Here is a 56409-nt window from a genome sequence, read left to right on the forward strand (position 1 = left end):
TTTTAAAACTTTTTTAAGTTAAATGTAAATTTATTGCAAATTTTGTCTAAGTGAAATTTAAATTTTCTAAAGGATTTTTCGCTATAATCCAAATCTTACGCACTTGCGTATAAAATTTCAAAAAGGATTAGCATGCCAAAGATGAAAACCGTTCGCGGTGCTGCTAAGCGCTTTAAAGTAGGTAAAAATAAGATAAAAAGAGGCTCTGCTTTTAGAAGCCATATCTTAACAAAAAAACCTAGTAAGCGTATGAGAGATTTGCGTGGCCCACAATACGTGGACAGCACAAATGTCCCAGCCGTTCGCAAAATGCTCGGCGTATAAGCAGCGTAGATTTAAGTTTTTGACAAAAAGTCATTCAAACTCCCCCAAATTTAGGGGCAAGACTCACTTTGTGAGCGCCAATTTGTAAAAGGATAAATATGGCAAGAGTAAAAACAGGCGTAGTTAGAAGAAGACGCCATAAGAAAGTTTTAAAGCTAGCACGTGGCTTTTTCAGTGCTAGACATAAACACTTTAGAAAAGCTAAAGAGCAACTAGAGAGAAGTTTAGTTTATGCATATCGCGACAGACGCCAGAAAAAACGTGATTTCAGACGTTTATGGATCGTTCGTATCAACGCAGCTTGCAGACTAAATGACATTAGCTATTCAAGATTTATCAACGGCTTAAATAAAGCTAACATAGAACTTGATAGAAAAATTTTAGCTGATCTAGCTATGAATGACGCGAAGGCATTTGCGGCACTTGCAAAACAAGCAAAAGATGCTTTGAAATAACACCTTTTCTCCGCTTCGGCGGAGATCTTCTTTTTTATACACTTAAAAATTTAATAACAAAATCTCTAAAAACTCTTTGTTTTAATTTACTACCCGCGACTTTTACAAACTACTAGCCAAATTTAACTACCAGCAGCCAAAGTAGCTAAATTTTGATACTCGTATCAAAGCAGTATTTCACCACTCCACTAAATAAAATTTCGGAGGAGATTTTACACCCCAACAAATTTCATATAAATTTATTCTTGAAATATTTAAGTAGCTAAAGTCTTAAATGGTTTGTATTTAAATTTTAATCAGTACCGCTGCAAATTTAGCGATATAAATTTGAAAATTTGCTTGTTCTGACTAACCCAAAGCAAGCGATAGAAACTTGCTCTAAAAGCTAAATTTCGATACTCGTATCAAAGCAGTGTTTCACCGCCCCGCTAAATAAGATTTTGCCGTTTTCAAGCCTAAGACCAAGCTCCTCGCCGCTTTTTGGATAGACTTTTAGGCATTGCGCTGCGTTTAAATTTAAAGTAGCGCCGTAAAAGCAAGCCGCCATGCCAGTGCCACAAGCTAGCGTCTCGTCCTCTACGCCCCTTTCGTAGGTTCTCACCTTTAAAACTCCGCCATCAAATTTGGCTAAATTCACATTTGCATTGTATTTTTGACGAAGCGCCCTGCACTCTTTGACGTCAAATTCATCTAAATTTTGTGTGAAATTTACAAGGTGTGGCACGCCAGTATCGTAAAAATACCAAGTTTTACCGTTTTCATTTTGTGGCTCGCTTAAAATTTTTGGACTTGTTAGCACGACCTCGACGCACTCATCTTTCACGCTTGCCATCACCTCGCCGCTGCCAGTTAGCAGAGCAAATTCGCTTGAACTAACAAGGCCGTTTAGATAGGCGTATCTAGCAGCCGCGCGCGAGCCGTTGCCACACATCGCAGCGTAGCTTCCGTCGCTGTTGTAAAACTCCCATTTCACGCCCTTTTCATAAGGCAAAAGTACGATCAGCCCGTCAGCTCCCACGCCGTTTGTTCGGCTACAAATCTGCCTTGCAAGCTCGCTTCTATCTTTGCTCAAAAATGTGTGAAATATGACAAAATCGTTGCCGCTAGCGTTATATTTTGAGACTTGCATGAGCCATCCTTTTATTTTTTGCTTGATTTTACTAAAATTTAGATAAGAGTTATTAGTGATTTTAAAGGAGCCACTTTGAAGAGCTACATCTTAAATTTAGAAAAAGAGCTTTCTTTGATAGAAAATGGCTTTAAAGAGCAAGAAAAAAGGGCTTTGGCTGACTATAAAGCAAAGGGAGCTGAGTACTGCAAAGAGCTTGCATACCTAGCATACGGCTCGAATGTCTATCAAGTGCGGATGTATGCGGTTTTTCTCTTTGGACACCTATCAGATAGCGAAGAAATTTTGACGTTTATGAGGGATGAAGTCTCAAAAGATGAAAACTGGAGGGTTCAAGAGGTGCTGGCAAAGGCGTTTGACGAGTTTTGTAAAAAAGTTGGCTACGAGCAGGCGCTTTTTGTCATTGATAACTGGCTAGAAAATGGCAATTCAAATGCAAAAAGAGCCGTAACAGAGGGGCTTAGGATATGGACAAATAGGCCATATTTTAAAGAGAACCCAGATGAGGCCATTAGGCGCCTAGCCAGTTTAAAAGAAGACGAGAGCGAGTATCTTAGAAAGTCGGTTGGCAATGCAATAAAAGATATAAGCAAGAAATTTCCAAATTTAGTAAAATCTGAGCTTGATAGCTGGGATTTGGATAGTAAAGAGGCCATGCAAACATATAAATTTGCTAGTAAATTTATCAAGAAATAGCGCAAATTTGCTTTAGAAATTTCTCTAACTCGAGCTGTAAATTCTCCCTGTCGCTGCTATTATCTATAACAAATTTTGCCATTTTTCGCTTTTGTTCGGTATCCATCTGAAGCTCTACTCTAGCTTTTGCCTCCTCTAAGCTTAGCCCATTTCGGCTCATTAGACGGCTTAGCAAAAGCTCTTTTGGCGCATAGATCACGGCTACATTCTTAAACTCAGCGTAACGCTCCTTTTTTTCAAAAAACAAAGGGATATCGACAAAATAAACCTGCCCCAATCGCTCAAGCTGCGAAGCTTTGAAAAAAATTTCAGCTTTTATCTTTGGATGTAAAATCTGCTCTAAATTTTTAAGCTTTTTTGGCTCGTTAAAGACGATGGCGCCCAGTTTTTTGCGATCTATCTTACCAGTCTCATCTAAAATTTGCTCGCCAAAAGCTTCTACTATCTCGCATTTGCAAATTTCAAGCTGTTCGTGGGCGATGAGGTCCGCATCGATCACACTAAAACCTTGCTCTTTTAGTAAATTTACAACCGTGCTTTTACCACTAGCGATCGAGCCTGTGATAACGTAGGCGTTTGGAAATTTCTGCAAACTCGCTCCATTTTTGAAAATTGATAACAATTTTAGCAACTTTTGGCTAAAGTTTTAAAAAATAACCAAAAGGGTGAAAATGATAAGTTATAAAGATGCCGGAGTCGATATAGATGCTGGAAATAGCTTTGTTGAGGCGATCAAGCCTTTTGTAAAATCTACGCAAACACCAAACGTCATAGGCGGCATCGGATCATTTTCAGGTGCGGTCAGACTGCCAAGCGGATATAAAAACCCAGCCATTTTAGGCGCGACCGATGGCGTTGGCACGAAGCTTCGTCTAGCTATCGACGCTAAGAAATTTGAGGGCGTTGGCGAGGATCTAGTCGCTATGTGCGTAAATGACCTCATCTGCAACTTCGCCACACCACTCTTTTTCCTCGACTACTACGCGACTGCAAAGCTTGAGATAGAGAGCGCCAAAGAGGTTGTAAAAAGCATCGCAAATGGCTGCAAAAAGGCGCAGTGCGCGCTGATCGGCGGTGAGACAGCCGAGATGCCGTCGATGTATGAAAAGGGCGACTTTGACCTTGCTGGATTTGCCGTGGGTATTGCCGAGGCTGACGAGATCGATAGGAGCAAATTTGTAAAATCTGGCGACGTTTTAGTCGCACTTCCAAGTAGCGGCCTGCACTCAAATGGCTTTTCGCTTGCAAGAAAAGTAGTAAGCGAGCTTGGGCTAAAATTTGACGAAAAAGTGGGTGATAAAAAACTTATCGACGTGCTTCTTGAGCCAACTAGAATTTACGTGAGCGACTTTTTAAACTTAAAAGATAAGATCACAGCGATGGCGCATATAACAGGTGGCGGCATAGTTGAAAACTTACCTCGAGTTTTTCCTGCTGGACTTGGTGCGAAGGTGCAAAAAAGCGCTATAAAAACGCCTGAAATTTTTAAAATCCTCGCGCAAAAAGTAGAAGAAAGCGAGATGATGAGGACATTTAACATGGGCGTTGGTATGATCCTTGTCGTGCCTAAAGAAAACGTTGATGCTGTCTTAGCAAATAGTGATGGCTACGTGATCGGCGAAGTGGTAAGTGGCAAAGGCGTTGAGCTAGTTTGATGCAAGAAAATAGCAAAAAATGCTTGCTAAGATCAAAAATCTTAGCATTTATATAGGCTGTTTTGGCGTGCTAAAAGGCGAGATAAAAAAGCTTGATCTTTATAGGTCTCACGCGCCTCTACTATGCTCTGCGTCACGCATAATAACGGCAAGAAATTTAGCCAAATTTTTATGAATATAGGAAAGTAACTTGGCAAAGCAAAAGGCAAAAATTGCACCGATCTGGGCTAGAGTAAAGGCCTTTATCATCGATCTTTTCATTATCGGCATGCCAATATTTTACATCAGCACATATCTCGTTCTTGGCGGTAAAGAGGCCTTTTTAAACAACCAGCTTGCCATCTTTGTGGTAAATAGCATCATCTCATTTATAATGTGCCTATTTTTTAGCATAAAGGCGCAAACTCCAGGCTACAAAGCACAAGAAATTTATCTCATAAATTTACAAACTGGCAAAAAACTAAGCCTTTTTCACGCGATCTTGCGTCAAATTTGCTTTGCATTTGCTGGCTTTAGCGTCATCGGACTTTGCCTTTGTTTTTTTAGAAAAGACAAACTAAATTTGCACGACATCATCACTCACTCAGCCGCCGTGCAAAAAGCAGCTTAAATTTACTTCGCACCGTGCCAAAGTAGGCGGTTTTTGCCTAGCTTTGTGTCGATACTCTCTTTTATGACCTGACAAATGTACTCTTTTGAAAGCCCTATATCTCTTGTCCTTTGCAGGGTAGCAAGCAAGCACCACTAAGAAGTTACAAAACGGGCTAATCTATGCTCTTAATTTTTTATCTTAGCAACAGCTTTATCACAAAATAATGCACATTTATCAATGTAAATTTAGCTTATGAAGTGTTATTTCGAATTTTGGTCATAAATCGCCTAAGCTAGCTAGATAAATAGAGAAAATCAAGGTAAAAAACGAGAAAATTTAGCTACAAGCCATGAAAAATTTTTGATTAAATTTGAGTGAAATTTAAGCACTTTGAGAGTAGAGTTTGACCTCGTTTATCAAAAACTCATAGACTCTTTGCTGCACTAAAATTTCCTCCTCGCAGCCACTCATCAAGCGGCGAAGGTGCGAAAAGTCTATCTTTTTAGCATATCTTTTGTGATCTTTCATATCTTTATCTATGCTTAAAAGAAGCGTGTCAAGCGTGATCCTGTCGCTTCTTTTGACCCTTGCGACGTACTCTCTAACGGTTTGGATTAAGAAGTCTTTTCTAGTCTGATCGTTTTCATAAATTTCACTTACGATGTCATTTAAAACGTCAAAATCATCCTCGTCTGGGTCAAATTTAGCCGAGATAATCGCGGCAAAAATTTTGGCACGAAACTCTAAAGACTTGTGATGATAGACAAAAAAATCTCTAAAGGCCGATAAAAAACGAAGTTTGATCTTTCCTGACATTGCCCTACTTTTGGTGAAATTTATGTGAGATTATATACTCTTAAAGCTAAATTTTTAAAAATGTAACTATAAAACTAAATTTAAGTATAGTTTTTGTATGATTGCGAAGCTCCTTCTTAGACCTGTGCAATGCTTTTTATGAGCACCGCTTCAGGGTGGGAACACAGCAGAGCACTTGTATTAAGTGTGTGCCGCAGTCATCTGAGAGGGGGTCTTTCTAAACCAAAATGCTCATTAAAATCATCGCAAATTTCTAAAAAATCCACTCCATCGATCTTAGGTTTTTCGCTAAAAAATTTATACATATTATTAAAACCATCGGTTAGCTCTTTTGACTTGACACCGTAGCTTATAGAAATTCCGGCTTCGATGTAGGCTGAGAGCTTGTCGCAGTATTTTAGCGCTTTGCCATCGATCGGGTTAAATTTATCCTCATTTACGTTCTCCATCGTCCCTTCGTGGCAGATGATCTTGCGCTCGTAAGTCCTATTTTCAAACTCATCTTTGATAAATTTCTCGCCATCTTTTCTGATACCAAGGATGTAGCTAAACTCATCTTTGATCTTTTCAGGTACAAATGGCAAAATCCTCTCATCAATAAGCCTCATCTCATACTCGCTGATGATCTCATTTAGCCCCTTTACGCCGTATTTTACAGGGCTTATGATATCCCTTGTAAGGCTCTCTGGCAGGTCGTGAAATAGTGCGCAAAAGAAGTTATTTTCTAGCCGTTTTTTGCAAGCTTTTGCTTTTAGTGAGTAAAAGTAGCTAAGTATCGCAACAACTAGCATGTGTCCTAAGACCGCAGTTTCAGGGATGCGAGGCGTTTGTGCCCAGCGCTTTTGAAACCTTAGCCTGCCACTTAGATCTACAAGGCGGGCTAATTTTTGATTCATAGCGATCTTTCTAACGCCAATCAGCTCGTAATAATCCTCCATCTCCTCCTCGACCTTGGCCTTAAGCTCGTCGATATCGCTTAAAAACTGGCTCGTTTGATAGACGATAGAAAATTCCCACCTCGTGGCAAGATAGCTCGCCGCTTTTAGTATAAGGCGCTCTTTTTCGTGAGTTTTGTCGTTTTTATAGTGGTTTTTAAACCTCTCCAAAAACTCGCCGTCCTCGATATCTGAGATGAGCGTCTCAAGGTTGCTTAAAACCCAGCTATTTATCTGCTCTTTTTTCGTCTTTTGGATGTGGTGAAAGACGTCAGGGCGTATGTCTGTGACTACGACCCTGCTTAAAAACTCGAAAATTCCAGCCTCGATGATGTAGTTCATATCGGCATTTTGCTCTTGTTTTGCTATGAAATAAGCGATGATAAATTTATGAGCCTGTTTGTCAAGCTCGACTAAATTTGTCATCTTTGGATAGTCGTTCCAACGTGATATAGATGCTGCTTTAAAGATATGTTCTATAAGCTTAGCACTTATCATTATTTATCCTTTTTGACTACTTTTGGCTTCTTATCATCAGCGTAACTTATCTTTCTAAAGCCCTCTTTATTTGAGCTTCTTCTTGGCTTGTCATCTTTTTTAAATTTATCATCTCTGCTGCCCCTGCTGCTAGCACGATCGCTTGTGCTGCGTCTCTCACGCGGCTTGTCGCTAAAGCTTCTCTCCCTACTTCTTGGAGCGTATTCTTTCTCTTCAGCTGGCTTTTTTACCACTAGATCAGAGCTGATCTCGATAACTGTATGGACGTTTCCACGTGGATTAAAGTCACCAACTATCTTCATAAATTTAGGCTCAAGTTTTTTCTCTAAAACAGAGTAAATTTCATTTATACTATCTTCGTGGCTGATGTTGCGGTTCATAAAGCTATTTATATAAAGCTTTATCGCTTTTAGCTCGACAACTAGCTTGTTTGGGATGTACTCAAGGTATATGGTCGCAAAGTCAGGATAACCAGAGCGAGGGCAAAGGCAGCAAAACTCAGGCAGAGTGATCTTTATGACATAGTCCCTTGTTTGCTTATTTTCCCAGACCTCAAGGTCACTCTCTACGTCAAATTCTTTTAAAATTTTCTCGCCATACTTCATCTCTTCGCTCATTTTTTATCCTTTTTCTTTTAAATATCCAAGTGTTTAACGTCTTTTGCGTGATCTTGGATGTAGTTTCTTCTTGGCTCGACCTCATCGCCCATGAAGAGATTAAACGTATCAGAAGCGCTTATAGCGTCGTTTATATCAATCTTTAAAAGTCTTCTGTTCTCAGGGTTCATCGTAGTCTCCCAAAGCTGCTCAGGGTTCATCTCACCAAGACCTTTGTAGCGCTGGATATATGCACCTTTTTTCGCATTTTTCTCTACTTCATCAAGCACGTCTATAACGTCACTATGCAAGTCTAGGCCGCGCTCTTTTATCTTTTGGCTGATGTAAAGCGCCTCTTCATAGAGTGGATTTGTAAATAAATTTTCATTTACCACAAGCTCTTCTAGGCCACTTTCAGTTTGGACATAAATTCTAACCTCATCTTCGCTAACGTAGTGGTTTAGGATGTTGTGACCCTCAGCTTTTAAGAAGTCTCTTAAAATTTCAAAAATTTCATTGTAGCTTTTTGAGACGATGTCTGGATTTTCTATCATATAGCGGATCGCTGAAAGGACGTTAAAGCGTTTTTCAAGCTCTTTTAAGACGCTTCTATAAGCTGCAACGATCTTTAAAAAGTCAATCAAATCCGCACTACCAATGCCCTCTATATCAACGCCCTCGATGCCAGTTTCGATAAGAAATTCGTTTAGTGCCTTTTCATCTTTTAGATAAATTTCTTTTTTGCCTTTTTTATAGCGGTAAAGTGGCGGCTGAGCTAGGTAGATGTGGCCGTTTTCTACAACTTTATTTAAAAATCTAAAGAAGAATGTTAAAAGTAGCGTCTGGATGTGGCTACCATCGACGTCAGCATCGGTCATGATGATGATCTTATGATATCTAAGCTTTTCAGCGTCAAATTCATCTCCAATACCGCAACCTAGCGCTGTTATCATATTTTTTATCTCATCAGACTTTAAAATTTTATCCAGTCTTGCCTTTTCAACGTTTAGAATTTTACCCTTAAGCGGCAATATCGCTTGAAAAACTCTATCACGTCCTTGCTTTGCTGAACCGCCCGCAGAGTCGCCCTCCACTAGGTATAGCTCGCTAATTACTGGGTCTTTACTCTGACAATCAGCTAATTTGCCAGGTAGTGTGCCTACGCTCATGCTCTCTTTTTTGCGAGTTAGATCCCTAGCTTTTTTAGCGGCCTCGCGACCACGAGCTGCCATTAGAGCTTTATCCATTATCGCTCTTGCTTCGATAGGATTTTCTTCAAAATACTTTGTAAGCACGTCAAAAACCATCTTTTGAACGATAGGTTTTACATAGCTTGAGCCTAGTTTGCCCTTTGTTTGTCCCTCAAACTGCGGCTCTGGCACCTTTACGCTCACAACTGCGATAAGTCCCTCGCGGATATCTTCGCCAGTTATCTTTGTATCTTTTTCACGTGCAGCAGCATTTGCTTGAACGTAGTTTGTGATAACTCTTGTAAGGCCCGCTCTAAAGCCAGCCTCGTGCGTACCGCCATCTGGAGTTTTGATGTTATTTACAAAGCTTAGTAAATTTTCACTATAAGTGTCGTTGTAAAGCAGTGCAAAATCAACCATAACGTCATCTTCGCCGCCGCTAAATGAGACTGCTTTGCTAACAGCATTTGCCTTGTTCATATCAGTTACAAAGCTCTCAAGTCCGCCCTCAAAATGAAAGCTCTCGCTTCTGCCATTTCTTTGATCTTTGAAATTTATAGTTATCTTTGGGTTTAGATAGGCTAGCTCGCGAAATCTTTTTACTAAAATTTCATCGTCAAATTCAGTCACTTCAAATATACTATCATCTGGCCAAAACTCGACTTGCGTGCCTGTGCGGTTTGTAGTTTTTATCACTTCAAGATCGCTTTGAGGGATACCTTTTGCAAATTCTTGTCTGTGAAGCTTGCCATCGCGTTTGATATTTACGACTAGCTTTTTAGAAAGGGCATTTACGACAGATACACCAACGCCGTGAAGACCGCCAGAGACCTTATAAGTGTCCTTGTCAAATTTACCACCAGCGTGAAGCACAGTTAGAACAACAGTCGCAGCTGAAATTTTCTCAGTTGGGTGCATATCTACTGGGATACCACGGCCATTATCGCTAATGATCGCTGAGCCCTCACGTGTAAGCTCAACATCTATCGTATCGCAGTATCCTGCCATCGCTTCGTCGATAGAGTTATCAACGACTTCGTAGATCATATGGTGAAGACCGCTTATGTTAGTATCGCCTATATACATGCCTGGGCGCTTCCTGACCGCCTCAAGCCCTTTTAGTACTTTAATATTTTCTGCGCCGTAATTATTTTCCATCATAAACCTTTTTTAACTTATATATTTAATGGACTTATAACCGTTAAAAGCTCTTTTGAGCTAACAACGAAAGGTAAATTTTTATCTTTAAATCCAAACTCAAATTTCTCATCTTCTATGCTTTGTAAGAAGTCTATTAAATTTCTATTTTTTACATTTATGCTGATATCTTCTTCAAGTCCTGTTTGAAACTCTATCATCGTTTTGGCTTCAGAGTTGTCCTCTATGATGCTCTCAAATGTGATGCTCTCTTTTGAAAAAGTTATCTTCATCTGATCGCTTAGCATAGAAATAGTCTTTATACCCTCAACCATCTTATCTCTGCTTAGCTCAAATCTTATAGCGATATCTTTTGGTATAACGCGCTCATAGTCAGGGAATTTGCCGTTTATCAGCTTTGTGAAAAACTCAAAATTTTGGCTTTGAGCGATGAGGACGTTTTCGTCATAGTAAATTTCTATCTTGTCGAAAAATAGCTTTTGAATTTCATTTATCGCTTTTTTAGGGATGATTAGCGAAAATTCATTGCTCGCTTCATTTGCAAATTTAAATACAGCTAGCCTTTTTGTATCAGTACCTACTATATTTATATAGTTTTGTTTTATATCTAGCAAAGCACCGTTTAGCTCAAATTTAGGGTTGTTGCTATCGATGCATGGCAAAATTTTCTTTAAGCTTCTGCCTAGCATTATGGCGTCTATGTCAAATTTAGCCTTACCTTCTATCGTTGGAAACTCTGGGAAGTCTTCAAATTTATACATAGGAAGTTTGTATTTTGAGTTTTTTTGCTTGATGTAAAGATAGTTATTAACAGTTTCAAGCGTTACTTCTTCATCTTTTAGGCTTTTGATGATGTCAAGTAGCTTTTTGCCATTTGCTGTTGCATAGCCCTCATCAACGATCTTTGCGTTGCTTAGTTTATATGCTAGTCCTATCTCGTGATCAGTCGCTTTTATGTTTAAAACTCCATCTTTTGCAGAGATATAGATGTGAGATGTTATAGCACTAAGATCTCTTTTTTCGAGATATGGATTAGTGTTTGTTACTATGCTCTCAAGCATGTTTTTGTTTATTAAAACCTTCATTAAATACTCCCTCTTATTTTTAATTTTCTTTTTGTTGTATTAGTTGGTAGCGTGAAAGTGTGAAAATCATCTTTTCTCACGCCAGCATCGTTATTTAAAATGTGAAAAGAATTTTTCATTTCTTCACATTTATTCACGAATTTCATTCTGTTTTTATCCTTTTGTTAAAATTTTGTTCTTTATCTCAGTCACTCTGAGGTTGAAAATTTCGTTGCTCTCCATGAGCTCGTTTATCTTTTTTATATTGTGACTAACGGCGCTATGGTCTTTCATACCAAAATAGTTTGCGATTTGTGGCATTGAATTTGTAGTGAGCATCTTTGCAAGGTAGATGATGATGCGTCTAGCCTCGACGATGTTTTGCACTCTTGACTTGCTTTTTATGTCGCTTGGCTTGATATTTAGCTCTTTGCTCACGATCTCTATAATGGTCTCTAAATTTATATTTTCATGTTTTTCTTTGATGAGATCTTTTAGCGTGTTTTTAGCAAATTCAAGCGTTATCTCAACTCTCATCAAGCTTGCATAGGCGTTTAAATTTATGATAGCACCCTCGATTTCACGGATATTATCGCCCATGTTTGTAGCGATGTAGTCGATCACTTCTTTGTTTAGATAAATTTTGTCAAATTCACATTTTTTGATGATGATGGCTATCTTTGTATCAAGCTCAGGCGGTGTAATATCAGCCATTATGCTCTGTTCAAATCTCGACTTTAGCCTCTCATCAAAGCCTTTTAGTATCTTTGCAGGGCGGTCTGAGGTCATGACGATCTGACCTTTTTTGGCGATGAGCTCGTTAAAGGTGTTGAAAAACTCCTCTTGAATTTTATCGGTTTTACCTAAAAACTGCACGTCGTCTATTAGTAAAACGTCGCAGTTTCGGTATTTCTCACGAAATTTAGTCATCGAGTGGCTATTTAGATGCGTGGTAAAATCAATCATAAACTGATCGCTTGTGACGCAGATGACAACCTTACCTTGATCTAGGCAGTAGTTGCCAACTGATTGAAGCAAGTGCGTCTTTCCAAGGCCGGTTGTGCCATAGATAAAAAGTGGGTTGTAAAGCACGCCAGGCTTGTCCGCGACTGCTTTTGCGTTTAAAAATGCAAACTGATTTGAGTCGCCGCAGACAAAATTTTCAAATGTATATCCAGGGTTTAAAATGCTGCTTTGCGCCTTGATCTGCTTTACATTTACTTGGTTTTGCTTTATGTTTTTTAGCTTTGTTTGGCTAGTTATCTCGACTTCTGGCTTTTTGCCGGTTTTTACTTCGTAAAGGTAGGCGATCTTTTCAGCGTATCTAGTTTTTATAAATTTAGCCATCAACTCACTCGTGGCGTTAAAAACTATAAAATCTTCGTTTGAAGCCTTTTCGTTAAATTTTAATTGTTTGATGTAGCAGTCAAATTCATTAGCTGATATTTTTGTCTGTAAAAGCTCTAAAATCTCGTCTGCTAGCAAATTTAAACCCTTTTGAAGTAATTAATTTTATTAGCGATTTTATCTTAAATTTAATAAAACCTTTGTTAAACTCCGACAAACTTTTTCACGCCGTGAAAAAGTCGTGAAAAAGTATTGAAAAGATTGTGATGAAAATTTTAGGAATCGATCCAGGTACGAAAAATTGCGGTTACGCGATACTTGAAAAGAGCAAATTTAAAACCATACTTCTTGAAGCTGGGCTTATAAAGATAAAGCCAAACACGCTTCAATACCAAATAACAGAGCTTTGCGAGGGGCTTGATCTCATCTTTAAAAACCATAAATTTGACGAGGTTGCGATAGAGGACATCTTCTTTGCCTACAACCCAAAAACGGTCTTAAAACTCGCTCAGTTTCGCGGGGCACTTAGTCTTAAAATTTTGCAGCTTCATGGGGACTTTGCCGAATATACGCCGCTTCAAGTAAAAAAAACAGTCACTGGCAAGGCAAAGGCTGACAAAGAGCAGGTGGCATTTATGGTAAAAAAAATTTTAGGTATAAATAAAGAGATAAAACCGCTTGATATCACCGATGCGATCGCTATTGCGCTAACTCACGCGAATAATTTAAGAATAAACTAAATTTGATAGGAAAAATATGGCAACACTAAAAGCTTTACTAATCGGAGATGTGAAAAACTACGGCTCGAAAAATGCGACTGATAAGCTAAATTTACCTTGGAGCTCGGCTATTTTTAAAGTAGCTCAAAATGGCGAAATTTTCGCAAATGAGCTTGGCTTTGAGGGCGATAGCGTCGCTGATACGAAGCATCACGGCGGCCCTGAAAAGGCAGTCTTTGCAAATTCATTTGCAAACTATGCCGAGTGGGAGAAATTTTTAGGATTAAAAAATATGGCTTATGGGGCGATGGGGGAGAATTTGTGCGTTGATGGGCTTGATGAGAGCTGCGTCTATGTGGGCGATATCCATAAGATTGGCTCACTTGTGCTTCAAGTCTCGCAGCCTAGAAAGCCATGCTTTAAGCTCTCAAAAAGATGGGGCAATGAAAATATGGCAACTCACATCTTCAAAACAGGCCTTACTGGCTGGTACTACCGCGTTCTTACGCCAGGCTCGTGCAAGGCAGGCGACGCGATAGAGGTTATAGAAAGTGACCCAGTTCATATGAGCATTTTAGAGATAAACAGGCTCTTTTACGCACCAAGTGAAAATTTAAATTTACTAGAGAAATTTAACGCCCTCACCACTCTTACAAATGGCTGGCATGATGATATGAAAAGACGTATCGAGGGAATTTATAGCACCGAATTTATGAGAACACTATAAACATTTATACTTTTGCTCCGATTTTGTTTTACAAATGAATTTCAAACAAAATTTAAAGGAGCAGAGGTGTTTCGTTCTATCACAAATAAGATAGCACTCGCCTTGATGATCTTACTCATCATTTCGTTTTGCGCTATCTCGGCGGTTAGTTATTTTACTTCAAAGGACAAGATCGTTGAGCTTGTCAGTGGCAAAGAGGATCAAGTCCTTAAAGATATAAAGAGTGTTGCAAACACTTTTTTTGATGAAAATTTAGAGTACGTCAAGAAAATTTCATCAGCAGTTGAAGGCGCTCAAAGTGGCGATGAGATAATGAACTTTGTCTTATTAGAAAAAAAGGTCGCAAACTCTGCGGTGAAATATGTCTATTACGGCGATGAGGATGGACACTTCTTTCAGTCAGATGGTAAAAGAACAACCGTAGCTGATAACTACGACCCAAGAACTAGAGGCTGGTATAAGAGCACAAAAGAGAAAAATAAAGAAATTTATACCGAGCCAAGGGTCACTTCTACAAATGATCTTGTTGTAAGTTTCACCGCTCCAGTTACTAAAAATGGTAAATTTGTTGGCGTTGCTGGTATAGATGTGGATGTAAAGAAAGTTAGCGACAAGATCATCGAGATAGGCAACACTGGCGATGGTGGATATGCTTATGTGATGAGAAAAGATGGCACTATGCTCTTTTCTGACGTATCTTCAGAGGTTGGTACTATCTTGCCAGCTACAAAGGTCGTCTCAGAAAAATATAACAATAAAGAATTTGACGAAAATGGTCTGATCTCATATAAAAACTCTAAAAACCAAGATGTAACGGCTAAAATTTTACCTATCAACGATGATGGCTGGCTTGCAACCGTCGCCATAGGTGCGGATACCTTTTCAAACCACACTATGCCTATCTTAAAAGCTCAGCTAATGCTTGCAGTGCTCTTTATAGTCATACTCTCAGCTATTGTTTTCGTGCTACTAAAACGCTCGCTTAAGCCTATCAGCGTTATCCAAGAGAAGCTTTCTGATACCTTTAAATTTATCACTTATGAGAGCAGCACTGCCCCAAGCAAGCTAGACATCCACACGACTGATGAATTTGGCGTGATGAGTGAAGAGATAAATAAAAACATAGACAAAGTCATAGCTGGCATCAAAAAAGATAACACCATGCTTGAAGAGCTAAACGTAGCTGCAAATAATATGATAAGAGGAAATTTAGGCGTCAAACTAAGTGAAAATCCAAACAACCCATCACTTATCAAGCTAAAAGATCTGCTAAATACCTTCTTTAGCTCTATCAGTCAAAATTTAGGCAGCGTCATAAATATCTTAAAAGCCTACTCAAATAACGACTACACCGCTAAGATCGAGCTAAGAGATGACATAGAGGCTGATCTAAAAGCTATGATGGTTGGCATAAATAACGCAGGTGACGCTATAAGTGCTATGCTAAATAGCAACCTAAATCAAGCTCAAATTTTAGAAGAAAAAGCAACGATGCTTGCTGAGTCTATGAGAAATTTAACTGATGGTGCGAGCAAACAAGCTGACTCTATCCAAGAGAGCGCGGCTGCGGTTGAGCAGATGAGTAGCTCTATGAATGCCATCTCACAAAAGACAGGGGACGTCATAAGACAAAGCGATGAGATCAAAAATATCATCGTCATCATCCGTGACATCGCTGATCAGACAAATTTACTTGCTCTAAATGCTGCCATAGAAGCGGCTCGTGCAGGTGAGCATGGACGTGGCTTTGCGGTTGTGGCTGATGAGGTTAGAAAACTAGCTGAAAGGACACAAAAAAGTCTAGGCGAGATCGAGGCAAATACAAATGTATTGGCTCAATCAATCAACGAGATGAGTGAGAGCATAAAAGAGCAGGCTGAGGGCATAAATATGATAAATAGAAGTGTCGCTCAGATAGATAACGTCACAAAAGAAAATAGAAGCGTTGTTAGTAACACAAATGAAGTAACTAGCGAGATAGATGGCATGGCAAAGGTCATACTAACAGACGTTAGAAAAAATAAATTTTAATACCCAAAAATACTACTAGGCTCATGTAAATTTACGTGGGCCTTTAAATTTTAAATCTTTTTTACGCTAAAATTACCAAAAATTTAAAGGAGAATATATGCCACTACTTGATAGTTTTTGCGTAGATCATGTGAAGATGAAAGCCCCAGGAGTTAGACTAGCAAAGAGTATGAAGACCCCAAAGGGCGATGATATCAGCGTTTTTGACTTGAGATTTTGCAAGCCAAATGAGGAAATTTTGCCAGAAAAAGGCACTCACACTTTAGAGCACCTATTTGCTGGCTTTATGAGAAACCATTTAAACGGCAACGGCGTTGAGATCATAGACATCTCGCCGATGGGTTGCAGGACGGGCTTTTATATGAGTGTGATCGGCACACCTAGCGAAGAAGCTGTAAAAAAGGCATGGCTAGCCTCTATGAAGGACATCTTAGAAGTCAAAGATCAAGATAATATCCCAGAGCTAAATAAATTTCAATGTGGCACTTACAAGATGCACTCACTTGATGAGGCGCACGCCATAGCAAAGAAAATTCTAGATCATGGTCTAGTCATCATAAACAACGATGAGATCAAGCTTGACGTTGATGCTATGGGACTAAAAAAGCACTGATTTGAAACCAGCTAGACAAGAAAATCAAGCCTATCTAAAAGAGCAAATTTTAACCTATCTTGGTAACAAACGCTCTCTTTTAGGCTTTATCGAGCGAGGCGTAAAATACGCAAAAGACGAGCTTAAAAAAGAGAAGCTTAGCTGCTGCGATCTCTTTAGCGGAAGCGGCGTGGTGGCTAGGTTTTTAAAACAAAATAGCGAATTTATAGTCGCAAACGACTTGGAGCTTTATAGCTTCATCACAAACTCATGCTACCTACAAAACGCCACAAATGAGCTAAGAGATGAGATAAATTTCTGGCAAATGAGACTTGAAGAAGAGATAAAAAATAGCCTTCATGAGGGCTTTATAACAAGGCTTTATGCCCCGCAAGATGATGAAAATATCGCATTTGGCGAGCGGGTCTTTTACACAAGGAAAAATGCCAAATTTATTGATACCGCAAGAAGGCTCATAGATGAGATATTGCCAGAGGAGATGAGAAAATTTTTCATAGCTCCACTACTTTATAACGCAAGCGTGCATGCAAATACGAGTGGAATTTTTAAAGGTTTTCATAAAAATAAAGAGGGCATCGGTCAGTTTGGTGGCAGGGGGCAAAATGCCATCTCAAGGATCACCTCTGATATAAATTTGACTAAGCCAATTTTTTCAAATTTTAGCGTGCCATTTGAGGTCTATCAAAAGGATGCAAATTTACTGGCAAAAGAGCTTGATGGGCTTGATCTAGTCTATCTTGACCCACCTTATAACCAGCATCCATACGGCTCAAACTACTTCATGCTAAATCTCATCGCAAGCTATGAGGAGCCAAGTAAAATTTCAAAAGTTTCAGGCATCGCAAAGGACTGGAACAGGTCAGTTTTTAATAAAAAGTCATCAGCAAGCGAGGCATTTTTCGAGCTCATAGCAAATTTAAAGGCGAAATTTGTGCTTATCTCGTTTAACTCAGAGGGCTTTATCAATCAAGATGAATTTGATAAAAATCTAAATAAAATGGGCAAAGTTCAACTACTGCGCCAAAAGTATAACGCCTACCGCGGCAGCAGAAATTTAAAAGCTAGAAACATCCACGTAGACGAGCTTCTTTACGTTTTGAAAAAGTAAATTTAGACAAAAACACAATAAAACAAAAAATGATATAATCCCTAAAAAAACAAAAAGGCATACTATGCAAACAATAACAATAATAGGCGATAATATCAGTCAAAAGGCTATTGAGGCATTTAAAGCGATGGCACAAGCTATGGATCCAAAATATAAAATCAAGTATGTCAATAGTTCAAAAGAGCAAGAGATACCGACAGAGCAGACATTGCTTGATTTAAAAAACGCAAAAAGTGTTGGGTTTTACAAAAATCATGATGACTTGATCAATGAAATAAAACAAGAAAATCATTGATGAGAGTTTTAGAAATTTTTAGCACTTACAAAAAGGATTTGAAGTTAGTTTTAAAGCAAGGATGGGATGAAAAAGCGATTTCAAAGGTGGTTTTTCAACTACAAAATGATGAAAAATTAGCTGATGATTTAAAAGATCATCAGCTTACTGGAAGCTTAAAAGATTTTAGAGAGTGCCACGTTTTTGGAGATTTGGTAATAATCTATCAAAGAGATGATAAAATTTTAAAGCTTTTTAAAATAGGCAGACACCAAGATATTTTTAAAAGATATTAGAACACTTTTTAAATTTATACTTTGGTGATGTTTTACACTTAATTTTAACCCTCATCTTCTGGCAAACACTTTTCAAAGATAAATTTATGCTCATTTGGCAGGGCATTGTAGATAGCATTTGCTAAATTTCTTATCTCCCAAAGGGCTGATTTTGAACTTCTTAGAGAGATGAAATTTTGCAAGCTTCTAGCGTTTATGCTCCATGTAAGCTCGGTTTTATAGCATTCTGGCAGGCAGTATTTGACGATGTCTAGACTCTTTGTAGTTGAGGCTAAAATTTCACGTAAGTTTTCAAGTGCTTTTATGCTTGCGTTATCGACCACTTCGTCATTTGTTAGCACGATAAATTTAGCCGCTCTTTCAAACTGCCCTACTTCAAATTTCTCCTCTTTTTTTAGCTCTTTTAGCGTGTAGCGGGTTGATTTGACGCTTAGGCTCGCTATGCGGTGGCGGGCCAGCTCTTGAAGTAGCGCACGCGAGATGCCTTGGATATAGAAGTTATAGTATAGGTGCTCTAGCGTTGATGCGTGTTTAAATTTATTACCCACTCTATCTATCAGTTCGACGTCTTTTTCGCCGCCATTGTCGCCTTTGTCAAAGCTTTGCCAGCATGTGCGGATCGCGTGAGAGCAGATATTTAGTGGGGTGTGATTTAGAAGTGTTACTTGCATATTTTCTCTTTTTGTGAAATTTTTTAGCATTTTACAAAAAGAAGGCTGATTTTATTTGTAAATTTAAAAGGGAGCGAGCGCCCCCTTTATTATTGTTTTAGTTGAAGAAGTGTATTTAGCATCTCATCACTTGTTGTGATAGTTTTTGAGTTTGCTTGAAAGCCTCTTTGGATGACGATAAGATCTGTTAGCGCACGGCTTAGATCGACGTTACTAGCTTCTAGTTTTGAAGCCGCGATCGTTCCTTTATCGCCTGTACCTGCTGCGCCTATGACTGCTTCGCCTGAGTTTGCAGTTTGTGAAAAGACGTTTCCGCCCTCACTTTGAAGACCCTCGTTGTTTGTAAAGCTAGCAAGTGCAACTTGAGCTAGACCAAAGCTTTGGCCGTTTGTAAATGCACCGATAATCGTACCAGTTTCGTCGATCTTTAGGTCATTTAGTGTGCCACCTGTGTAGCCATCTTGTGAGATAGACTCAGTTGAAGAGTCTTTATCAAAGCTTGTTAGTCCGTTAAAATCAGTTCCCAAACCAAAATTTAAACTAACGTTTTGGCCACTTTGTGAGCCGTTGTTAGCTGAAAATGTTATCGTAGCTGGGTGAAAACTAGCAAGCGAGCCGTTTGAGTTAAATCTCAATGAGCCAGTCACGATGTTATCTGGACCTTCACCTGTGTAGTTTATCTTAGCAGGCTCTGGTACTTGGATGATCATATTCCACTCAGTTCCACCATCTGTTGTAGTGCCTACTTTTGCCCATTTGACGCTAACTGTGTGTTTTGAGCCAAGTGAGTCAAAAATTTCAGCCGTTGAGCCGTGACTTGACATCATCATCTTGCCACTTGCTCTTAGAGCTTGACCAGGGCTTAGTGCGCCATCAAGTGCTTTCATGATATTTGTAAAGCGAACGTTTTCATTTACTGCTGCGTTGTTTGTGCCTTGAGCTGGCTTTGTAAGACCAGTTGTAGTCATATAAAGAGCTTGATCAGCTATTTCATTCGTAGGGTTTTCTAACTGAAATTGACCTAGTTTATTTACAGTGATCTTTACGCCATCGTTCGTATCATCTCCAGCTACTGCCTGAAGTGCAGCAACACCTGCTGCGTGTTTTTGATCAGGTGTGCCAGCTGCTGCCGCATAAGCGTTGTTATATGCTAGTGCATAGGCTGGATTTGTTATAGCTGCACCACCTGTACCAGGGGCTACCTTGTGAGCGGCAGTTGCAAGTTTTGCTGCATCAAGTGCGTCAGAGTTTGCTCTTATTTGACCATCGCCATTATAATCAACATGGTTTCTAGCATCCTCTTGCATAGCAGCACGAAGATCTTCTGTTGTTGTTATTTGTCTTGCGATTTTGTCGTTATTTGGATGAACAGCTGTTGTTTGTGAGCTTGTATAGACATATTGATAAGCTGTTATGATATCTTTACTAGCTAGACCGCCAACTGTGTTTCCAGCATTTACTGTTAGGTGGATGTTTTTTGTCTCTTCGGTTGTACCTGAGTTGTTTCTGTTTATAAGCGTTAGTTTGTTACCCTCTGAAATTTCAGCTCTAACACCAGTTTTGTTGTACTGAGCGTTGATAGCAGCTGCGACGTCACTAATGCTTGTCATTGTGCCAGCTTGAGTTTTGATGTTTTGTCCATTTAGTGTTATATCAAGTGTAGCTGGTGGATTGATCTGACCGATGTTTTGTGCTAGAGCGCTACCTACTGAAAATTTCTCAGTCTTAGCATTTGCGTAGCTTACCCAGATACCTTGACCATCTCTTAGAGCAAGACCGTTTCCAAGCTCGTCAAATGTAACGCCAAGATCGACACCACGCTCTGTTAAAATTTGCTCGTTTCTTGAGTTTGTATAAAATTCATCGTTGTTTGTATCGTTTTCGTTATGAACTTCGTTGGCATTTAAAATTCCATCATTATTAAAATCACGTCCGCCAGCAACTGAATCAAGTGCGTAAATAGGTGTGCTTCTTTGACCGATGCTGTTGCCTGAGTCGAGGTTACCTTTTATTTTAACTTCCGTTGTCGCTCTTGCTGGAGTTGTAAGACCTTCTTTGATGACGATGTTGCTTATAGGACCTGTTGAGTCGATAGTGCCAGTCTCATCATCTCTAGTCCAGCCTTGAACGATGTAGCCACTATTATTTACGAAGTTACCAGCCTTATCACGGACGAAGTCGCCGTTTCTTGTATAGTATCTTGTCGTTCCGCCATCTGGAGAGACGACAAAGAAGCCATTTCCTTGAAGAGCAAGGTCGGTTTGCTTATCAGTGGCTGTTAGTGTGCCTTGTGAGAAAATTCTTGTAGTTGAGTTTATAGTCGTTCCTAGACCTATTTGCATAGCGTTTTGACCGCCTAGCTGACCTTGTGGAGCGGTAGCAACTCTTGGAGTTTGGCTTAGTATATCAGCAAAATTTGCGCGGTTGTATTTAAAACCATAGGTATTGACGTTTGCGATATTGTTGCCTTCTACGTCCATGGCTATCTGGTGGGCTTGTAGGCCTGAAACACCAGACCAAAGTGATCTCATCATGAGCTTATCCTTTTTTCTCGTTTTAAAATTTTTTATGATCTTTCTAAAGCAAAAGATGTTCCAAAATTTATATCGGTAAAAAATAGTTACTGAGGATATTTTAAATTTGGCAGATTGTATTTATGGATTGATATGATAGTAATAGTTTGTTCGCCCTCATCTATGACGAATACAACAACATATCCCTTGAAAACCAAGTCTCTTACTTGAGTATCTTTCATAGTTAGACTTTCTCTGTAAGAGTATGGTCTTTCAGGGATTTTCATGATTTCGTTTTTTAGACTATCGCGAAAGTTATATGCGCGATCCTTGCTATCTTGTTTTATGAATTTTAATATCTCTTTTAAATTCTCTTTAAAATCATCTGTAAAAAGAATTTTCATCTTAAATTTTGCCTTCTATTATGGCATCGGTTTCAGCGATCACATCATCAAGAGTGCAATATTTAAGCTCGCCACGTCTATGCTTTGCGATCAGTTCTTTCAAATTTTGTTCATTTTCTTTATTTACGTAGTAGTCGTTATAATCTACAAATTCAACCCTTGCATGAGGGTTTATTCGTTTTATCTCTTGAAACGCTTTTTGTAAAATTTGAGTTATCTGTGGTGTCTCTTCGGCAACTAGCATACCTATCATTTTTACTCCTTACATAGATTTTAGTTATTTTTTATCTATCATAATTTATCCAAGTATCAACGCACCTACGATGCCACCGATGATTAGTGGGATGTTAAAAAATATAAACGTAGGCACGCAAGTATCATATATGTGGTTGTGCTCACCATCAGCATTTAGACCACTCGTTGGTCCAAGTGTGCTGTCGCTTGCTGGGCTTCCAGCGTCGCCTAGAGCTGCTGCTATACCAACTAGCAAGATGATAGCTGGCACGCCAAAGCCAAGGCTAAGGCAAAGCGGTACGTAGATAGAGGCTAAGATAGGTATCGTGCCAAAGCTAGTGCCTATGCCCATCGTGACTAAAAGTCCGATAAGTAGCATCAAAAATGCTCCGCCTATCTTGCCGCCAGATACCAAGCTAGCGTATTTTACAAGCTCGTCTATACCGCCACTCTCTCTTAAAATAGTGCCATATCCCGCAGCAACAAGCATGATAAATGCGATAAAGCCCATCATAGCAAGGCCATTATCCATGATCTTATCTACTTTTTTGTATTCGATGCCTCCAAAAACAACCATTACCAAAAGTCCAAGTAGCGCGCCAAGTGGCAAGAGCGAAGTATAAATTTGCACGACAAAAGCGACAACAGCACCAGCTAAGACCGCCCACTCTTTTTTAGTCATCTCAAGACTTTTTGCGCGCTCGATCTCATCAAGCTCGGCTTTTTCAAATTTAGAAGTTTTATAAATTCTTTTTTTACTATAAAAAAGTATGGCTAAGATGAGCCCCACAAACATCGATGCACCGCCTATCCACATGACTGATGAGATGTCTGAGATGGTTGTATTTATGCCGTTGTTTGCTAGCTCTTTTTTAAGGATATTGTGAAAAAGAAGACCAAAGCCAACGCTAAGGCTCACATAAGGCGCTTGTAGGCCAAATGTAAGAGCGCAAGCCACCGCGCGTCTATCTATGCCCATTTTATTCATAAGAGCAAGAAGTGGCGGGATCAAGATAGGTATGAAGGCTATGTGAACTGGGATCAAGTTTTGAGACAAACAAGCGATAAATGCGATAGTTAGTATGAAGATAAATTTATTTGAGCTAAGAAATTTACTCATTGCATTTATCAAAATGGCTGTTAAATTTGTATTTGCGATGGCAGCTGCAAGAGCACCTAGCAAGATGTAGCTAAGAGAGGTCTCAAGGTTGCCTTGCATACCGCTTATGAGGCTTTGCGTGGTCTCTTTTAGAGCCGTAAAAAAGCTCTCAAAACCGCTTGCCAAACCACTTTCAAATCCACTAAAACCATGCTTATACATAACCCCAGCAACAAGCGCAGAAACGAGGATAGAAAGCAGGATGTTAAAACGTAGCAAACATAGCACCGTCATCACCAAAATGCTAAAAACAACAGGGTTAAAGAGAAGCATGTGTGTCCTTTTTGTATGAGTGCAAGAATTATACAAGGGCGGGGCTTATTAAATTTTAAAAAGAGTGGCTTAAGTGGGTATGTGTTAAGATTTTTGGCAAATTTTAAAAGGAAAAAGCGATGGATTTAGAAAAAATTTATAAGGACGCTGGGGCGTATTTGGAGGGGCACTTTTTGCTAAGTAGTGGCAACCACTCGCAGTTTTATCTGCAAAGTGCGAAGGTACTTGAAGACCCAGCACTTGCTGCAAAGCTAGCAGATGAGCTTGCACGTGTGATAGAGAAATTTGGCATTAAATTTGATAGTGTTTGTTCTCCTGCACTTGGTGGAATTTTAGCTGGATATGAGCTAGCTCGTGCGGCGAAAAAGCGCTTTATATTTACAGAGCGCGTTGATAGGGTGATGAGCTTAAGGCGCGGCTTTGAAGTGAAAAAGAGCGAGAAATTTATAGTTTGTGAGGACATCATCACAACTGGTGGCTCAGCACTTGAGGCAGCCCACGTGATAGAGAGCCTTGGTGGCGAGGTGGTTGGCTTTGCAGCACTTGCAAATCGTGGCTTTTGCAAGGTTGCAAATTTGGGCAACGAAGCTAAAGCAAATGCAAAACTGCCAAGTGATAAGCCATTTTTCGCTTTGGGGAATTTTGAATTTGAAATTTACGAGCCAGAGCACTGTCCGCTTTGCAAAGGTGGTAGCAAGGCTATTAAGCCTGGAAGCAGAGGCAACTAAATTTTATAAAATTTAACGCTTAAAGCTTAAGATAATAATATTTGTAACTTATTCGTTATTTTGGGCTTTGAGTAAATTTTCTCATCAAAATTTCTTTTTTTTCCTTAAATTTTAAAAGTTAATTTATAATTAAGATTTTAAGATATAAAATGGCACGCAATTTTTAGGAAATCCCAAAATGCAAGGACGTGTGCTATGAAAATATCTACAAAGATAATTCTCACTTTTGTTTTTTCAGTTTTACTTGTCAGCTGTTTGCTCATCTTTTTAAATAGCAAATTTTCAAGCGATCTAACTCAGTTTTTCACCAACAAGTCCTATGATGAGCTGGTAAATGCCAGAAAAGAAAATTTAAAAGATGACGTTGAGACGATCAACCAAATGATGCGTGAAATTTATAATGGCGGCAAAGAAAAAGGGCTAAGCGACGATGAGATAAAACAAGAAATTTTTAGAGTCGTCTCAAAGCTAAAATTCTTTAGCGACAAGACCGGCTACATCTTCATCTACGACTACGACGGCGTTGTTTTGATGCACCCTGAAAAGCCATCGCTTGTGGGTAAAAATTTGATCGGACTAAAAGATCCAAAAGGGCTACTTCTGATAAAAGAGCTCATCGAAAAGGCTAAACAAGGTGGCGGATTTGTTACATTTGGTTGGGCGAAAAAAGAGGGGCAGGAGCCAGTGGAGAAGCTTGGCTACGCTGCAAATTTTGAGCCATATAAGTGGATGCTAGGAAGTGGCGTATATGTTGATGACTTGGCGGACGAGATAGAAAAGACAAAGGTCGTGCTAAACGAGCAAAACAGCCAAAATACAAGAACCTTTATCATCGCTTGCGCCCTGATCACGGTTGTTTTGATAGCTGTCGTGCTATTTATCTTAAGTAGGGCGATTATCAGACCTATAAAAAATATCGTTGCAAATTTAACCGCGATGTCAGATGAGATAAAAAGTGGCAGAGGCGATCTTACTAAAAAGCTTGAAGTTAGTGGCAAAGATGAAATTTCAAACATCAAAAGCTCTATAAATGACCTAACAAGCGAGCTAAGATCTGTGATAGAGAGCGTTAAAGGCCTAGCGCATGAGAACTCTTCTATTGCCGAGCAACTCTCTTCAACATCAGCTCAAACTACAAATTTAACCAACAAATCTTCGCTAATCGTCACAGATACGACAAATATGGCAAAAAATATGTCAGAAGAGATAAAGAGCTCATTTGAAGAGGCTAAGAAGAGCAAAGAAAATCTTGAAAGAACCTGTCTATATATAAATGAAGTTTCAAACGATGTTTTGGGACTTAGCAAAAATGTAAATGAGGCTGCAAATAGCGAAATTTCACTCGCTAGCTCTATGAAAAGCCTAGCTGATCAAGCTAAAAATGTAAAAGATGTCTTAAATATCATCGATGACATCGCTGATCAGACAAATTTACTTGCTCTAAATGCCGCAATAGAAGCAGCGCGTGCAGGAGAGCATGGACGTGGCTTTGCAGTCGTGGCTGATGAGGTTAGACAGCTAGCTGAACGCACGCAAAATAGCCTAAGCGAGATAAATGCAACTATAAATTTAATCGTTGAAGCGATCTCAAACTCAAGCCATACCATCGGCGATAATGCTAAAAAAGCTGGCGAGCTTTGTAAAAAATCAGCCCAGATAAATGAAAAAATAGAAAATATGAACCAGCTAATGAACGAGACTGTTAGCTTAAATGAAACCTCTACGAGGGACTATATAGAGACTGGAAATAAGGTCGAAGAGCTGATAAAAGGCATCGTAAATATCGATGAAATTTCAAAACAAAACTCAAAAAGTATGGATGAAATCTCACTTGCAGCCGCTCATCTTTCAAAGATGACTGATAACCTAAACACTAGCCTTTCAAAATTTAGAACCTGATAAATTTAGCCAAACCTTTGGCTAAATTTAACTTTCTCTTTTAAATTTATCACTTAAGTAGCGAACTGATTTTTTACTTTAAGCTTACGATCATGATGTAAATTTATGAAATAGTTTTTATTTTGTGTTATTTAAGTCGGCATTTTGGCTTAAGAGATGAGATGACGTATGCAAGAGTATGATATTTTAGATGTTTTATCAAACAAAAAGGTCCTTTGCTTAGAGGATGATGAGGCGATTTTGCGAAATATCTGTGCCTCGCTGGAGCTCTTTTTCGCAGAGGTTAAAGGCGTCACAGACGGCTTTGATGCGCTTGAGCTTGCAATGAGTGGGGCGTATGACGTGCTAGTGCTTGATATCAGTGTGCCAAATATCGATGGTCTTGAGATCGCTAAAAAAGTAAGAGCCATCAATCAAAAAATCCCTATCGTGATCTTATCAAGCCACGTCGAGCAAGAGTATCTGTGGCGCGCGGTTGAGCTAAAGATCACAAGATATCTTGCAAAACCATACGATAAAAAATCTTTCATCAAAGCGCTTGAAGATGTGGCTTTTGAGCTAGTTGGACGCACGCCAACTATCAGGCTAAATGACGAGCTTGAGTATGATTTTGGCAAAAAAGCGCTTTATGTAAATGGCGAAATTTCTCATCTAAGTAAGAGCGAGAGCAAGCTTTTGGAGTACTTTTTAAACAACAAAAACCAAACTATCACTTATGAGCAAATTTTTGACTACATCTGGGACTACGAGCAGCCGACAAAAGAGGCGATAAAGACGATCGTAAAAGAGCTTAGAAGAAAGCTAGGCAAAGATGTGATCAAAAATTTATACGGCGTGGGCTATCTTTGTGAGATATAAATTTCAGCTAATAGTCGGTGCTTTTATCTTTGTCTATCTGCTAGTTTCGGCACTTGTTTTAAATTTCTACAACGATCTTGCGATGAAAGACGCCAAAAAAGAGGCGTATTATGTTTTGGAGGGCATAAATTCTGTAAGAGAGTATATCGCTGGAGTTCAGCGCCCACTAATCGAGCAGTTAAAAGAGCAGGGCATCTTAAAAAAGGACTTTTTTGACGAGAGACTTTTGTCATCTTCATATATAAGCCGTGAAATTTACAACATCCAAAAGAAAAAATACAACCTTGAATTTGACTACAAGCTAGTTGCTATCGCTCCGCTAAATAAAGCTCACGAGCCAAATGAATTTGAAGCTAGCGTCTTGCATGGCTTTAAAGAGAATAAATTTAAAGAATTTGTAAAGATAATAAAAGATGAAAATGGATCACAGCTCTTTGTGGGTCTGCCTATAAAAAACCAAAGTCCAAGCTGTCTAGCCTGTCATAGCAGTGCAAATGCCCCACAACAAATGCTAGAAAAATATGGCATGGAGGGCATAGAGATCCCAGACGTGAACGAAACGGTCGCGATGATCTCTTTTAAGATACCAATCCGCGCTATTTTTACCTACCACTTGCAAGAGGTCATCGTCATAATGAGCGCCATAACGCTTATCTTTGGTCTATTTTTGCTACTTGTTTATAAGATGCATAGGCGAGGCGAAGAGAGCAAAAAGCAGACTGAGCAGCTAATGATACATCAAAGTCGCCTAGCCTCTATGGGCGAGATGATAGGCAATATCTCGCATCAGTGGAAGCAGCCGCTTGCTCAGATAAGCTCAGCTTTGATAAATTTAGAGCTTTATCAGGAGCGAAAAAAGCTTGATGAGGCGAAAATTTATGAGTTTATAGAAGAGACCAGCAAGCAGATAAATTTCATGTCAGAAACCGTTGATGACTTTAAAAATTTCTTTAGTCCAAATACCTTGAGAAAAGAATTTAAGGTGCTTGAAGTGATAAATCAAACGATAAAAATTTTAAATGCAACGCTTAAAAAGTACCAGATCGAAGTGCAGCTTGACGTGAGAGAAAATTTTGAGGTATTTGCAAATTTCAATGAGATAATCCAAATTTTAATAAACATCATAAACAACGCAAAAGACGCATTTAAGCAGAGCTACACAAAGCCAAGAGTGATAAAGATAAGCGCCTTTTTAAAAGATGATCGCAAGAATTTATGCGTGCAAAATAATGCAGGGGCGATAAAAAATTCATTTTTAAAGGTCATCTTTGAGCCACACTTTAGCACAAAAGAGAGCGGTAGCGGGCTTGGGCTATATATGAGCCGTCTTATCGCTCGCAAAAATAACGCCCTAATCTTTGCTAAAAATGTGGATGAAAACCACGTTGCATTTACAATTAGTTTCGAAAATTTATAATTTGTTAATTTTCCCCCTTTTCTACCCTTTTTTGGTGTTAAGATTATCAGTATGAAATCATTTTGATTTTAGGATAAAAATTCAAAGGAGGAGACGTGAGAAACTTACACAAAGCCTTAGCAGGCTTACTCATGGGTGTTAGTATCTTTGCTTCACAAGCCTGTTGCGAAGAGCATAATATGCAGATGTCCGATAAAGCACGTGATGTTATCGCAAATCCTAAAGGCACACTGCAAAGTAGAGGTGTTGTCTCCTTGCAAGACTACGTCGTAGAAGAGCAAGAGATGTATAACTGGCTATTTAAAAACCACCCTATTTTTACAAAGTATGGTGGCAAAACCGTCGGCAAAATGGTCGTTCATGACCGTGGCTTAGAGTGGCTTGCCGAGGGACATGGCTTTGATATGTCAAAGCTTAGTAAAAGAGATGGCGGTAAGGGCTATAGCTCTATGATGTATAGAATTCCAGCCACCTCATCACTTCAGTTTCCTAATAAATTTGTAGGTCCAGAAAAGTGCGGTGAGTGTCACCCAGCTCAGTATGAGGTCTGGAGCAGATCTCGCCACGCAACTACTATGCGCTTCCCTGGTGAGCACCCAGAGGTCAATAACAACCTAACTGAGCCAGTATTTGACAAAGATACCGCTTCTATCCTTCCAAAAGGTATCACTCCAGACGTCATCTACGCAACCGTTGGTCACTTAAGAACTAAGATGGGCTACGTCGATGCATGGCTACTTCGTGGTACTTACTATGTTGAGGGCGGTTTGCTAAGAGATGGCACAGGTCAGATCGTAGCTGGTGGTAACCAATGGCAAAGAACATGGGCGTTAAATTTAGACGACGCAACTGTTAAAAAGATAAAAGAGCTCGTCCCAGAATTTCCTGGCACTCTTGAAGAGTATGGCGATAATGGCGGATATGTCAGAGGTCTTGCCTCATACGCCGCAAAACATAAAAAGTCGATGTTTTTCCAAGCAAACTCATCATATTGTGAGGTTTGCCACCCAGTTAAATTCGACTTTAAGTCAAAAGCGGAATTTTACGCAGCACTTGGTAATGCCAAAGAGCTTCAAAAACACACTATCTCAAAAGGCGTAAGCTGTGAGGAGTGCCACGGAGCTGGCGGTCACCTTGATGGAGCTACAAATTTTAGAACATCAAACTGCGAACGCTGTCACCAAAGATTTAACTTTAGCCCAGATCTAATGCGTGCTAACCCACTTAACAACGGCAAGCTTGATCTCTCACTAAGCTCTAAATTTAAATCAATGGGACCAGGATGCGGCTCAGAAGGCTCACAATCATACTTTACCGCTCACTACGATAAAGGTATGAGATGCGTCACTTGCCACGATCCACACGACAACACAGGTAACGTTGTAGGCGATAAGAGCGTAACTGGTATGAATTACAACCCAGATCAAGGCTATCTAAGTGCGTTCTACACTAAACCAAAGATCAAAAAAGATTGTAAAGATTGTCACGAAACTCAAGCATATATCGCATCAAAGGCAGATACTCACAAAAACAACACTTGTGCATCTTGCCACATGCCATTTATGATGAGCTGCGAGAATTTCTACGCTGTTCAGTTCCAAGACAACGCTGGCTTTGATACTCAAAGACGCTCTCACATCTGGAAGATCATGGTCGATCCAAAAGAGAAATCTCTTGTCCCAGGCAACGCTGCTAAAGGTCCAAGAGATGCTAAAGATTGGCACTTTGAGAGAGATAAAAATGGCCACAACTATGTTGATTTGATGTGGGCATGCGCTAGAACATCTTGGGCTGATAAAGATATGAAAGATAATAAAGGCTGCCATAGCCCAGTGCTATCTGAGCTAAAACCAACACTTCACTTCAAAAACCAAAAACAAGTTTATGATGAGGTTATGGGATGGCAAACTCCAGTTAAAAATGAATTCTCAGAGGTCAAAATAGGCATCGAGGGAATTTACTCACTACTAGAGACTAAAAAGCTAGATCCAAGTGATAAAGCAAGAGTTTATGAGCTTGTCCAAAACGCTCAAGAGATCATCGATATGGTTGAAAAAGATGGTTCGTGGGGTATGCACGGATTTAAATTTACTAAACAAAGACTAGATGCATCTAAAGAGTATATAAAAGAAGCTCAGAGAATTCTAAACAAAAATTTATAGCATTTAGGGGCTAGTTTTAGCCCCTTTAATCTTAAGGGTTTGAAATGAAAAATGCGTTTTTAAAATGTTCGCTACTTCTTAGCCTAAGCGTGGCTAGCCTCTTAGCAAATGTCGATACAAACGACTCTTATGCCATAGGCGCAACAAGTGGTGGATATGTTTTAAAAGGACTGCTAGATCAAAAGCAACTAGGTGTTGGCTATGACGCTGATGCAGTGATAAAAGGCTTTAGCGACGCGCTAAAGAGCGAGCTAAAACTAAGTGATGATGAGATAGCAAAGCTACTAAACAAAAGGGCTGAAAGCTTAGATAAGATAGTAAAAGAAAAAGAGGCTGCCAAGCTAAAAGAGAATTTAGCCCAAGGCAAAGCCTATATGGAAAAAAATGCAAAAAACAAAAATGTAAAAACAACAAAATCAAATTTACAATATGAGATCATAAAAAGTAGCTCAAAAGGGGCTACACCAAAGCCTGAGAGCATCATCATAGTAAATTATAAAGCAAGCTTTGTCGATGGCAAGGTCTTTGACGAGACAAAAGAGGCCCCAGCTCATCTTTCGATGTTAAATTTGATCCCTGGTCTTGAAGAGGGACTTATGCTTATGAAAGAGGGCGAGAAGTTTAAATTTGTCATCCCGCCTGAGCTTGCATACGGCGATAGCGGCATGGAGGGGATACCTGGAGGCGAGACTATCGTTTTTGAGATAGAGCTTATTAAGGTCTTAAAGCCTGGCGAACTAGCTGAGGCAGCAAGAAAAATTCATGAAAAAGAGCAAAATGAGGGCATTAAAAAGCCTCATTAAGGCATAAATGGAGTTAAAAATGCAAAATCAAAATAGCAGAAGAGCCTTTTTTAAACGCATGGCAGTTGTGGCTGCTGGTGCTAGCGTGGCAAGTAGTGGTTTTGCTTTTAAGAGTGAAGAGAGTGCGAAAAAACCACATTTTGGCATGATATTTGACCAAAACAAATGCGTCGGCTGCACGGACTGCGAAGTGGCATGTAGAAAGGTAAATTTAGTCCCAAAAGGGCAGATGAGACTTTTTGTAGAAGATAAGACTGATCCTAAGAATTTGCTCGATAAAAGATATGTAAGAGTATCTTGTCAGCAGTGCGAGGATGCGCCTTGTGTGGCTGTTTGCCCAACAAAAGCCTGTCACAAGGATATAAAAACTGGCATCCAAACTACAAACATAGATGACTGCATCGCCTGTAAATACTGCATCGTAGCCTGTCCTTACGACGTGAGATATATCGATAAGTTTAGTCACTCAGCCCAAAGCTGTAACTTCTGCATAGATACAAATTTAAAGGATAAAAAAGATCCAGCCTGCGTTGAGGCGTGCAGATATGAGGCTTTGGTCTTTGGCGATTTAAACGATGAGAACTCGCACATTAGCCAGCTTCTAGCTGTCAAAGATAGCATAAGGCTAAGGGCAGAACTTGGCACAAAACCAAGCCTTAGATATATTCCTAAAGTAAAAGCGGGGGTGTAAGATGGATGGTGCATTAAATTTCACTGCGACATTTTCGCACGCAGTAGAGTGGGGCTGGCCGATCGCTGTTTATCTTTTGCTAGCTGGTATGAGTGGCGGAGCATTGATCGCTGCCATAGTTCTAAAGCGCTACAAAAGGCAAGATGGCTTTAGTCCATTTTTCAAGGCTGCTTCGCTTTTGGCCTTTGTTAGCATCATGCTTGGTATGGTTTGCTTGATAGCTGACCTTGAAAAGCCACTTTTGTTTTGGAAAATTTTAATTAATTACAACTTCACATCGGTTATGTCTATCGGTGTAGCCGCGCTTTGCGTATTTATACCGCTTAGCTTTTTGATGTGTCTATACGCTTTTGGTGCGGAGTTAAAGTCATTTTGTGGCTTTTTTGATGGTGTGATGAAAATTTTATCGCCACTTTATCCGCTCTTAAGCGCGCTTTGCCTGCTTTTTGCGGTTATCATTTGCGCATATACAGGCTTTTTAATCTCGGTGCTCATTAGATTTCCACTTTTAAACACCGCCGTTTTACCAGCGCTTTTTATAGCTTCAGGGCTTAGTGCTGGCATAAGTGGTAGCAGCTTGATAGCGGCACTATTTTTCAAAGAAGATCCACACTCAAGCGACCTTAGCTCGCTTCATGGCGTGGAGTTTTACGTCTTATGGGCTGAAATTTTACTCATTTTAATGCTTTTTGTATCGCTTTTGCTTGGCTCAAGCTATCAGCAGGGCGCGGCAGTTGCATTTTATAGTGGCGTTTGGGCTAAATTCTTTTGGCTTGGGGTTGTTTTAGTTGGCTTTGTCTTGCCTCTTGTTTTAAATTTCGCACTTGGCAAGATGAAATTTAGCTTCTACCTTGGCTCATTTGCAGCAGTCGTTGGCGTTTTATTGCTTAGGGTTTTTATACTTTATGCAGGACAGACTTATAGCATTTAAGGCTTAAGGGCAGGTGATGAAAATTTTAAACATTTATCGCTTGTCTTTAATATTATTATTTATCCTTGCTTTTGGTGCAGGGGTGGCGACCTTTTTGGAAAATTTTTATGACACACAAACGGCTAGAGTGCTTGTTTATGAAGCGCTCTGGTACGAGTGCGTCATGGCAGCTTGTGCCATTTGCTTAGCCATTAGCATCGTAAAAACCAAGATGTATAAGAAATTTGGCGCATTTTTGATACATCTTGCTTTTATTCTGATCTTCATCGGTGCTGCGCTTACAAGATACTTTGGCGAAGAGGGTGTATTGCATCTTAGAGTGGGCGAGAGCGGCAACTATATGCAAAGCACAAAGCCCTATTTAAGAGTGCAAATTTCAAATGAAAGCTTTGAATATCCACTAAAACTTAGCCTACTTGGCAAAAACGACTTTGGCTTTAAAAAAGATATAAACGGCAAAGAATTTATTATAAAGATAGTTGGCTACAAAAAGGATGAGAAAAACGCTCCAGCCACGCTTAGCATAGAGGCTGGCTTTGATAATGAAAAGAGCAAAACCGCCAAGCTAAAAGGTGGCGCTGGATACGATCTTGAGCCAAGCATCTTAAGCTTTGATGGGCAAGAGGCGAAATTTTACTTTAGCTCAAGGGCGATAAATTTACCATTTTCACTAAGGCTTGATAAATTTATCCTAGAGCGCTACGCAGGGCTAAATAGCCCATCATCTTACACGAGCAGGGTAAATATCGCAGGCAGCGAGCATGAAATTTCACTAAATCACCCACTAAGCATCATGGGCTATAAAATCTTTCAATCATCATACGACGCTGACGAGCTTGGAAGCGCCTTTGAGATCAGCTTTGATCCTGGCAAAGTGCCAACTTACATCGGATATTTTCTGCTTTGCCTTGGCTTTGTGGGAAATTTATTTAGCAAAAAGAGCCGATTTTTTAGACTTTGTAACTTCATAAAAGGCACGCAGTTTGCATTTTTAGCCCTGCTTTTGCTAAATGCCACGCCAAATTTCGCAAGCGATGAAGCCATAAATTTTAAAGCTCACGCAGATAAATTTGCCAAAATTTTAGTTCAAACTGATAGCAGGATCGCACCAGCTGGCTCTTACACAAGAGCAGTAATAAGCAAAATTTCAACCAAAACGACGCTCTTTGGGCTTAGCAGCGATGAGCTGATGCTCTCTTTTGCCATCTCGCCACAAGAGTGGATGGATAAAAGGATAGTAAAGATCACAAGCGATCGTGTGGGCGAGCTTCTTGGAGTTAGTGAGAAATTTGCTAGCTTTAATGACGTTTTTAACGAAAATGGCGAGTATAAGCTGGCTAAATTTGTAGAAGCTGCAAATGAAAAATCCGCCTCAAAAAGAGAGAAATTCGATAGCGACGTCATTAAATTTGACGAGAGGCTAAATGTCTTATACCTTGCGCTAAAGGGCGAAATTTTAAAATTTATCCCCGCTAAAAATGGTGATACTATCACGTGGCTAGGCGTAAATGAAGCCTTTAGCAAAGATGAAATTTCAAACGAGTTTAAAAGCGTTCTAGGCGCTTACATAGAAAATTTAAGCCTTTGCGTAAAAAGTGGCGAGTGCAAAGAGGCTGATAAGAGTTTGGAGCAAATTTCAGGCTATCAAAGAAGTACTCTAGGCTCTCTTGCGCCAAGCGAGGCAAAAGTCGGCCTTGAAGTGCTTTACAACCAAATGGAGATATTTAAATTTCTTATCTATTTTTACATGATCCTAGCTCTTGCTTCGCTCGCTCTTGGCTTTTATAGGCTATTTTTTGGGAGGAAATTTAGATTTGAAAGAGCGATTAGCCTTGCGTTTTTTACTGCGTTTATAGTACATGCTCTAAATTTAGCCCTACGCGCTTACATCTCAGGTCACGCGCCTTGGAGCGATGCTTATGAGAGTTTAGTCTATATCTCGCTTATAAGCGTGCTAGCTGGAGTGCTATTTTTCAAGCATCAAAGCTTCGCACTAGGCGCTGCTTCGCTTTTTGCTAGTGTTAGCTTGCTGGTGGCTCATCTAAATTTTATAAACCCTCAGATAACAAATTTAGTCCCTGTTTTAAAGTCATTTTGGCTTAGCGTGCATGTAAGCGTCATCACAGCAAGCTACGGCTTTTTGGGCTTTGGCTTTGTGCTAGGGCTTGTGGGACTTATCTTAATGGCTCTAAAAAATGACAAAAATGAGCAAAAGCTTAGCGAGCAGATAAGATACCTAGCAGCCACCGACGAGCTAAGCCTCATCATAGGACTTAGCTTGCTAACTGTAGGGAATTTTTTAGGCGGCGTCTGGGCGAATGAGAGCTGGGGCAGATACTGGGGCTGGGACAGCAAAGAGAGCTGGTCATACATCACGATCATCGTCTATGCCATAGTGCTTCATCTAAGGTTTATACCAAGGCTAAGGGGCGTTTTTACCTTTTTAACGGCTAGCGTGCTATCATTTGCTTCGGTACTTTTTACATATTTTGGAGTAAATTTCTACCTTAGCGGACTTCACTCATACGCAAATGGTGAGAGCTTTGGCATCTCAGGGCTAATATACTTGATCTTAGCGGCTCTTGCCTTGCTGATCGCCCTAGCCTACCGCGGCAGAGATATAAAAGTAGTTTAGGAGATATGATGAAGAAGAGTTTGATTTTACTGGCTGCTAGTTTGTGCGTTTTAAATGCTGGCTACATCAAAGAGGCTTTAAACGCAAAAGATGATCACAACAAACTAGCGCAAATTTATGAAGATGCTTGTGACAAAGAGAAGAAGGCATCAGGCTGCTACAACCTAGCTGTGCTTTACAGCAGGGGTGATGGCAACGTCAAAAAGGACGAGGCAAAGGCGGCTATGCTTTATGAAAAGGCTTGCTATCAAAATTTCTCTATGGCTTGCAGCAACCTTGGCTATGTATATGAAAAGGGCAAAGGCGTAGAAAAAGACCTAGCAAAAGCAGTTAAATTTTATGAAAAAGCATGTAGCGACAACGAGGGCTGCACCGAGCTTGGCTTGCTTTATGCAAATGGCACCGGCGTAGAAAAAGACCTAAAAAAAGCAAAAGAGCTCTATGAAAAGGCTTGCAAGGCAGGGGATGGCATGGGATGTAGCAACCTTGGCTACCTATACGCTCAGGGCGAAGGCGTCGAGAAAGACTACGCAAAAGCCAAAGCAAACTACGAGATGGCCTGCGCAAACGAAGCTGGCATAGGATGTGACAACCTTGGCTTTTTATATGTCTATGCTCAAGGCGTTGATCAAAACCTTACAAAAGCGACAAAGCTTTACGAGCAAGCGTGCATATACGCCTATGAAAAGGGCTGCAACAACTACGCAATCATGCTAGCTGAGGGCAAAGGCGTGAAAGAAGATGTGGAAAAAGCACGTGAAATTTTTACTAAAAGCTGTAAAAATGGCCTAAAAGAGGCGTGTGAGAATTTAGAAATTTTAGGAAAGAATTGATGAGTTTTAAAAACTGGGGCAATAAAGAGGCAAGCCTAGAGGCACTTTATCTACTTGATAGTGCTTTTTTGGAGCCAGATGAAGAGTATCTAAGGCTCATTTCTAAAAAAGAGGATGAAAATAGCCTAAGATATAAAGTAGATAACGGGCAGGGCGATCTACTAGACGTGATATTTACGCGCGAGGCGGTGCTTGTTAGGGGGTTTGATCACGAAAATGAGCTAAATTCGCTAAGCACAGACAAAAGCGTGGTAGAGCAAATTTATAGTGGCGAGGCTGCTAAATTTCGCTCTTACTTCTTGCCAGATGAGATAGAGCAAACGACCTTTTTTATCTGGTATGACGGAGTGGAACATCAAAATTTAGTTGGAGGCAATAGCGGCGGACGCTGGCTGCTTGGTTATGCTTTTGATGATTTTGATAAATTTAGCGAGTTTGTAAAGGGCTACTACGAGATAGACTTTGATGATGAGATGTTAAAAAAGCTCTATGAAAAGGGCGAGTTAGAAAAAGAGAAACTAAAGGAGATAAGATGAAATTTATAGCTTTGTTGCTTAGCGCAGTTTTTGCCTTATGGGCTGGAAATTTGACGAGTGAGGCAAACATAAACGCCTATAAAGGAGCAAAAGAGCGCATCGAGCTGCCAAAGGACGCAAGATGTGCGGTGTGTGGCATGCCTATAAAAAACAAGCAGTGGGCGACGCTTATAAAGGCTGGTGGCAAGGACTATTACTTTGACGGCGTAAAAGATATGGCGCACTTTTACTTCGCTGATGAGGTGGCGAAAGAGGCTTATGTGAGTGATTATTACACGCTTGAAAAGCTCGATGCAAAAGAGGCGTTTTACGTGCATGGCTCAAACGTTTTTGGACCGATGGGCGAGGAGTTTATCCCGTTTAAAGACGAAGTAAAGGCAAATAGCTTTATGAAAGATCACGCTGGCAAAGGTGTCATAAAATTTGACGAGATAAAGACATTTATCGGTAAATAAAGTGAAATTTCTAGCATTTTTGGCGTTATTTTTTGGACTCTCTTACACGCTTTTAGCGGCGCACTACCTTAGCTTTGACCACAAAGCAAAGCAAGATGAGCTAAGAGAAATTTCAAAGATAACAAGGGCAAATTTAGCTTCTAGCTTTAGCCTAAAAGAGCAAAAGGGCTTTGTCTATGATAAGTAGAAATTTCATAAACTACGCCGTGATCTTGCTCTTTAAAGACAAAAAGGATCATCTTTTTAGCTTTTGCCTCTTTGCGCTCATTATCTTTGTGCTAAGCTCGGTGCTTTTCATCTCTGGCTCTATCCAACATGATCTTATAAACTTAGTAAAAGATAGATCAAGCATCGTTGTTAGCGCCTTTCGTGCTGGTAAAAGAGACCTCATGCACCCTGGCTACATCTACGATATCTCAAAGATCGATGGCGTGGCTGACGTTAGGGGTGTGGCGGATGGAGAGTACTACTTCGTGCAAAAGCGCGTCTGGTTTCATCTATATGAGGATGATAGCTTGAAAGAAGACGAGATGATCGTTGGCGAGGGCGTAAAAGCAGCTATGAACGAGCTTTACTACGATGAGAGCTTTAACTTCTTAACAGAAGAGCGCATGATACCAGTAAAGATATTAAAAACCATGCCAAAACAAAGCGCTCTGGTCTCAAATAATGCGATATTTTTACACCCAAAAACCTTGCGAGCTATCTTAAATTTAAAAGATGAAGAGTACACAAAACTTTATGTCGATGTGCCAAATAGCGAAGAGATCAGCCAAGTGGCCTTAAAGATAGAAAATTTATATCCAAACTCATTTGCGCTTAGCATAGAAGACGAGGTGGCAAACATTAGGCATCTTTACTACTATAAGGGCGGAATTTTTATGAGCATTTATGTTAGCGTTATGCTCATTTTTTTCGTGCTGCTTAAAAATCAAATTTCACTTGCCTATGGCAGTAAAAAGCGTGAGATAGCCATTTTGCGAAGTATCGGCTTTAGTATAAAAGAGATCATATTTTTAAAATTTATACAAAATTTCATCGTTAGCGTTAGCGCCTTTTTGCTTGGCGTTATGTTAGCTTATCTCTTTGTATTTGTTTTAAATGCTCCTTTTTTAAAGGGGATATTTTTAGGCAATGAGCTTTTAAATTTTACAAATTTCACGCCTATTTTGGAGTTTGATAAGCTCTTTTTGATCTTTGTCTTTGGCGTCATACCATTTTTGGCATTTGTCCTTATCCCATCGTGGCGTGTGGCGTGTGGTGACATAAATGAGGGGCTAAAATGATAAACATTAGAGGCGTTAGCCTAGTCTATAACCAAGGCAAACAAAAAGAGTTTTGCGCTCTAAAAAATATAAATTTAGATGTTAATAACGGCGAGTTAGTGATACTAAAAGGCGTTAGCGGAAGTGGTAAAAGCACCCTGCTCTCGCTCATAGCCCTACTCCAAAAGCCAACTAGTGGGGAGATTTTGATAGACGGCACTAACATAGCAAAGCTGCCTGACGCATTTTGCTCCGAGTTTAGGCACAAAAGGCTTGGGCTTGTCTTTCAAAATTTTAACCTCATCGAGGGCTTAAGCGTCTATGAAAATTTGTTAGCTCCGTTTGCTCTAACAAATTTCAAGGCAAATGTGCGTGACGAGATGATAAAAAAGGCTCTTGAACTTGCAAACATCTCTCACAAAAGAGATGAAAACGTATCAAATTTAAGCGGTGGCGAGCGCCAAAGATGTGCGGTGGCTAGGGCTTTATCAATGGACGCTGATATTATTTTGGCTGATGAGCCAACGGCAAATTTAGATAGGCAAAATTCGTGTGCATTTTTAGGCCTACTTGAGTCATTTAAAGAGCTTAAAAAAAGCGTCATAGTCGCCACTCACGATAGCATTTTTGACGAGCTGGGCGCCACAGATAGAGTAGTTAGCTTGCAAAACGGAGAGATAGTATGAGCGTATTTTTATCAAACGCTGTTATCGCCTTTTTGTTAGCGGAGTTTGTGCTGTTAGCTTTGATGAGTATTTCGCTATTTTATGTCGTGAGGATCATGAGATCGTGGGACTATAACGCGCTAACATCGCTTCAATACTCACTTGAAAAGCAAAACTACCTTGTAAATACGATCTTGCTCTTTAGCGTCTGCACAAAGATCGTTTTGTTTATATTTTTCGCACTTTGTCTAAATGAGCTCTCTGACATCGTGCCAGGGGCTATGTGCTCGGCTGGCGTGATCGGCTCAAATAAATTTGGCGGCATCTTGATGCTCACTAAAATTTTGCTGATATTTGGGCTTGGCATATGGCTAGTTATAAATAAACTCGACTTACAGGCTCTAAATTTCCCATATCTAAAGAAAAAATATGCCATTTTCATCTGCCTTTTTGTGATGATATTGATTGAACTTGGCATAGAAATTTCGTTTTTTTATAACATCCCACTAAAAGTGCCAGTCTTTTGCTGCTCGGTCACTTTTCAAGCTCCAAAGCTCCCTTTTGGCTATACAAATTTTGGCTTAGTAAGTGCCTTTTTTGTGCTATTTTTTGTCATTTTGGCGCTAAATTTCTTAAAGCAAAGTATGGCAAGCTTTGTGGCAAATTTGCTATTTTTGGTGCTTAGCTACTACGCTATCACCTACTTTTTTGGTCTTTATGTTTATGAGCAGCCAAATCACAAGTGCCCATACTGCATGCTAAGAAGCGACTATTTTTACGTTGGCTACCTTATCTGGGGCAGTTTGTTTTTGGGTGTTTTTTACGGACTTATGCCATATCTTGTGGAGATCATCACAAAGACAAACTACTCGCACAAGCTCAATTTTTCATCGATCTGGCTGAGTGTTTGCGTGCTGATCTGCTTGCTTTACGTGCTCAAATACTATTTGTTAAGAGGATTTTTATTTTGATAAAGCAAATTTTTTCTCTTTGTTTGTTGGCTCTAGTCTTAGCCGTACTCGCCTATAATGCCGACATAAGCGACGATAAAATTTTAGTTTCACATAGCGATAAATCAGAGCCGATCGAGGTGCTCACGCCAAATAAATATATATGTTATGAGAGCAGGACGCTCATCGCTGATAACAACGACACAGCTCAGGCGATCATGCCAAATGGCGACATCTACTTTTTTAACGACATCACAAATTCTTTCATCTGGTATATGGCGCAAAAGAGTAAAGATAAGATCAAGTTATATGTCTATTCAAGAGATACAAACCGCTACATCCTAGCGCAAGATGCCTGGTACTCGAGGGTCGATATAACGCCGATGGGATACGGCATAGGGGCGTATGAGTTTCACACTTACGGCATAAACGACAACTACTTTAAAGAGGTCTTGCTCTACGCAGCACGCGGCGAAACGCTGCTAAATCCATACATAAACATCCTACTTTCAGAAAATAAGATATAAATTTACGAAGTTAGTCGATTTGTTTTAGATGATTGATAGTTTTACTCATAGTTTTAAGTATGATCTCAATCTTTTCATCATTATCATCTGTGGCATTGCTATCAATCATTTTGTTAAGATAGTCGCACCCATCTTGAAAACCTAGAGTGCAAGCTTTAAAAACGTATTTTTTTGCCAAGTGATAGTCCTGCCTTACGCCTTTGCCTAGCGCATATAAGGCACCTAAGTTATGGCAAGCTTCGGCGATGTCTCCGTCGCAAGCCTTTTTATATAGCTCGGTAGCCTTGCTATAGTCTTGTTCTACCCCTTGACCTTTTATATATAAAACACCTAAATTTAGACAGCTGCCGACAAATCCACCATCGCATGATCGTTTATATAGCTCGGCTGCTTTGTTATAGTCTTGTTTTACGCCTTTGGCATCCTCGTATAAAAAGCCTAAATTATGACAAGCACGGGCGACATTATCGTCACAAGCTTTTTTGCCATTGCTTGGCAGCTTTATCAAACTCGCCCTTATCGTAGGCCTCAAGCCCAAGCTTAAAAGGATCCTCGCAAAAGCCAGTAGTTAGTAAGATCACGGATAAAAGAATAATCTTTTTCATCTCTTCTTCATATTTGTAAATTTTACTTGCCTCTTTGTTAGAGAAGCAAGCCTGATGTTAGTGTATAAATTTCACACCTATTGTATAAACGACAACTACTCTAAAGAGGTTTTTGCTCTACGCAGCACGCGGCGAAACGCTGCTAAATCCATATATAAACATCCTACTTTCAGAAAATAAGATATAAATTTATGAAGCTCTAAATTTGCTAGAACCCTGTTGGATTATTTTTAGTATTAAAGGCCTTTTTCGTTTAACTTTTTATAAACGTCACACCCTGGTTGAAGCCCTAATTCGCAAGCTTTATAAAAATATTCTTTTGCTATGTGGTAGTCTTGTTTTGCGCCTTTGCCTTTTAGATAAAAAGCTCCTAAATTAAAACAACCGCGATTGTATCCATTATTGCAAGCTTTTTCATATAATTCTGCTGATTTACTGTAGTCTTGTTTTACACCTTGACCAATATTGTATAAAATCCCTAAATTGTAACAGCTAGTGCTATATTTGTCACCGCAAGCTTTTTGCCATAATTGAGCTGCTTTATAATAGTCTTTCTCTACACCCAGACCATTTACATATAAAACTCCCAAATTATGGTAGGCTTGGGCAACATTGCCATCACAAGCTTTTTTGTATAGTTTGGCAGCTTTGGTATAGTCTTGCTCTACTCCTTGTCCTCTTTCATAAAAACCACCTAGATTATAGCAACCAGTAGCATCTTTACTATCACAAGCGTGTTTATACAAGGCGGCTGCTTTATTATAGTCCTGTGCCACACCTTGACCGTTTTCATATAAAGTTCCTAAATTAGTGCAACTATCAATATCCCCACCATTACAACCTCTTTGCCATTGTTTGGCGGCTTTATCAAACTCGCCCTTATCGTAAGCCTCAAGCCCAAGCTCAAAAAGATCCTTAGAAAAGCTGGTAGTAAGTAAGATCAGAGATAAAAGAACAATCTTTTTCAATTTTTCTTCATTTTTATAAATTTAATTTGCCTCTTCGTTAGAGAAACAAGCCTGATGTTAGTATCTAATGTTATTAACTTTTAAAAAGTCTCTTAGGTCTTCGTATTCGCTGTTTTCGAAGTAGCGCCATTTGCCAGGCTTTAGCATATCAAGGCTAACACGCCCAAAACTAACACGTTTTAGATCCATCACTTCAAGATCAAAGTAGCCAAAGAAGCGACGAAGCTCCCTATTTTGACCCTCATTGATGATGACCTTTAGTTTTGTGTAACCACCGCTTGAGCCAAAGACTTTGTAGGCTAGAAATGGCTTAAATTCCATTGATTTTATAGTTGTTTTTGCGTGAGCGCCTTTGGTGGCGTCCTTGGCGAAAAAGCCATTTGTCATAGCTTCTATCACCTCTTTTGTTACCTCGCCTTTTACTTTTAGGTAGTATTCGCGCTCTAAGTCGCTATTCATTAGCGCTGTGGCGATCGCTGGGGCGTCAGTTAGCAAAAGTAGCCCCTCACTTGCATAGTCTAAGCGCCCTACGCTAACAAATTTGGCAAATTTCTTATCTAACGTGTCATATATCGTCTTTCGTCCGCGGTCATCTTTCTTACTAACTAGCTCACCCTTTTGTTTGTGATAAATGATAACAGTAAATTCCTTCTTTAGCTTTATCAAACGGCCATTTATACGTACTTTGTCATCTTCATCCACGCTTGTAGCAAGGTCGCTAACCACACGTCCTGCTATGCTAACCTTGCCAGCTTTTATCAGCTCATCTGCCTCACGGCGTGAGTAGTTTGTGTTATGTGAAATAAATTTATTTAGTCTTGTTTTTTCCATTTTATAGTCCTAAATTTGCAAGGTCATGGATGTGTAAAACGCCTACGGGCACGCCATTTTCTACGACGGCTAGAAGCTGAATTTTATACTTTTCTATGAGGGCTAACGCATCTACTGCTAACATCTCTTTGTTATCTATCTCTTTTGGATGCAAGGTTGCAAATTTCATCGCTGGCTCTTCTAGGTCAAAGTCCTCTCTCATAAGTGCACGCCTAAGATCGCCGTCACTTAAAAGGGCGTCTAGCACGCCATCTTTATCAACGATAAGAACCGTGCCAAGCTTGCCATGCGTCATCGTATCGATCGCGCTTTTTAGGCTTGCATCCCAGCGGACTATCGGTAAATTTTCGCTTCTCATCACATCTTTAACCTTCAAAAATAGCCTCTTGCCAAGGCTACCACCTGGATGAAAATTTGCAAAGTCCTCTTTTTTAAAGCCTCTCTTTTGCATCAAACAAACAGCTAATGCATCGCCAAGAGCTAGCGTTAGCGTGGTTGATGCTGTTGGAGCAGCATTTAGTGGGCAGGCCTCTTTTTCTACATTTATATCTATAAAAGCATCGCTAAATTTACCAAGTGAGCTTGTTTTGCTCCTTGCCATGGCGATGATTTTCACGCCAAAGCGCTTTACATGAGGCAAAATTTTGACAAGCTCATCGCTCTCGCCACTAAAGCTAATGGCTAACAAAATATCGTCCTTTTCTATCATGCCTAGATCTCCATGCATAGCCTCTGTTGGGTGCAAGAAAAAGCTTGGCGTGCCAGTGCTTGCAAGCGTGGCAGCGATCTTTGCGCCCACGTGACCGCTCTTGCCCACGCCTGTTACTATGACTTTGCCCTTTGCGTTAAATATCAAATTTACAGCATCTTCTATCTCTACGCTTTTAGCGTGTCTTAAAAGCTCGTTTGCTTCTATCTCTAAAACTTCAGCGGCGATTTGGTTCATTGTCTGCATAAATTTCCCTTACATTAGATAGATGATCGGCACGATAGTTGGGTACTTTTTGACCTTTCTAAAGATGTGCTTTCTGATCACTTGGCGCACTTGTGACTCGAGTAGTCTGCTATCTTTCAAAAGCTCCTCTTTTACGTTGCTTAAGTATTGCTCCAAAACGCCCTCCATCTCTTTTCTAAACTCAGCGTCTTGCTTGTCACCCACAAGGCCGTAGCTGATGACGCGAGGCTTGTTGATGAGCTTTGCGCCGTGGCGTGAAATTTGAGCGATTATCATGACGACACCTGCTTCAGCGAGATTTTGTCTGTCTATGACGACGTCGTCTGCGATTTGTTTATTTATTTGATTATCTATGAAGACTTTGCCGGTTTTTACCGTTTTTACACGTTTTAGGTACTTTTGACAAACCTCCATCTGATCGCCGTCGCTCATTAGATAGATATTTCGCTCATCCACACCACAGCTAATGGCTGTCTCTTTGTGCTTTGCGATGTGGTTATATTCGCCGTGCACTGGCAAGAAAAATTTTGGTTTTATGAGGCGAAGCATCAGCTTTTGCTCTTCTTGTGCTGCGTGGCCGCTGACGTGGATCTCACTAAAGTCTTGGTAAGCGACGCTCGCACCTGATTTTAGTAAGAAATTTAGCACCGTTGAGACGCTATTTTCATTACCTGGGATAGCTTTTGAGCTGATTATGATCTGATCGCTTGGCTTTATCTTTATATATTTGTGCTCATCTGTTGCCATGCGGTAAAGCGCGCTCATAGTCTCGCCCTGAGAGCCAGTGGTGACGATAAGCACCTCGTCATCTTTAAATTTACCAACCTCGTTTGCATCGATAAAAATTTTCTTATCAAGCTTGATGTAGCCAAGCTCCATCGCAGTGTATAAATTTCGCTCCATTGATCTGCCGATGACACAGACTTTGCGGTTGTATTTTAGCCCCCACTCGATCGCTTGATAGACGCGGTGGATGTTTGAGCTAAATGTACTCATTATTACGCGCCCTTTTGCTTTTGAAAATATCGCGTCAAAGGTCTTGCCAACGCTACTTTCACTCTTTGTAAAGCCCTCTTTATAGCTGTTTGTGCTATCGCTTAATAGACAAAGCACGCCACGCTCGCCATAGTACGCTAGTCTGCCAAGATCTGTTGGGTAGCCGTCTATCGGCGTGTGGTCGATTTTAAAGTCGCCTGTGTGGATGATAGTGCCTGCCTTTGTCGTGATAGCAAGTGCTGAGGCGTCGATGATAGAGTGCGTTATATGTATCCACTCGACCTCAAAGTCGCCTATAAGATATGGCTTTCTCTTTTCTACTGAGCGAAAGAGTGAGCGCTCTTGTTTTAGGCCGTGCTCTTCAAATTTATTATTTATCATACCAAGCGGAAGCGGTGTGGCGTAGATAGGAAATTTAAACTCTTTGTAAAAATAAGGCACCGCGCCGATGTGATCCTCGTGTGCGTGGGTGATGATGACGCCTTTTATCTTATCTTTTATCTTGCGAACGTAGTCAAAGTCTGGGATAAGGATATCCACGCCGTGCATGCTCTCGCTTGGAAAGCTCATGCCGATATCAACGATGATGGCGCTGGTTTCTGTTTCAAATATCGTCATATTGCCGCCGATCTCGCCAAGACCACCAAGTGGTGTTATGCGAATTTTATGCTCGCTTGAATTTAGATATTTTAGTGGCTCAAGTCTTAGCTCGTGAGTGGCTTTGTTTGCCTCCATAGCGCTTGCGATATCTTGCTGCCATTGCTCGTTGCCATTTAGCTTTGCGGGTAAATTTTTCTTTGGTTTTTTAGCCTTTTTTGGCTTCTCTTTTTGCTCTTTTGCCTCGTTTTTGGCTTCAGCTTTTGGCTCTTGTTTTGGCTTTTCTTTTTGCTGTTTTTGCTCTTTTGGTTTATTGTTTTCGCCAGTTTTTGCTTGATTTTTACTATTTTTTGGTTTTTTTGGGCGAGGATTTTGACTTTTTGGCTCAGCGTGAGTTTCGCTTTCGGCCTGCTCTGCTGCAAAGAAGTTATCTATCACGCTTTTGCTTGCTAGTGAGGTCTGCTCGGTAGTTTCGCCCTCTTGTTTTGGCTTATTTTTTGGTCTAAATCTTCGTCTTTTGTTGTTTTTACTTTGGTTAGTTACAACTTTCTCTTCGTTTTTGTCGTTCATTATCTTCCTTTAATCTTTCAAATACTTTTAGATAAGAATCGACATCTAGCTCGTGTGGACGTAAATTTTGAGCTAAGCCTAGGTCTTCAAAAATTTCTTCTAACGCCTTTTTGTCAAAATTTGTGGATAAATTTTTCAAAAGCGTCTTTCTTGGCGAAGCAAACGCAGCTCTTAAAAATGTTTTAAAAGCCTCGTATTGTTTTGCATCTTTGAAAATCCCGTCTTTGCCAAAAATCTTTGTTGTTTTTTGTAGTTTGATGACTGAAGATGTGACCTTTGGAGGTGGGTTGAAAAGCTTTGCATCCACGTCAAACAAAAGCTCACACCTGCCTTGAAGTGAAGCGAGGATCGATAAAGCGCTAAATTCTTTATCCTTGCTCTTTGCACTAAATTTAAGAGCAACCTCTTTTTGTATCATCACAATAAGCCCAAGGCATTTTTTATCATCTATCGCATTTAGTATCATCTTCGTAGCAACGTAATAGGGCAAATTTGCGACTAAAAAGTAGTTCTGGCTACTTAGTCCGCCCTCTTGCTGCCACTGCTCTAAAGCATCTTTACAAAAAAGTTTTAATTGTCCATTTTGGATCTCATTTGCAAATTTGACCTTTAAAATTTGAAACAGCTCACAATCTATCTCAAAAGAGGTCGTCTTATAAATTTGCAAAAGTCTAAATGTCAAATCACCTAAGCCAGGCCCAATCTCAACGACGTTTTCTACGTCCTTGGGTATCGCTTGGATGATCTTATCTAGTGTCGCTTTGTCTTGTAAAAAATTCTGTCCAAAGTGCTTTTTTGCCTTTATCATAGCCGCGATATTAGCCAAAAATTACTTATACAATGATTACAAGTTTAGTTTAATCATATATAAAATGGACTATAATCACTAAATAACAACAAAATAAGGCGCAAATTTGAGTAGGGCAAATACCTTAAAATACTTTTTATTATCACAATATTTAGAGCCAAAAACCTTAGACGAGCCAAAAAAGACAAATAGCAAATTTAAAAAATCAATGGACCTTGATATCGCAAATTTCGATGAGAAATTTATGCAAATTTTAAGGGCATTTGATAGGTCACTTTTAAAAAATGGTGTAGAAATTTCTATTTATGGCGGCATTTTTGAGACTGATCTGCTCGCCCTTGCGATATCAAAGCTAGCAAAGGTGAAATTTGAAAAAGAGCAAATTTTAGAGGAGCTACGCTCTGAGCAAACGAGCTTTGAAAAGGCATTTTGTTATAAACTTAAGCTCTCTGGCGATCTACTCTTTTGCAAAAATGAGCAAAATTTTGCTCTAAAAGATGTAAATTTAGATGATGAGCTAAGCCCATTTTTCACGCCAAACTCATCAAATGAGCTTTTCATCCCAACGGCTCCTTGGGCGATGGTGCGGCTAAATCACCTAAAAGAGATCAGTCAAAACGACTTTAACAAAGAGTGTGAGCACATCAAGGATAAAATTTCTATCCACAAAGAGAAAATGAAGCTTAGCGACTATGTAAAAGCAGTCCATGAGGAGCTAAAAAACTCGCTAAAGACGCCATTTTGCAAAGACGTGATCAGGCTTGAAGTAAGGATCGCTGACCCAAATTTTAAAGAGAACGACGCCCTTTTAAATAGTTTTTTTATAGATGATATAAATTTGCTTATCAAATTTTACGAGTCAGGCAGGACGCATGAGCTAACGGATCAGTTTTTAGACGAGGGCGGTGAGAATAAATTTGAGCGGCTTGACGTTAGAGATGAGATAAATCAAAGGGCGGTTAGGGATTTTTTTAAGGCTGAGCGCTACCCAAGATCGGCTTTTGCGAGTGATTTTGCACTAAATTTCTCACAGCAAATGGCGCTAAATAACATCATAGAGAAATTTAAAGAAGGTAACGGCGGGATTTATAGCGTAAATGGCGCTCCAGGCACTGGTAAAACGACACTTTTAAAGGACGTGATGGCTGAGGTTGTCACGCTTAGGGCGATGAAGCTCGCACAAATGAGCAGACATGATATCTTTGAGCCAGTTTATGACAGTGACGAAAAGGCGCTTTATTTTAGGCTAAATGACGAGCTGCAGGGCTTCGAGATGGTCGTTAGCTCTTGTAACAACGGCGCGGTTGAGATTTTGAGCAAAGAGCTAAGCCAGCTAAAGAGCATAGGTGATTATGCGGGCGAGATTGATTATTTTAAATTTATAGCCACAAGGCTGCTCTCGGCTGATGAAAAGAGTGAATTTGGCGAGAAGTCCTTTATCTCAAAGCCAGCTTGGGGGCTATTTTGCGTGGCGCTTGGCTCAAAGCAAAACAAGTCAAATTTCGTTTTTAACGCAATTAATGGCGTAAAGATCGAGGCTACTCACAGCCAGTATGACAAGATCACAAAAGAGTATGGCGAGTTTTTGGAGCAAGATGGCTTTTTGATGGGGCTTGGCAAATATCTGGCAGTTGGCGAAGGAGTTGATGACTACGACGAGGCAAAGGAGAAATTTAACCTCGCGCTTCACGAGGTAAATTTACTTTTTAGTGAGATCAGGATCAAAGAAGAGGAGCTAAAGAGCCTTAAAACAGAGCTAGCTGACGTCGATAGAAGGCTAGAGAGCTATAACTCAGCCAAGCAGATAGATGAGCTTTTATCTCCGCTTGAGAGCGAGTTTGCTAGCGTTAGTGGCGAGCTTGAAGATAAAAAGGCTGAATTTAGCGAGCTAACAAGGCTTGTTAGTCAAAATGAGGCCTTGCAGGGGTATTTAAACACACCAGAAAAGCCGCCATTTTTTCTCTTTCAGCAGATTTTTAAGACAGAGGCCTTTGAAAAGTATAATGACGAGGCGCTAAAGGTTGGCGAGATAAACCGCCAGATAGCTGAGCAAAATTTAAAAGCTAGTAAGCAAAATGGCGAGAGCAAAGAGAAAAATGAGGCAAGGCTAAATGAGCTAAAAAGCGATATAGCAGGGCAGCAGAGCAGGGCTGCAGAGCTAAATACTAAGATAAATCTTTACAAAAGGCTACAAAGCGACTTTGCTAGACGCCAAAAGATACTTGGCAGGAGTGAGGAGCTAGATAGTTATCTAAACGGCAGCTTTGGCGAGAGCAACGAAGAGATGCAAAAGAGTATGCCATTTATGATGGAATTTGGCATAGATGAGAAATTTCACAAGACAAAGCTTTTTAAGGCTAGGATAGAACTTTTTAAAGAGGCGCTAAATTTGCATAAGGCGGCTATTTTTGCCTGCAAAGAGGCTGTTAGGACAAATTTACGTGCCCTTAGCGTTATCTTTAACGATGAAAAGATGGCTGAGAAAAACGGCTTAGAGGCAAAGCATAGACGCGAGATCATCAAGGGGCTCTTCTTGCTAACGCCAGTTGTTAGCTCGACTTTTGCCTCGTTTAATAACACCTTTAAAGAGCTTTTAAATGGTGATATAGGGATACTTTTGATAGACGAAGCAGGACAGGCAAATTTAACTAACGCGTTAGGCGCCTTGCTTCGCTCAAAGATGGCCGTGGTGGTTGGCGACCCGCTTCAGCTTGAACCAGTCGTAACACTACCAGTTAGTTTAAATAACGCTATCCTTAGCTACTGCGAGGCAAAAGAGGAGTTTAACTTGCTTAGATCCTCTGTGCAACTAAGAGCCGACAAAGCGCAAAATATCGGCACATATATAAAAGGCAGTGGCGAGAGTATCTGGGTCGGCTCGCCACTGATCGTGCATAGAAGGTGCGCTAACCCTATGTTTGAGATCTCAAACGAGACTACATACGATGATATGATGATACTTGGCAGAAGTGCAGCTAGTAAATTTGTAAACACTAACGTGCAAACAAAGTGGATAGATGTTAGAAGCGAGGAGTGGATAGGAAACTACAACAAAGCCGAGGGCGAGGTGGTTAAAGAGCTCTTGGCAGGCGAGCTAGCTGATGAGAAAAATAACATCAGGATAATAACGCCATTTAAAGATGTTTGTAGAAATTTAAAAGGTACTGGCACTATCCACACGATGCAGGGCAAAGAGGCTGATGTTATCGTATTTGTGTTAGGTGGAGCTACAAAGGGCGCTAGAGCGTGGGCTGCTAGCAAACCAAATCTGCTAAATGTGGCGCTAACAAGGGCAAAAGAGGTTATTTATATAGTTGGAAACCGAGAAAATTGGGCTAGTTTGCCTTACTTTGAGGTGGCAGCTAGAAAGATAGACAAAGGATAAATTTGAATCATTTTGCAAAACGCATAATCCCATGCCTCGACGTAAAAGATGGCAGGGTCGTAAAAGGTGTAAATTTTGTTGGACTTGTCGATGCTGGAGACCCAGTCGAGATAGCTAAAAGATACAACGACGAGGGTGCTGACGAGCTTTGCTTTTTGGATATCACAGCCTCTCACCTTGGCCGTGATACGATAGTTGATGTGGTAAAAAAGGTCGCAAGCAAGCTTTTTATACCCCTAACCGTTGGCGGTGGCATACGCACGATCGATGATATCTCGCGCCTTTTAAATGCGGGCTGCGATAAGGTGAGCCTAAACTCATCGGCGATAAAAGATCCAAATTTGATCGACGAAGCGGCTAAGAAATTTGGCTCGCAGTGCGTCGTCGTAGCGATCGACGCCAAAAAGATCGAAAATGGTTATAGTGTTTTTATAAATGGCGGCAGGATCGATACGAAAAAAGATGCCTTTGCTTGGGCAAAAGAGGTCGAGTCGCGCGGAGCAGGGGAAATTTTGCTAACGTCTATGGATAATGACGGCGTCAAACAGGGCTTTAGCTTGGAGCTAACAAAGATCTTTAGTGCGCTTTCTATACCGACTATCGCAAGTGGGGGTGCAGGGAAAATGGAGCATTTTAAAGATGCTTTTGAGGCCGGGGCTGATGCGTGCCTTGCTGCTTCGATATTTCACTTTGGCGAGATCGAGATAAAAAAGCTAAAAGAGTATCTTAAGACAAACGGCGTTGAGGTTAGACTTTGATGTTAGTTATCTCAGCTGGTAAAAATGAAATTTTTGACTTTGCCTTGCCGATGGGGGTGGGGCTAGTCGATATGGCGATAAATTTGACAAAGTTTTTGCAAAAAAGATCATGTGTGGGAGCAGATGAAAAGAGTATAAATTTAAAGAATATTGACCCACATTATCTTGCAAAGATCGAGGCTAAATTTGCAAACTCATCAAACCCAGAGCTGCAAAATTTATGCCAAAATTTATCAAAAAATCCTGAGCCAAATTTATATCAGATGCCAGAAAAGATAGTTTTTGTTGGTTCAGCTGGTCTATATAAAGATGGTGAAATTTTGCAAATTTATGAAAGCTCGGTTGGGGCAAATGTTGAAATTTCTAGCATAGAAAATAGATCTTATTCGCCTATCGAGTGTGAAATTTCTTCTATCGTTTCACGTGGAACTATCAAAACAAATTCATCAAATTTCATAACGACAGATAAAAATTTGGCTCATAAAATGTTTGAAAAGGGCTATTTTTTAGAAAATATGGAGTTTTTTTCTGTCTTAAAAGTGGCTCAAATTTTTAAAATTCCAGCTTATGGAATTTTTGTAGCGACAAATTTTTGCGATGAAAATGCGCATGCTGATTTTATAAAAAATCACGCAAAAGCCAAAGAGCTACTAACAAAATATGTAAAGGAAAATATGTGAAAAATTTGCTTGATCTTAGCATTGAAGAGTTAAAAGAGCTGGTCTCTCCCTCTTTTAGAGCGACGCAAATTTATGAGTGGGTTTACAAAAAAAATGCTACGGAATTTAGCCAAATGCTAAATTTGCCAAAAGATATGCGTCAGGATCTAGCCGAGAAATTTTACCTTGATCCTTTAAAATGTGTGAAATTTGAGCAAAGTAGCGACGGCTCGATCAAGTATCTTTTCGAGTTAAAAGATGGGCTAAAGATAGAGAGCGTTTTGCTGCCGATGAAAGAGGAGATCAGCGACGAGGATGGTAAGGTTAGTCGCCATGCTCGTTACACTGTTTGTGTTAGTTCGCAAGTCGGCTGTAAAATGGGCTGTGCTTTTTGCCTAACAGCAAAGGGCGGCCTTGTTAGAAATTTGACTGCTGGCGAGATCGTGGGACAAATTTTGTGGATAAAAAGAGAGAATAACATACCATATGAGAGGCGCATAAATGTCGTTTATATGGGTATGGGCGAACCGCTTGATAACCTTGCTAACGTTAGTAAAGCGATCAAAATTTTAGCTCTTAATGAGGGTCTAGCCATATCGCCACGCCGCCAAACCGTTTCAACTAGCGGCCTTGGTAGTCAGATAAAAAAGCTTGGCGAGATGGACCTTGGTGTCTTGCTGGCCATATCGCTACATGCTGTTACTAACGAGCTTAGAAGTCGCCTGATGCCAATAAATAAGGCGTATAATATCGAGGCTGTTATGGACGCTGTTAGGGGATTTCCTATCGATATGAGAAAGCGTGTGATGTTTGAATACCTTGTTATTAAAGACCTAAACGATAGTGTTAGTGATGCGAAAAAGCTGGTTAAACTGCTGCATGGTATCAAGGCAAAAGTAAATTTGATCTACTTTAACCCGCATGAAGGTAGTGAATTTGGACGGCCTGAGCTTGCTAGCATGCTAAAATTTCAAGAATATCTAAGGGATCATGGTGTCACTTGCACGATCAGACAGAGCAAAGGGCTTGATATAAGTGCTGCTTGTGGACAGCTAAAACAGCGAAATGAAAATCCTAAATTCAGAGCTAACGTTAGCGATAAGAGTGCAGCTAAAACAGAAGAAAAACCAACTAACGATAAAACTAACGTGAGTAAAAAATGACAGCTCTTGATATCTCTGAGATAATTTTTATAGTGCTGGTTGCTAGCGCTGGGCTTGGGCTGATCCTAAAAGTTTTGAAAGAGGAAAATAAAACTTTAAAATAAATTCTAAAAATTTGGCATGAAATTTTGTGAGTGGAAAACAAAAACGCAAAGTCGATTGCCAAAATTTAAATCACAATGTGGCGACACTAAAAATCTAATTCTATCTTTTAATGGAAATTCTATGTCAAATTTAAAAGCAAAATTAGGAAAAATTTTTATAGATTATTTTTGCTAGAAAAACTTTTTGAAATTTAAATAGTTTGATTATTTGCTTTTTTTGCAAATTTATAAAACTCACTTTCGGCGTCAAATTTGCTTTTTATGGTGTAAAAAATTTCATCAAATTTAAATGAAATTTCGTCCGAGTGAAGCAAGAGCCTTTTTGCACCAGTTAAATTTATCCGTTTACTCTCACTCATCTCTTTGTCTAAAATTTTCTCGATCTGCGGACGTGACAAACCATAAAGTGGTTCGCCAAGGATCTTGTGTTTCACATGAAACAAATGCAACCTAATTTGATGTTGCCTGCCAGTGAGTGGGATGGCTCGAATTAAAGTCGTATTGATATCGTCAAAATACTTTATCGGCAAAATTTTAGTCACCGCACTTTTCCCATTTTCACAAATTTGCATTCGCATTTTCACATCGTCGTAGTTGTTCGCTAGATTCATTTTGGCATCGATCGTAAATTCTCGCTCGATCTTGCCTTGCACCATCGCGACATAGCTTTTAGAAACCTCTCTGTTTTCAAAGATTTTCTTTAGTTTTATCGTGGAATTTCTATCTTTTCCCACGACTATTACGCCGCTTGTTTCAAAGTCCAGCCTATGTGCGACACTAGCATTTCGTCCAAAAAGTGTGTAAATTTCATCATTTAGCGAGTAGTCGCAGTGCCTGCCATTTGGGTGGCTGAGCACGCCACTTGGCTTGTCAAAAACTGCAAAGCTCTCACACTCAAAGATCGGCTTAAGCCCCTTTGGCTCCGCCTCATAGTCGATCAAAAATACATCACCAGACAAAACGGCATTTTTTTCGCTCACGACACTGCCGCCACAGATCAGCCTGCCTTTATCGATGAGGCGCTGGGTTTGGCTCATGTTAAAGCCATTTTGGAGTAAAATTTCATAAGCTTTTTGATGATCTGCAGTGGTGATAAATTTATTTACATAGGGCAAAAATGATCCTTTTGAAAAATGAGCGAGCTATCTTAAGCCCAAATTTATAAGCGTATAACCGACATTTCAGCCCGGATTTTATATAATCAAAACTTAAATTTAGGAAAATTACACGATGTGATTTCTGGCCCAAAAAGCCAAATTTATACTTTCAGGACAAAAGCAAACTAACACAAAAGGTTCAACAATGGTCGAAAGATACTCACGCAAAGAGATGGCTGAAAAGTGGAGCATACAAGCAAAATACGACGCTTGGCTCAAGGTAGAAAAAGCTGCTGTTAAAGCTTGGAATAAGCTCGGCTTCATAAGTGACAGCGACTGCGAGAAAATTTGCAAAAACGCTAAATTTGAAGTGGCTCGCATCGACGAGATAGAAAAGACGACAAAGCACGACGTCATCGCATTTTTGACAAGCGTCAGCGAGAGCCTTGGCGATGAGAGCAGGTTCGTACACTACGGCATGACCTCAAGCGACTGCATCGACACGGCCGTCGCGCTTCAGATGAAAGAGAGCTTGGAGCTCATCATAAGTGACGTCGAGGAGTTTATGCAGGCGGTCAAAGATAGGGCAAACGAGCACAAGCACACGCTCATGGTCGGCAGAAGCCACGGCATCCACGGCGAGCCGATAACTTTTGGCCTAGTGCTTGCCATCTGGTACGACGAGATCGCAAGGGCGCTTAAGCTCATCAAAGACGCAAAAGATACGATCAGCTATGGCAAACTATCAGGCGCTATGGGAAATTTAGCCCACGCTCCGATGGAATTTGAAGAGCTAACATGCGAGGAGCTTGGTCTTAAAGCTGCCCCAGCGTCAAATCAAGTGATCCAGCGTGACCGCTACGCCCACGTGGTGAGCGCTATCGCAGTGCTTGCCTCCACTTGCGAGAAGATCGCAGTCGCCGTTAGACACTACCAAAGGACCGAGGTTTATGAGGCGGAGGAGTATTTTAGCCCAGGACAAAAAGGCTCAAGCGCCATGCCGCACAAGCGCAACCCAGTTCTTAGTGAAAACATCACTGGCCTTTGCAGGGTGCTACGCTCATACGTCACACCAGCGCTTGAAAACGTCGCCCTTTGGCACGAGCGCGACATCAGTCATAGCTCGGTTGAGAGATTTATCCTGCCAGACATGTTTATCACGGCTGATTTTATGCTGGTTCGCATCAAAAATTTGATAGCAAATTTAGTCGTCTATCCAGAAAATATGATGAAAAATTTAAATTTAACAGGCGGTTTGGTATTTTCGCAACGTGTGCTTTTACAGCTGCCACAGCGTGGAATTTCTAGAGAGGACGCCTACAAGATCGTTCAGCGCAACGCCATGAAGGTCTGGGCGGACTTGCAAGAGGGTAAAAAAGCGATCGACGAGCAAGGCCACAGCCTATTTTTACAAAATTTGCTAAACGACGAGGACCTAACTAAGAGCCTTAGCAAAGACGAGATCAAAGAGTGCTTTGACTACAACTACTACACTAAAAATGTAGATAGAATTTTTAAGAGAGTGTTTGGATAATGATTAAGTGTAGATATGATACGTTTTTAAATTTATTGCATAAATTAGTTTTAAGAGAGCTTGCTTGACATCATCGGAAACATCAGATAGATTTAATTTAGCCAATGAAAAACTAAAAGAAATTTTTGGCGATGATAATGTTAGTTGGTCTATTCCATTAAATGACGGTGGAGACAAACAAAAACATATTATAAAACAAGTTTGCCAAATAGATGTACTAGATAATAAAGTATTGCAAGATATTTTAACACAACACAATATAGAATTTAAAAATTGTGAATTTGGATTTTTAAATATAAACGATTTCAAAAATATAGAATTTGATAATTGTAAAATTGAAATGTTTGACTCTAATACATCTAATGTAAATATAAAAGAAAAATTAATTTTTACAGAGTGCGAATTCTATTCAAAAACATATAATATAAACTTTGCTTCAACAAATTTTAAAAAGATTACCTTTAAAAAGTGTACTTTTAAATCAGATATAAATATAAAGAATGCTAAATTTCAAAAATTTACCTTTATAAAGTGCAATGTTTTTGGT

At 40.0% G+C, this 56409-nt stretch carries 57 protein-coding genes, 1 other RNA gene and 3 pseudogenes; 39 read left to right on the top strand and 22 right to left on the bottom strand.

Features of this window, described 5'->3' with window-relative positions; genetic code table 11:
* Positions 1–132 precede the first annotated feature (132 nt).
* Both rpmI and rplT read left to right on the top strand, forming a co-directional pair.
* Entirely contained in the window at positions 133–324 is a 192-nt protein-coding gene (gene rpmI, locus CYP84_RS03605; protein ID WP_012000969.1) for a 50S ribosomal protein L35, read from the top strand.
* A 98-nt stretch (positions 325–422) separates the two neighbouring features.
* Positions 423–779: a 50S ribosomal protein L20 gene (gene rplT / locus CYP84_RS03610; RefSeq protein ID WP_009295119.1), complete on the top strand. Its 357-nt coding sequence runs from the start codon at positions 423–425 to the stop codon at positions 777–779.
* Between the two features lie 385 nt (positions 780–1164).
* On the opposite strand, the gene dapF is transcribed toward rplT, so the two are convergent.
* On the bottom strand, positions 1165–1908 hold the full coding sequence (dapF, locus tag CYP84_RS03615) for a diaminopimelate epimerase (RefSeq protein WP_103636705.1): 744 nt from the start codon (positions 1906–1908) through the stop codon (positions 1165–1167).
* A gap of 75 nt (positions 1909–1983) precedes the next feature.
* On the opposite strand from dapF, the gene CYP84_RS03620 reads away from it, so the two are divergent.
* Positions 1984–2604: a DNA alkylation repair protein gene (locus CYP84_RS03620; protein ID WP_103636706.1), complete on the top strand. Its 621-nt coding sequence runs from the start codon at positions 1984–1986 to the stop codon at positions 2602–2604.
* Here the strand turns inward: CYP84_RS03620 and coaE are convergent.
* Positions 2594–3196 (bottom strand): dephospho-CoA kinase, encoded by a 603-nt coding sequence (gene coaE, locus CYP84_RS03625; RefSeq protein ID WP_103636707.1) that lies wholly within the window; start codon positions 3194–3196, stop codon positions 2594–2596. The genes CYP84_RS03620 and coaE overlap by 11 nt on opposite strands.
* A gap of 79 nt (positions 3197–3275) precedes the next feature.
* Between coaE and purM the strand changes: the two genes are divergently transcribed.
* The 3 genes from purM to CYP84_RS03635 are packed head-to-tail and all read left to right on the top strand — an operon-like array spanning position 3276 to position 4869.
* Positions 3276–4259 (top strand): phosphoribosylformylglycinamidine cyclo-ligase, encoded by a 984-nt coding sequence (purM, locus tag CYP84_RS03630; RefSeq protein ID WP_103636708.1) that lies wholly within the window; start codon positions 3276–3278, stop codon positions 4257–4259.
* 19 nt (positions 4260–4278) lie between these two features.
* Positions 4279–4434 carry a hypothetical protein gene (locus CYP84_RS10710; protein ID WP_180996373.1) on the top strand — a complete coding sequence of 52 codons (156 nt, stop codon included), beginning with the start codon at positions 4279–4281 and terminating at the stop codon, positions 4432–4434.
* A gap of 15 nt (positions 4435–4449) precedes the next feature.
* Positions 4450–4869 (top strand): RDD family protein, encoded by a 420-nt coding sequence (locus tag CYP84_RS03635; RefSeq protein WP_103636709.1) that lies wholly within the window; start codon positions 4450–4452, stop codon positions 4867–4869.
* Between the two features lie 2 nt (positions 4870–4871).
* Here the strand turns inward: CYP84_RS03635 and CYP84_RS03640 are convergent, their stop codons facing one another.
* Positions 4872–4997: a hypothetical protein gene (locus tag CYP84_RS03640; protein WP_258033887.1), complete on the bottom strand. Its 126-nt coding sequence runs from the start codon at positions 4995–4997 to the stop codon at positions 4872–4874.
* Between the two features lie 235 nt (positions 4998–5232).
* Entirely contained in the window at positions 5233–5667 is a 435-nt protein-coding gene (locus CYP84_RS03645; RefSeq protein ID WP_103636710.1) for a hypothetical protein, read from the bottom strand.
* A 113-nt stretch (positions 5668–5780) separates the two neighbouring features.
* On the opposite strand from CYP84_RS03645, the gene ffs reads away from it, so the two are divergent.
* An RNA gene (gene ffs / locus CYP84_RS03650) (signal recognition particle sRNA small type) lies at positions 5781–5878 on the top strand.
* Here the strand turns inward: ffs and CYP84_RS03655 are convergent.
* From CYP84_RS03655 to dnaA, 5 genes are all read right to left on the bottom strand, one after another.
* The gene (locus tag CYP84_RS03655; protein ID WP_021092473.1) at positions 5865–7100 is read right to left on the bottom strand and encodes an HD domain-containing protein; all 1236 of its coding nucleotides are present in this window, start codon (positions 7098–7100) and stop codon (positions 5865–5867) included. The two genes, ffs and CYP84_RS03655, sit on opposite strands and share 14 nt — an antisense overlap.
* Entirely contained in the window at positions 7100–7717 is a 618-nt protein-coding gene (gene queF, locus CYP84_RS03660) for a preQ(1) synthase (RefSeq protein ID WP_009295129.1), read from the bottom strand. The genes CYP84_RS03655 and queF overlap by 1 nt, the downstream gene beginning before the upstream one ends.
* 17 nt (positions 7718–7734) lie before the next feature.
* Complete coding sequence (gene gyrB, locus CYP84_RS03665; protein WP_103581634.1) at positions 7735–10044, bottom strand: DNA topoisomerase (ATP-hydrolyzing) subunit B; 2310 nt, start codon at positions 10042–10044, stop codon at positions 7735–7737.
* A 17-nt stretch (positions 10045–10061) separates the two neighbouring features.
* Complete coding sequence (gene dnaN, locus CYP84_RS03670) at positions 10062–11129, bottom strand: DNA polymerase III subunit beta (protein WP_021088742.1); 1068 nt, start codon at positions 11127–11129, stop codon at positions 10062–10064.
* Positions 11130–11282: 153 nt separating this feature from the next.
* On the bottom strand, positions 11283–12593 hold the full coding sequence (gene dnaA, locus CYP84_RS03675) for a chromosomal replication initiator protein DnaA (RefSeq protein ID WP_002940543.1): 1311 nt from the start codon (positions 12591–12593) through the stop codon (positions 11283–11285).
* Positions 12594–12715: 122 nt separating this feature from the next.
* Here dnaA and ruvC point away from each other — a divergent pair, with 122 nt between their 5' ends.
* The 8 genes and pseudogenes from ruvC (at position 12716) to CYP84_RS03710 (ending at position 18223) form a co-directional block, all read left to right on the top strand.
* Entirely contained in the window at positions 12716–13195 is a 480-nt protein-coding gene (gene ruvC, locus CYP84_RS03680) for a crossover junction endodeoxyribonuclease RuvC (RefSeq protein WP_087583362.1), read from the top strand.
* A gap of 16 nt (positions 13196–13211) precedes the next feature.
* Positions 13212–13901: an MOSC domain-containing protein gene (locus CYP84_RS03685; protein WP_103636711.1), complete on the top strand. Its 690-nt coding sequence runs from the start codon at positions 13212–13214 to the stop codon at positions 13899–13901.
* A gap of 105 nt (positions 13902–14006) precedes the next feature.
* Positions 14007–14738 (top strand): annotated as a pseudogene (locus CYP84_RS11235) (cache domain-containing protein); the annotation flags it as partial.
* Between the two features lie 753 nt (positions 14739–15491).
* On the top strand, positions 15492–15932 hold the full coding sequence (locus tag CYP84_RS11240) for a methyl-accepting chemotaxis protein (protein WP_430393506.1): 441 nt from the start codon (positions 15492–15494) through the stop codon (positions 15930–15932).
* A gap of 97 nt (positions 15933–16029) precedes the next feature.
* Positions 16030–16545, top strand: coding sequence for an S-ribosylhomocysteine lyase (luxS, locus tag CYP84_RS03695; protein ID WP_087583359.1), 516 nt, complete (start codon positions 16030–16032; stop codon positions 16543–16545).
* A 1-nt stretch (position 16546) separates the two neighbouring features.
* Entirely contained in the window at positions 16547–17653 is a 1107-nt protein-coding gene (locus CYP84_RS03700; RefSeq protein ID WP_103636713.1) for a DNA adenine methylase, read from the top strand.
* A gap of 64 nt (positions 17654–17717) precedes the next feature.
* Positions 17718–17948 carry a hypothetical protein gene (locus tag CYP84_RS03705; protein WP_021088739.1) on the top strand — a complete coding sequence of 77 codons (231 nt, stop codon included), beginning with the start codon at positions 17718–17720 and terminating at the stop codon, positions 17946–17948.
* Positions 17948–18223, top strand: coding sequence for a type II toxin-antitoxin system RelE/ParE family toxin (locus CYP84_RS03710; protein WP_103636714.1), 276 nt, complete (start codon positions 17948–17950; stop codon positions 18221–18223). Before CYP84_RS03705 ends, CYP84_RS03710 begins: the two co-directional genes overlap by 1 nt.
* A 44-nt stretch (positions 18224–18267) precedes the next feature.
* Here the strand turns inward: CYP84_RS03710 and thyX are convergent, their stop codons facing one another.
* From thyX to CYP84_RS03735, 5 genes are all read right to left on the bottom strand, one after another.
* Positions 18268–18894, bottom strand: coding sequence for an FAD-dependent thymidylate synthase (gene thyX, locus CYP84_RS03715; RefSeq protein WP_103636715.1), 627 nt, complete (start codon positions 18892–18894; stop codon positions 18268–18270).
* 89 nt (positions 18895–18983) lie between these two features.
* Positions 18984–21428 carry a flagellar hook protein FlgE gene (flgE, locus tag CYP84_RS03720; protein ID WP_103636716.1) on the bottom strand — a complete coding sequence of 815 codons (2445 nt, stop codon included), beginning with the start codon at positions 21426–21428 and terminating at the stop codon, positions 18984–18986.
* Between the two features lie 86 nt (positions 21429–21514).
* A complete protein-coding gene (locus CYP84_RS03725; RefSeq protein WP_103636717.1) occupies positions 21515–21811 on the bottom strand; it encodes a type II toxin-antitoxin system RelE/ParE family toxin in 297 nt (98 codons plus the stop codon).
* A 1-nt stretch (position 21812) separates the two neighbouring features.
* The gene (locus tag CYP84_RS03730) at positions 21813–22064 is read right to left on the bottom strand and encodes a hypothetical protein (protein WP_103636718.1); all 252 of its coding nucleotides are present in this window, start codon (positions 22062–22064) and stop codon (positions 21813–21815) included.
* Between the two features lie 45 nt (positions 22065–22109).
* Complete coding sequence (locus CYP84_RS03735; protein WP_103636719.1) at positions 22110–23477, bottom strand: Na+/H+ antiporter NhaC family protein; 1368 nt, start codon at positions 23475–23477, stop codon at positions 22110–22112.
* 119 nt (positions 23478–23596) lie between these two features.
* On the opposite strand from CYP84_RS03735, the gene pyrE reads away from it, so the two are divergent.
* From pyrE to CYP84_RS03820, 18 genes and pseudogenes are all read left to right on the top strand, one after another.
* Positions 23597–24205, top strand: coding sequence for an orotate phosphoribosyltransferase (pyrE, locus tag CYP84_RS03740; RefSeq protein WP_103636720.1), 609 nt, complete (start codon positions 23597–23599; stop codon positions 24203–24205).
* 195 nt (positions 24206–24400) lie between these two features.
* Positions 24401–25246: pseudogene (locus CYP84_RS11245) on the top strand (cache domain-containing protein); the annotation flags it as partial.
* A 351-nt stretch (positions 25247–25597) separates the two neighbouring features.
* A pseudogene (locus tag CYP84_RS11250) lies at positions 25598–25787 on the top strand (methyl-accepting chemotaxis protein); the annotation flags it as partial.
* 485 nt (positions 25788–26272) lie between these two features.
* The gene (locus CYP84_RS03750; RefSeq protein WP_103636722.1) at positions 26273–26962 is read left to right on the top strand and encodes a response regulator transcription factor; all 690 of its coding nucleotides are present in this window, start codon (positions 26273–26275) and stop codon (positions 26960–26962) included.
* Positions 26952–28379 (top strand): c-type heme family protein, encoded by a 1428-nt coding sequence (locus tag CYP84_RS03755; RefSeq protein ID WP_103636723.1) that lies wholly within the window; start codon positions 26952–26954, stop codon positions 28377–28379. The genes CYP84_RS03750 and CYP84_RS03755 overlap by 11 nt, the downstream gene beginning before the upstream one ends.
* Before the next feature lie 95 nt (positions 28380–28474).
* The gene (locus CYP84_RS03760; RefSeq protein ID WP_103636724.1) at positions 28475–30541 is read left to right on the top strand and encodes a cytochrome C; all 2067 of its coding nucleotides are present in this window, start codon (positions 28475–28477) and stop codon (positions 30539–30541) included.
* A 44-nt stretch (positions 30542–30585) separates the two neighbouring features.
* A complete protein-coding gene (locus CYP84_RS03765; protein ID WP_002940651.1) occupies positions 30586–31344 on the top strand; it encodes an FKBP-type peptidyl-prolyl cis-trans isomerase in 759 nt (252 codons plus the stop codon).
* Between the two features lie 19 nt (positions 31345–31363).
* Positions 31364–32035, top strand: coding sequence for a 4Fe-4S dicluster domain-containing protein (locus tag CYP84_RS03770; RefSeq protein ID WP_180996374.1), 672 nt, complete (start codon positions 31364–31366; stop codon positions 32033–32035).
* A gap of 1 nt (position 32036) precedes the next feature.
* Complete coding sequence (gene nrfD / locus CYP84_RS03775) at positions 32037–32966, top strand: NrfD/PsrC family molybdoenzyme membrane anchor subunit (protein ID WP_103636725.1); 930 nt, start codon at positions 32037–32039, stop codon at positions 32964–32966.
* A 16-nt stretch (positions 32967–32982) separates the two neighbouring features.
* On the top strand, positions 32983–35601 hold the full coding sequence (gene ccsA, locus CYP84_RS03780; protein ID WP_103636726.1) for a cytochrome c biogenesis protein: 2619 nt from the start codon (positions 32983–32985) through the stop codon (positions 35599–35601).
* Between the two features lie 5 nt (positions 35602–35606).
* Positions 35607–36434 carry an SEL1-like repeat protein gene (locus tag CYP84_RS03785; RefSeq protein WP_103636727.1) on the top strand — a complete coding sequence of 276 codons (828 nt, stop codon included), beginning with the start codon at positions 35607–35609 and terminating at the stop codon, positions 36432–36434.
* Positions 36434–36970: a hypothetical protein gene (locus CYP84_RS03790; protein WP_103636728.1), complete on the top strand. Its 537-nt coding sequence runs from the start codon at positions 36434–36436 to the stop codon at positions 36968–36970. Before CYP84_RS03785 ends, CYP84_RS03790 begins: the two co-directional genes overlap by 1 nt.
* Positions 36967–37425: a nitrous oxide reductase accessory protein NosL gene (locus CYP84_RS03795; RefSeq protein WP_103595892.1), complete on the top strand. Its 459-nt coding sequence runs from the start codon at positions 36967–36969 to the stop codon at positions 37423–37425. The genes CYP84_RS03790 and CYP84_RS03795 overlap by 4 nt, the downstream gene beginning before the upstream one ends.
* A gap of 1 nt (position 37426) precedes the next feature.
* Positions 37427–37612 (top strand): hypothetical protein, encoded by a 186-nt coding sequence (locus CYP84_RS03800; protein WP_021084005.1) that lies wholly within the window; start codon positions 37427–37429, stop codon positions 37610–37612.
* Positions 37602–38711: an ABC transporter permease gene (locus CYP84_RS03805; RefSeq protein ID WP_103636729.1), complete on the top strand. Its 1110-nt coding sequence runs from the start codon at positions 37602–37604 to the stop codon at positions 38709–38711. The genes CYP84_RS03800 and CYP84_RS03805 overlap by 11 nt, the downstream gene beginning before the upstream one ends.
* The gene (locus tag CYP84_RS03810; RefSeq protein ID WP_103636730.1) at positions 38708–39376 is read left to right on the top strand and encodes an ABC transporter ATP-binding protein; all 669 of its coding nucleotides are present in this window, start codon (positions 38708–38710) and stop codon (positions 39374–39376) included. Before CYP84_RS03805 ends, CYP84_RS03810 begins: the two co-directional genes overlap by 4 nt.
* Complete coding sequence (locus tag CYP84_RS03815) at positions 39373–40326, top strand: hypothetical protein (protein ID WP_103636731.1); 954 nt, start codon at positions 39373–39375, stop codon at positions 40324–40326. The genes CYP84_RS03810 and CYP84_RS03815 overlap by 4 nt, the downstream gene beginning before the upstream one ends.
* On the top strand, positions 40323–40832 hold the full coding sequence (locus tag CYP84_RS03820; protein ID WP_103636732.1) for a hypothetical protein: 510 nt from the start codon (positions 40323–40325) through the stop codon (positions 40830–40832). Before CYP84_RS03815 ends, CYP84_RS03820 begins: the two co-directional genes overlap by 4 nt.
* A 10-nt stretch (positions 40833–40842) precedes the next feature.
* Here the strand turns inward: CYP84_RS03820 and CYP84_RS03825 are convergent, their stop codons facing one another.
* From CYP84_RS03825 to rsmA, 7 genes are all read right to left on the bottom strand, one after another.
* Entirely contained in the window at positions 40843–41340 is a 498-nt protein-coding gene (locus tag CYP84_RS03825) for a tetratricopeptide repeat protein (RefSeq protein WP_180996375.1), read from the bottom strand.
* Positions 41303–41437: a hypothetical protein gene (locus CYP84_RS10995; protein WP_258033888.1), complete on the bottom strand. Its 135-nt coding sequence runs from the start codon at positions 41435–41437 to the stop codon at positions 41303–41305. The genes CYP84_RS03825 and CYP84_RS10995 overlap by 38 nt, the downstream gene beginning before the upstream one ends.
* 236 nt (positions 41438–41673) lie before the next feature.
* Positions 41674–42405, bottom strand: coding sequence for a tetratricopeptide repeat protein (locus CYP84_RS03830; RefSeq protein WP_103636734.1), 732 nt, complete (start codon positions 42403–42405; stop codon positions 41674–41676).
* 57 nt (positions 42406–42462) lie between these two features.
* On the bottom strand, positions 42463–43236 hold the full coding sequence (locus tag CYP84_RS03835) for a pseudouridine synthase (RefSeq protein ID WP_103567106.1): 774 nt from the start codon (positions 43234–43236) through the stop codon (positions 42463–42465).
* 1 nt (position 43237) lies between these two features.
* On the bottom strand, positions 43238–44191 hold the full coding sequence (locus tag CYP84_RS03840; RefSeq protein WP_103567107.1) for a KpsF/GutQ family sugar-phosphate isomerase: 954 nt from the start codon (positions 44189–44191) through the stop codon (positions 43238–43240).
* A gap of 9 nt (positions 44192–44200) precedes the next feature.
* On the bottom strand, positions 44201–46354 hold the full coding sequence (locus tag CYP84_RS03845) for a ribonuclease J (protein ID WP_180996376.1): 2154 nt from the start codon (positions 46352–46354) through the stop codon (positions 44201–44203).
* A complete protein-coding gene (rsmA, locus tag CYP84_RS03850; protein ID WP_103636741.1) occupies positions 46320–47162 on the bottom strand; it encodes a 16S rRNA (adenine(1518)-N(6)/adenine(1519)-N(6))-dimethyltransferase RsmA in 843 nt (280 codons plus the stop codon). The genes CYP84_RS03845 and rsmA overlap by 35 nt, the downstream gene beginning before the upstream one ends.
* A 106-nt stretch (positions 47163–47268) precedes the next feature.
* Between rsmA and CYP84_RS03855 the strand changes: the two genes are divergently transcribed.
* Genes CYP84_RS03855 through rlmN form a run of 4 tightly spaced genes read left to right on the top strand, consistent with a single transcriptional unit; the run spans position 47269 to position 53127 of the window.
* Positions 47269–50547 (top strand): DEAD/DEAH box helicase, encoded by a 3279-nt coding sequence (locus CYP84_RS03855; RefSeq protein ID WP_103636735.1) that lies wholly within the window; start codon positions 47269–47271, stop codon positions 50545–50547.
* A gap of 2 nt (positions 50548–50549) precedes the next feature.
* Complete coding sequence (gene hisF / locus CYP84_RS03860; protein WP_103636736.1) at positions 50550–51305, top strand: imidazole glycerol phosphate synthase subunit HisF; 756 nt, start codon at positions 50550–50552, stop codon at positions 51303–51305.
* Positions 51305–51985, top strand: a complete 681-nt coding sequence (locus CYP84_RS03865; RefSeq protein WP_103636737.1) for a purine-nucleoside phosphorylase — start codon at positions 51305–51307, stop codon at positions 51983–51985. The genes hisF and CYP84_RS03865 overlap by 1 nt, the downstream gene beginning before the upstream one ends.
* Positions 51982–53127: a 23S rRNA (adenine(2503)-C(2))-methyltransferase RlmN gene (gene rlmN, locus CYP84_RS03870; protein WP_103636738.1), complete on the top strand. Its 1146-nt coding sequence runs from the start codon at positions 51982–51984 to the stop codon at positions 53125–53127. Before CYP84_RS03865 ends, rlmN begins: the two co-directional genes overlap by 4 nt.
* 295 nt (positions 53128–53422) lie before the next feature.
* Here rlmN and CYP84_RS03875 read toward each other — a convergent pair whose 3' ends face one another.
* Complete coding sequence (locus CYP84_RS03875) at positions 53423–54346, bottom strand: pseudouridine synthase family protein (RefSeq protein WP_103636739.1); 924 nt, start codon at positions 54344–54346, stop codon at positions 53423–53425.
* Positions 54347–54533: 187 nt separating this feature from the next.
* On the opposite strand from CYP84_RS03875, the gene purB reads away from it, so the two are divergent.
* Together purB and CYP84_RS03885 are read left to right on the top strand one after the other, a co-directional pair.
* The gene (gene purB / locus CYP84_RS03880; RefSeq protein ID WP_103636740.1) at positions 54534–55862 is read left to right on the top strand and encodes an adenylosuccinate lyase; all 1329 of its coding nucleotides are present in this window, start codon (positions 54534–54536) and stop codon (positions 55860–55862) included.
* Positions 55863–55926: 64 nt separating this feature from the next.
* On the top strand, positions 55927–56409 hold a 483-nt coding region (locus CYP84_RS03885), incomplete at its 3' end, for a hypothetical protein (protein ID WP_219809657.1).

It is taken from the genome of Campylobacter concisus (assembly GCF_002912425.1).
Taxonomy (GTDB): Bacteria; Campylobacterota; Campylobacteria; order Campylobacterales; family Campylobacteraceae; genus Campylobacter_A; species Campylobacter_A concisus_AH.

Bases quoted from the DNA above. Each gene is read 5' to 3' on its own strand.
- CYP84_RS10995 (WP_258033888.1), bottom strand. From the start codon at position 41,437: ATGAAAAAGATTATTCTTTTATCCGTGATCTTACTAACTACTGGCTTT.
- CYP84_RS03835 (WP_103567106.1), bottom strand. From the start codon at position 43,236: ATGGAAAAAACAAGACTAAATAAATTTATTTCACATAACACAAACTAC.
- CYP84_RS03795 (WP_103595892.1), top strand. From the start codon at position 36,967: ATGAAATTTATAGCTTTGTTGCTTAGCGCAGTTTTTGCCTTATGGGCT.
- CYP84_RS03845 (WP_180996376.1), bottom strand. From the start codon at position 46,354: ATGAACGACAAAAACGAAGAGAAAGTTGTAACTAACCAAAGTAAAAAC.
- ccsA (WP_103636726.1), top strand. From the start codon at position 32,983: ATGAAAATTTTAAACATTTATCGCTTGTCTTTAATATTATTATTTATC.
- CYP84_RS03645 (WP_103636710.1), bottom strand. From the start codon at position 5,667: ATGTCAGGAAAGATCAAACTTCGTTTTTTATCGGCCTTTAGAGATTTT.
- CYP84_RS11240 (WP_430393506.1), top strand. From the start codon at position 15,492: ATGAATGCCATCTCACAAAAGACAGGGGACGTCATAAGACAAAGCGAT.
- CYP84_RS03725 (WP_103636717.1), bottom strand. From the start codon at position 21,811: ATGAAAATTCTTTTTACAGATGATTTTAAAGAGAATTTAAAAGAGATA.
- nrfD (WP_103636725.1), top strand. From the start codon at position 32,037: ATGGATGGTGCATTAAATTTCACTGCGACATTTTCGCACGCAGTAGAG.
- thyX (WP_103636715.1), bottom strand. From the start codon at position 18,894: ATGCAAGTAACACTTCTAAATCACACCCCACTAAATATCTGCTCTCAC.
- CYP84_RS03750 (WP_103636722.1), top strand. From the start codon at position 26,273: ATGCAAGAGTATGATATTTTAGATGTTTTATCAAACAAAAAGGTCCTT.
- CYP84_RS03770 (WP_180996374.1), top strand. From the start codon at position 31,364: ATGCAAAATCAAAATAGCAGAAGAGCCTTTTTTAAACGCATGGCAGTT.
- CYP84_RS03685 (WP_103636711.1), top strand. From the start codon at position 13,212: ATGGCAACACTAAAAGCTTTACTAATCGGAGATGTGAAAAACTACGGC.
- CYP84_RS03840 (WP_103567107.1), bottom strand. From the start codon at position 44,191: ATGCAGACAATGAACCAAATCGCCGCTGAAGTTTTAGAGATAGAAGCA.
- CYP84_RS03730 (WP_103636718.1), bottom strand. From the start codon at position 22,064: ATGATAGGTATGCTAGTTGCCGAAGAGACACCACAGATAACTCAAATT.
- CYP84_RS03805 (WP_103636729.1), top strand. From the start codon at position 37,602: ATGATAAGTAGAAATTTCATAAACTACGCCGTGATCTTGCTCTTTAAA.
- CYP84_RS03710 (WP_103636714.1), top strand. From the start codon at position 17,948: ATGAGAGTTTTAGAAATTTTTAGCACTTACAAAAAGGATTTGAAGTTA.
- CYP84_RS03815 (WP_103636731.1), top strand. From the start codon at position 39,373: ATGAGCGTATTTTTATCAAACGCTGTTATCGCCTTTTTGTTAGCGGAG.
- CYP84_RS03790 (WP_103636728.1), top strand. From the start codon at position 36,434: ATGAGTTTTAAAAACTGGGGCAATAAAGAGGCAAGCCTAGAGGCACTT.
- CYP84_RS10710 (WP_180996373.1), top strand. From the start codon at position 4,279: ATGCTTGCTAAGATCAAAAATCTTAGCATTTATATAGGCTGTTTTGGC.
- flgE (WP_103636716.1), bottom strand. From the start codon at position 21,428: ATGATGAGATCACTTTGGTCTGGTGTTTCAGGCCTACAAGCCCACCAG.
- purB (WP_103636740.1), top strand. From the start codon at position 54,534: ATGGTCGAAAGATACTCACGCAAAGAGATGGCTGAAAAGTGGAGCATA.
- rpmI (WP_012000969.1), top strand. From the start codon at position 133: ATGCCAAAGATGAAAACCGTTCGCGGTGCTGCTAAGCGCTTTAAAGTA.
- CYP84_RS03705 (WP_021088739.1), top strand. From the start codon at position 17,718: ATGCAAACAATAACAATAATAGGCGATAATATCAGTCAAAAGGCTATT.
- rplT (WP_009295119.1), top strand. From the start codon at position 423: ATGGCAAGAGTAAAAACAGGCGTAGTTAGAAGAAGACGCCATAAGAAA.
- CYP84_RS03735 (WP_103636719.1), bottom strand. From the start codon at position 23,477: ATGCTTCTCTTTAACCCTGTTGTTTTTAGCATTTTGGTGATGACGGTG.
- rsmA (WP_103636741.1), bottom strand. From the start codon at position 47,162: ATGATAAAGGCAAAAAAGCACTTTGGACAGAATTTTTTACAAGACAAA.
- dapF (WP_103636705.1), bottom strand. From the start codon at position 1,908: ATGCAAGTCTCAAAATATAACGCTAGCGGCAACGATTTTGTCATATTT.
- CYP84_RS03865 (WP_103636737.1), top strand. From the start codon at position 51,305: ATGTTAGTTATCTCAGCTGGTAAAAATGAAATTTTTGACTTTGCCTTG.
- luxS (WP_087583359.1), top strand. From the start codon at position 16,030: ATGCCACTACTTGATAGTTTTTGCGTAGATCATGTGAAGATGAAAGCC.
- CYP84_RS03655 (WP_021092473.1), bottom strand. From the start codon at position 7,100: ATGATAAGTGCTAAGCTTATAGAACATATCTTTAAAGCAGCATCTATA.
- pyrE (WP_103636720.1), top strand. From the start codon at position 23,597: ATGGATTTAGAAAAAATTTATAAGGACGCTGGGGCGTATTTGGAGGGG.
- gyrB (WP_103581634.1), bottom strand. From the start codon at position 10,044: ATGGAAAATAATTACGGCGCAGAAAATATTAAAGTACTAAAAGGGCTT.
- CYP84_RS03785 (WP_103636727.1), top strand. From the start codon at position 35,607: ATGATGAAGAAGAGTTTGATTTTACTGGCTGCTAGTTTGTGCGTTTTA.
- dnaN (WP_021088742.1), bottom strand. From the start codon at position 11,129: ATGAAGGTTTTAATAAACAAAAACATGCTTGAGAGCATAGTAACAAAC.
- queF (WP_009295129.1), bottom strand. From the start codon at position 7,717: ATGAGCGAAGAGATGAAGTATGGCGAGAAAATTTTAAAAGAATTTGAC.
- CYP84_RS03810 (WP_103636730.1), top strand. From the start codon at position 38,708: ATGATAAACATTAGAGGCGTTAGCCTAGTCTATAACCAAGGCAAACAA.
- purM (WP_103636708.1), top strand. From the start codon at position 3,276: ATGATAAGTTATAAAGATGCCGGAGTCGATATAGATGCTGGAAATAGC.
- CYP84_RS03765 (WP_002940651.1), top strand. From the start codon at position 30,586: ATGAAAAATGCGTTTTTAAAATGTTCGCTACTTCTTAGCCTAAGCGTG.